The organism is Spirochaetales bacterium (assembly GCA_016930085.1).
Lineage (GTDB): Bacteria > Spirochaetota > Spirochaetia > SZUA-6 > JAFGRV01 > JAFGHO01.
Map to the genome: position 1 here is coordinate 1 of JAFGHO010000125.1, position 57,671 is coordinate 57,671.

Sequence of the window (57,671 nt, forward strand, 5' to 3'; positions counted from 1 at the left end):
CACCGCCGCACATTTCGGAAGCCGGGGTTTCCGGCGATGCCCATGCAGACGGCCTCGAATCCATGTCCTGCGTCTGGAGTTCGGGCGGTATCCAGACGACATGGTCGCTTCCCCCTTTTCCCACCATATAAATGAAAAACCTGGCGCTCCCGTTCCCGTCGAGTTCCGTACAGCGCAGCAGATAATCACATCCCCATTTGAGGACGTCGAGTAAATGCCCTTGCTGGCCGGTCTCCACGTAGGCGTCCTTGAACTCGTAGTAGCCCCATCCGAGGGTGGCAATCGCATAGACCTGCGGCTGTCCGAACTTCACATGATCGCCGCAGTCATGAAATCCCCCGCTGACATCGATTGTTCCGGAGCCGAGGGGATGGGGATGTACGGCGTCCCAGATATGGCAGTCCCCTCGCCATTGGAGCCGCGTGTTTTCGGCAACATCCGGGCCGCACATATTGGCATCGTAGAAATAGATTGATTTTTGCAGCGCCTCCGCCCAGTTGACCTCATAGGCATGAACTCCGAAAACGGAGAGAAGCAGAACCGCGCATAAAAGCATGCAGACTTTTTTTTGTTTCATTTTTTTTTCCTTTATATTACGTTTTTTTATTCGTTTATTTTTCCGTAAATAAATGAGAACCACTCATGTTCAATCCTACACGAAACTCCATCAATGATAAATAGGGAAATCCCTCATTCCGGGATCGTCTTTTTATCCGAAATCAGGAAAGCATGGAGAGAAATCCTTTCACGGCCAGCGAAAGATACCTGTTTTTTCTATACACCACTCCCATCGACACGGAAGGCAGTCTCAGATAATCGACGATCACAGAAGATGCGAGTAAACCTTTCTCCATTTCTTCTTCCACCGCCATGGCGGGAACAACCGAGATACCCGCCCCCACCCGGACAAAGCGTTTGATGACCTCCACGGAACTCAGCTCCATACTGACTGAAAGACGAACCCTGGCCCCTTCACACACCCGGTCCAGTATCTTTCTCGTCGCGCAATACCGGTCGAGGAGGATGCAGTCATAGCTTTCCAGGTCTTTCAGGAAAACAGATTCACGCCCCGCAAACGGATGTCCTGGATGGTAGATGACGAGGTCATGTCTGGGGAAAAGGGGAAGCGCTTCGAGTTCGTGGGGGACGTCCAGAAGGGTCACGATCCCGAGGTCGACATTATTCTCCGACACAAGCCGCATTGTTTTCGGGGACGGGGCATTACGGACGATGATGTCGATTCCCGGATACGAGTCGTTGTACTGCCGCAAAATACCGGGCAACCGGTAGCAGGCGGTCGTATCCGACGTGGATAACCGGAGGGTTCCTTTTTTCATCCGCCGCAGGTCACCGAGTTCCGCTTCAGCATCGAGGAGGAGCGTTTCCAGCCGTCCGAGGTATTTGTGAAGCACCTTGCCGCCTTCCGTCAACCTCACATATTTCGTCGTCCTGTCAAAGACTTTTATCCCGGTTATCTCTTCAAGGCGCGAAATCTGGATACTGAGTGCGGCCTGCGTCCTGAAGACCTTCGAGGCGGCAGCGGAAAAGCTTTTATATTGTGCGACCGCAAGAAATGCGCGTATCTGTTCAAAGGTAATATCGATCATTTATTAGCTTTACTTATATATAATATAATAATTATTAATTTGCATTATAATCAATCTACGTGATACTGTCAATACAAGTATCGGAAAGGAGCGGCATATGGCAACGATTCTCCCAACCCTCTCATTGAGTCTGAAAGACTTCAGGCTTTTGCCGGGTTTTACGGATGAAACACATCATGTTTCAAAGGTTTCACTCGAAACACGACTCAGCAGAAGGGGGGACGGCTATCTATCCATCGCCGTCCCCTTTCTCAGCGCGGCAATGCAGGCCGTGACGGGGGTCGATATGGCAATCGCGATCGCGCACCTCGGCGGTGCCGGCGTCCTGCCCGCAAGCCGGACGATCGAAGAGCAGTGCAGACAACTCGAAACGATCAAGCGGTACAAAGCCGGTTTCCAGACGGACATTGTCACCTTTTCGGGCGACAAGAAGATTTCCGAAGTACTCGGTGTGATGAAAAAGACAGGATATTCGATTTTTCCCGTTACGGATACCGGCCTTTTTCACGGAAAACTCACCGGGGTGATTACGGACAAGGATTTCGATCCCCGCTACGACGGCGACCTGCGCGTTGAGGATATCATGAGAAAAGACGTCCAGTGCGGGGTCGGTATCGACGATCTGAAAGAAGCGAACAAAATCATGATCGGCTACGGACGGGGATTTCTTCCGATCGTCTCCCGGGAGGGTACCCTCGAGGCGGTCGTTTTCAAGAAGGACCTGGACAAGCATATCCGCCACCCGCACGCGACGGTGGACGAAAAGAAACGTATCCGCGTCGGGGCCGCGGTTTCGACCCACCCGGAAGACGCAGAACGCGCCGAGGAATTGGTCGCGCGGGGCGCGGACTTTCTGGTCATTGACAGTTCGGACGGACACACCGTGTATCAGGCGGAGACGATTTCGCGGCTGAAAAAGCGCTTCAATGTACCGGTCATCGCCGGAAATGTGGTCACCCGTGAGGGATTCAGAATGTGCGCCGAACTCGGTGCGGACGCGGTAAAGATCGGGATGGGGATCGGTTCGGGCTGCATCACACAGGAGGTGAAAGCGACCGGCAGGGGCCAGGCGACCGCGATTATGGAAATAGCGGAGGAACGGGACGCGATGGCCGCCTCGGGCCGCTATGTTCCCCTTATCGCCGACGGCGGCATTTCATCCACCGCCGATATCGTCATCGCCCTCGCCCTTGGGGCCGATACGGTGATGATGGGAAACTTTTTCGCCCGCTTCACCGAAAGCGGAGGAAAGCTTATCCGGGGCGGCAACGGAAAGACCATGAAGGAATACTGGATGGAGGGAAGCGGTAAAGCGGCCAATCACAGGAGGTACGGAACAAGCGCCGCGGTTTTTTTTGAAGAAGGGATTGCCGGACACCTCCCCCACGCGGGCTCGATATACACGAAGCTCCCCGGTTATATCGCCCGTATCACCTCGGCATTGAGTACGGCCGGTGCCGTCTCGATCCGGGAACTTCATGAAAAGGCGGTCCTCGAACGGATATCGGAGTCCGCCAAAACGGACAGCGGGGTGCACGACATGACCGCTGCGGCGAAGCTGTGCCCGGAATAACGATGCGGGCGCGATATATCGGGCGGGTCCTGCTGATGAATGCGGGGGCGGCGATGAGAGGCGACACCTCAGGCTATATGCGTTTTCCGGTTGCCTGGTAAGAAAATAAGCAAAATATTTTGAATTCCCCGTCATTTTATATTAATATTAATAGTATATATTGCATATATAAGTAAATATGATCAGGAACAAATTGACATTCGGAATATTCATGAACCTTATCGAAGGCAGATTCCAATCCGAAATCTGGATGGGGTTGAACAGTTTTTGCACAAAGAACAATATCGACCTCGTTATATTCAATGGAAAATTACTAAAACCGTTTTACAAATATGACAATCAAAGCAATATCATTTACGAATATGTCAACAACAAGATCGTCGACGGGCTTGTGATCCCTTCGTTATTGTTTTTATTCGGTAAAAACAGGCAGGGTGTCGTTCAGTTTATCAGAAAATTCAAGAATTTGCCTGTCGTCAGTCTCGGTTTGCCGATTAACGGTCTGCTTAATGTCATGATCGATCAGAAGGCGGGCATGCGCAGCCTGTGCGAACATATCATCATCCACCACTCGGCCAAAAATATTTTGTTCATCTCGGGGCAGGAAAGCCATCCCGACGCGGTAATACGGCTCAATGTGTTAAAGAAAGTTCTCAAAGAAAACAATATGAAAATGAATCCCGATCTGTTGGGGTTCGGAAATTTCACCAGCAGATCGGCGGAAAAAATCGTACAAAACGTTATCGACAAAAACATCAAATTCGACGCAATTATCGCCGCGAATGACGAAATGGCGATCGGGGCGTATACGACCCTGCAAAACAACAATATCAAGGTACCGAAGGACGTTATTGTAACGGGGTTTGACGATATCGATGACATGAAATATCTGGTGCCGCCGTTCACGACGGTAAGGCAGCCTTTGTTCGAGATGGGTGAAAAAGCGGGAGAATTACTCCTGAAAAAAATAAATAATGAAATCATCTCCGGCAATGCGGTGGAGAGAGCGGAACTTGTCATACGGGAATCATGCGGATGTCTTTTGTTTTCCTCCAAAATAAATATTAATAACAATATACGCATAAACAAAAACAAGGAAACAATCGAATGTTTTTTAAAGGAAAAAAATCGTATAGTTCCTTATATGAAAAGCGTCTTGATGTCCGGCGAAGAAATAAATATCGATTATGACGATCTTTTGAACAGCTTTTTCGATATGTTCGTCAAGGATATTTCTTCGGAAAGTAACGCGGATATACTCGTCAAATATATTAATGATGTATTTATCCACAATATCATTATCGGGTCCCAGAATGTCTACAACTGGAAACAGTCTCTGGAGATTATGAAGAATTTCATTTACAGAAATATCGATGCCGATTCCGGTGTGTCGTCCAGGATCGATGAAATATTTTATAAAATCGACATGATGTTGTTGAAATTCACGCAACGCGCCGAATCGTATAAAAATTTCGTCATCGACAGGAATATCTGGGAACTGAGTCTGATTTTAAGGAGCATTCGAACGGCTTCCAGATATTCGGAATTGAGAAATGCCGTTTACAATAATTTGAAGATTCTGGGTATAAAAACAGTATATATCTTTTTGTATGAAAAATTTTTCGAGAATTACCGGCAGCCTGACTTCAAAATTCCAAAAAAAGCCCAGTTATTTGTAAAATACGAACAGGTCAAGGAAGATCATGTCGAAAAAGGTTTTATAAAAACGAATGAACTGCTTCCGCATGAAATATTTTCCGCGCGTGAGAAAAAGACCCTGCTTGTTTTCCCATTATGTTCGGAAATCGTACATTTCGGCTATGTTGTGTATGAAATGAGTAATGTGGAAAACTTTATATACGAGTCCCTGACCGAACAGATTTCTTCAACCCTCTATAATATTTATCAACTTGACATGAGAAGACAGGCCGAGGACCAGTTGAGGGATGCGCTGGTGGAACTAAAGGCACTGAACAAGGAACTGCATAATCTGTCGGTAAGGGATGAGTTGACGGGCCTCTACAACAGACGCGGCCTTCTTTTAATTGGAGAAGAGCGGTTCAACAATACTAAATCCAACGAACGCTTTGCCATTTTATACGGCGATCTGGACGATCTTAAAGTCATCAATGACAGCTTCGGTCATACCGAAGGGGATTTCGCAATAAAAACCATCTCCGATATTCTGCGGAATACATTAAAATCCGCCGACATAGAAGGCAGACTGGGCGGGGATGAGTTTGTCGTGATTATCGACAATATCTCCGATGAAAATGATGTGGGTATCATCATCGAAAAGATACAAAAGAATATCGAAGCGTTTAATAAAGCCTCAAAAAAACCGTACAACCTCTCGATCACTTTCGGATATTCCATCTTTGACAAGAACAAATATATTGCATTTTCGCAGATGCTGAAAGAAGCCGATAAACGGTTGTATTCATTCAAAAAAAAGAAAAAGCCGGATTTCACGATTATCAAGACTAAAAAGAAATAAGGACTATAACTCATAAAGTTTCAGGTATTCATGGATTTCCTTGAGTTGTTTGTCGAGTTTTTTCGTGATGAAGCGTCCGATATGGTTGCGGACGGGCGGGAAAAACATGAGGAGGCCGATAAAATCGGTGATAAAACCGGGGGTGATAAGGAGAATGCCGCCGGTAAGAATCCCCGCAAGGTTGATGAACTCCTGTGCCGGGTATTCCCCTTTCCTGATTTTTTCCTTCAGCGACGTGAGGATCGTATTGACCTGTACCAGGGCGATCAGCACCCCGAAAAGGCCGGTGGACGCGGCAAGGGCAAGGAGGAGATACTGACCGAAAAAATCACTCATGTATATAATCAAAAAGATCTCCGACAGGGGAAGCAGCGTATAGAGGAGTGAAAGGAGGAGGAGTCTGATGACAAATCCCTTGTCGAATAGTTTGAGAATAACACCGATATCGAACATAGTGACTGGCAATCATAGCATGTCTTTTTAAAATCGACAAGATGTATCTGTTTTTCTTCGCGGGGAAGCCGCAAGAATTCTCTTGCAGGCATCGCTTTTATGTCCTATTATGTTCTCCTGTTATGGACGGTAACAAAAGACTATGATCAGACTGCTTCTCATCGACGACGATCCCCGCCTTCATGAAACCCTCGGCATGGTGCTTTCGGACGAATACACGATCATTTCCGCGTATACCGGGGAAGAGGGTATTGAAAAAGCATTAATCGCGCAGCCGGATGTGGTGCTTCTCGACGTCAATCTGCCCGATACCGACGGTATCTCGGTCCTCGCTGCGATATGCTCGACGATCACCCATCCGCCCGTCGTCATGCTGACCGTATCCGAAGACATAAAAACGGCCGTTAAAGCAATAAAAACGGGTGCATTCGATTATATCAACAAACCCTACGAACTCGATGAACTCAAAGACGTTCTCGCGCGGGCGATCCGCCACAGGTTTTATTGCAGGGAAGCCCCGTCATCGGTCTATAAAAACCGGATCATCGGGGTAAGTCCCGCGATACAAAGCATCAGGACGGCTGTCGAAAAATACGCACAAACCGATTCGGCGGTCCTGGTGTGCGGTGAAAGCGGTACGGGGAAGGAACTGGTCGCGGAACAGCTGCACCGGCTTTCATACCGCCGTACCGGTCCGTATGTGAAGGTCAACTGCTCGGCACTGCCGGATTCCCTCGTCGAGTCCGAGTTGTTCGGTTCGGAAAAAGGGGCGTTTACCGACGCGGTAAAGAAAATCGGTCTTTTCCAGCAGGCTGAGGGGGGTACCATTCTCCTTGATGAAATCGGGGAGATGTCCCCCTTTATCCAGACGAAACTGCTTCGCGCAATAGAGAACAAGGAGATCATGCGTATCGGCGGCAGGGAGACCATCAAGCTCGATATAAGGATTGTCGCGGCAACCAACAGGGACCTCAAACAGGCGATCGCGGAAAAAACATTCAGGGAGGATCTATTTTACCGGCTTCATGTCCTGACGGTGACAATCCCGCCGCTCAGGGACCGGAAAGAGGATATTCCGGTACTGGCATCTCATTTTACGGGTATTCTTTCATCCGGAGAAGCCGTGATTTCCGATTCCGCCATGGACAAACTTACGAACCACTCATGGCCGGGTAACGTCCGTGAATTGAAAAACGTCCTTGAACGGGCGCTCGTTCTTTCCGAAGGAACGACCATAACCCCGGGGACGATCGTTTTCCCTTGATTATACCGATGTAAAAAACGGACAGGCGGTGAGAACCGGCAGCCATTACGCGACACATAAGGACTGTTCCGTATAATTACACAATAACAGCGAAGACCGACAGAATCTCAATCGGCTTCCGATTCGACATTTTTTCCCTCCGATACGAGTTCGACAACCGCGACCGGCGAACCGGGCGGCCCCTGGACCGCCTTGAAGCGGACGTACCGGAAGTCGGATTTCCTGTACCAGTAATCTCCGTGCCAGAAATTACCGGCAAATCCGGAAGGCCGTATCCTGACGTGAATCGTCTCCGCAGGGACGCCATTGATCTCGATCGTCTCGACATCCATCCGTTTTGCCTCAAACTCATAGATCGAAAGATCGTTCGAATTGATCGTCCAGAACCGGTCTTCGGCCTTTTCCGACCGCACAAACGCTTCCAGACTAAAATGAATACACTGGTACCACGGATAATCGTTAACCGTGTATTTCTTTGCCGTCTTTTTCCCTTTGAACGTCCCATTCAGAGAGATTCCGTTACCCGTTCGTTCGGCGGCAATATCGGTTTTTTTCCCCCGGTGTTCCCATCTGAGTTGTTCAAAATCACGGTTCACATACCAGGAATTGGCCGATGACGTTATCGTAAACCCTCCGGTTGTTTGTTCGATGCGATATTCCCAGTATTCCGTCTCCCCTTTCTTTGTCATCCTGTATTCGAGTACCTCGTTCGCGGAGGCTGGAAACGAAAGGCAAACGAAGAGGAAGAGGAATACCGTCATATACGGTTTCATGCGATGTGTTCTCCTTCCCGGCCCGATAAGTATGGACTGAAACGACACCTCCCGCGGGGAAGCCGGCGCCTCAAACCGCACGAGTTCATGCAACCTCATCGCACAGGAACTCATGCTGCCTTAAATTCAAATGCGATATATCATTCACCATGCCGTTCCCTGTATTCCGTCGGAGATATTCCCGTACTCTGCTTGAAGATTTTATTGAAATAGGAGGTATCCCTGTAGCCGACCTTGCAGCTGATATCGATAATTCTGAGATCGGATTTTTCAAGCAGCCGTTTTGCCTCTTCGATGCGTATTGTATTGATCAATTGCTTGAACGATTGATGATATTTTTCTTTTATAAGATTGTAAATACGAAACGAAGGTATTCCCAGGACTCTCTGCATTTTCGTCGTAGAAATATCGGGACAACAATAATACTCTTCGATATACGTGCCGATACGTTCCGCTTCGACATCCCGGTCCATCTTGAACCGCGGATTTTTATGACGAACAAGGGGATCATTTGATTTTCGTTTTACATATAAACCGGTAATTAACAATGCGGCATAATAAATAACGAGACCGCCCGTCACCATATATCCATAGACGCCCATTTCCCTGCAGAAAGCGATTTCTTCGAATATAAACGATTTTATTTCACCATCCTCCGATTCACCGCTGCCGCTTTTAAAAAATATCCGAAACGCGGAAACTTTGTTGAATATCGCCACGCCTGTGGAATGTTCAGAAAGACTGGTGCCGGCATCGTTTGGTTCTTCTGCGGAAAATGCCGCCATTCGTATTGTGTAAACCGGCTGTAACGGCGTTATATCGACTGTCGCGGCATAATTCCCGATTGTTTCCTTGTTTTTTTGATCTGCTTCGGAAAAATCAGTTTCGGCTGTCCGGATGACAAGCCGCAGGCGTTGTCGATGGGTCGCTTTTCCGATTTTCAGACGAACATAGTCGTATCCTGAAATATCGACAAAGGGATGTTTCACGTCAAACCGGAAGGCAATCCCGGTCGACTCTCCGAGCCGTTCGTTTGTCCCGGGCGCAAATGCTGCAAGCAGCTTTTCCGAATCGTATGCGAACTCCTCAATCAAAGGCCCGCCGGCCTCGCTTGGGGATTTCGTTATCTCGATATACCGTTTATCCGACGCCAGTATCGAAGGAAAGACATACCACGGCCTGTCAAAAAAGTGCAGAACGACCGGTGCGAGCAGAGTGAGTGGAATTATCAGGAGAAAGAAAATGATAACCCTATACATACGTTTCACGCGTTGTATTCTTTCCGTACCGGGATTGACAGCGACCGTTTTCTTTTTTTAGCAGAATTCGTGTTTTTTCGACAAGTACCCGTACACGCCACACTGTCAACTATATTACGGCGGCGGGCTTTTGTAAAGAACCGGCCGGCGTGCCGGCCGGTCGTTTCCTCATATCATATTACAGACGCGCCTTTATATGCAATACAGCCGGATAAGACACTCTCGTACAAATTTTCCTTTACACGACCGCTTTATTCGTGGTATAAATAACAAACACCATTAAATAACAGTGATAAAGACAAACGAAGGTCCATGTTAAAGGGAGTAAAAAAATGAAACGACTTTTTTCTCACCGCTTACTCATTACGTGCATTCTTTTTCTCGCCCCCGCGGCCCTCTTCTCCCAAACATTGGGAGATGTGAACGGCAATGGGAATATCGATATCGTCGATGCCCTTCTTGTTGCCCAGTATTACGTCGGTCTCGATCCGGCCAACTTTAATCCCGATGTCGCCGACACGAACTGCAATGGAAACATCGATATCGTGGATTCACTGCTCGTCGCACAATACTATGTCGGCCTTATTACCGAATTCGAAGGGTGTACTGGCGGTACGACACCGGTGCCGACGACTCCCCCAGGCGGGTCCGGCGGCTCGGTCATTATATTTGAGGACGGCAATCTGGAGACGGCGATCCGTGAAAGGATCGGTATCCCGGCGGGAGATATCACGCAGGAAGATGTCGAGGGGATCAGTCAGTTGAATTTGTCGAACTTTTCCATCTCGGATATTTCGGGACTCGAAAATTTTTCGTCATTGACGCGGCTCGACCTTTCACATAACGACATCACCGATATCGAACCGATTGCGGACCTTTCTCTGCTGGCCGAACTCTATCTTTACGGAAACCGCATAGATGATATCTCCGCACTCGCCGGATTGACAAATCTCGTCATCCTCTATCTGAATGAAAACCTGATCGGCGACATCGGGCCGCTTGCCGGCCTGACGGCACTGACCAATCTCTTTCTTACCGGCAACAATCTGCAATATATCGATGCCGTATCGGGTCTCACCGCGCTCGAATATCTGTACATCGACAACAATCGGATAATCGATATCGGTCCCGTCACCGGTCTTTCCAATCTGCTGTATCTTTCTCTGAACAATAATCAGATAAGCAATCTGGCGGCATTGTCCGACCATACACAGCTGTTGTTTATTTCTCTCAACGAAAACCTCATATCAAATATCGATCCGATCGCGGCCGGACTTCCGTCTCTCCGCTATCTGTATCTCAAGAACAACCGGATCAGTAATATTTATTCACTCGCCGCACTTTCCGGGCTGGAAGTCCTCGATCTCGACCTCAGCGGCAATCAAATTGAAAGTATCGATGTGCTGTCGACGCTCGCGCCGGTCGCGGAGCTCAAACTCAATCTCGCCGGGAACCAGATATCGGACATCGGAGCGCTCGAAGCACTCGATTCCCTGGTAAAACTCGACCTTTCTGATAATCGGATAAGTTCACTCGATTCACTGTCCGAACACGCGATGCTGCAGGAACTCATCCTGGATAACAACCAGATATCCGTGATCGATCCGCTCGCGCAGGGACTCACTTCCCTGAACCGGTTGTCTTTGAGTAATAATCAGATCGTCAATATCTATTCACTCCCGGCTTTCGTCTCCCTCTACTACCTCGATCTCAGCGGAAACCGGATATCGAATATCGATGTTATCTCGACACTGACATCCCTGGAAGAACTCGACCTTTCGGACAACCTGATCTCCGATATCGATCCGCTGGCCCCTCTTTCCTCATTGAAGTTCCTTTATCTCGACGACAATGATATCGGCTATGTCGACGCCCTCGGGGGTCTTTCTTCTCTCACTGCCATCTCAATCGTCAATAATCCGCTCACATCATCCGCGATATCCATATTGGAATCATTGGCGTCGAACGATATCGACGTCACCTACTGATGATATTCATTTCCGTGGAGTACAGGAAGATTGCTTCCGGTACTCCATTGATATCTGCATTCGTTTTGTCGCGTGTTGTTATTACGATACATCCTGTGTCAACCGATAGAAAACGGCAATTCGCGCGGCGGCCGGGAACGGTATCGATGCCTTTTATTCCGTTCCCCTGATTATACAATAGGTATTGGTAATATCCGCTTCCCGGTAGCGGCCCGGAATTTTTCTATTGTTGCCCACGTATTCGATCGTTATCGCGCTTCTCCGTTCCACATCGATCCATTCGACGAAAATGGCGCTGTGACCGTGTCCGCCGTACGGCAGGTTGCAATACATCACCCAGTCACCGGGTGTGATTATTGAAGGATCCGCATAAGGGCCGGATGATTTCTCCTTGTAGATTTCTCCCCTCTTTTCTTTCGAAAGTCCGGCTTTTTCGTACACGCTGTTAACATACCCCCAGCAGCTTCCGAGGACAAGGTCTTTGCCGTCCACCATCTCCACGGCCGAGTTCAGCACCCTGCCTCCGGGGGTATCGGAGGAGGCATGCGTTCTTGCAACCACCGATACCGCGTGGGGGGAAAAGGCGGAGAACCCCGAAGATTCTGATTTGAGGAGGGGGACCTCTTTTTTTTCTTTTTCCGCAGGAAGTTTTTCCTTTTCAAACGGCCGGTCTGCGGCCGGCAGAAAAGAAACACACTGAGAGAATAAAAAAACGGATACGACCGCCGCCGGCAGTAATGATAATCGCAAGGTTTTCATTATCCACCCCCTTTAGTATTCAATCGAACGAGACACTTTATCCCTCGGTCTTCTCCGCACGTCGGCGTAGGTGTAATATTCGCTTCGCGACAGCCAGTTTCCATTTTCGTCAAAATCATGGTATTCGATCGAGACTTCGACGGCGAATGTTCCGTCCGGATTATAAAGTCTGATATGTTTCAGATCTCCCTCTTCCGTGTATACGAATATCTTGTTGAAAAGCAGTGTTTCTTCTTCATTATAATATTTTAGTCCGGTGATGCTGCCTTCAGGTGAAAACCGGGAGACTGTTTTAAAAAAGAGAGACCCGTCGGTACGACGCACGGTTTCGGTAACCGTATCGGTCTCATACCGCACGACCGAGATACGGACAGGCGTATTGTCGTGGTTTGTCGTCACTTTTTTGATCGTCTCATCGCCGTACGAAAAGACCGTTTTCTCGAGAAGGCCGCCGTCCTTGTCATAAAACTCCATTTTAACGAGCAGGCCTTCATCGTCATAATACTGGTTGACGATTTTCGTAATCCCGCCTTCGAACCAGCCCCGTGAAGACTTCCAGTTGTATGTCCTGATTTCCGAAACGACTTTTTTTGCCGGCGATTTTACCGGATACCCGTCGGCAGGCAGGGAAAAAACACCGGCAAAAAAAAACAAAAAAGATAATAATGCCACATGTTTCACGACTGCACTCTTCCTTTCACGTTATTTTTCAGGCACATATAAAAAAATAGTACAGCGGCCCCCATAAGTCAAGGGCGATATATATTTCGAAGCCATGAAACGGCATAATCGTTCACAACGAATGTCATTTTCGTTCATAAAGAACGACCGGACGAAACCATAATCGTCACCGTGTACCGAAAAAAACCTTGCATTTTATAATTGTTTATGATATAATGAGCTGACTCTCCAAGGAACAAAGAGAAATTAAGGTTTTCAAAAACAGGCAGTGAAGTGTCTTCTCAAAAAGGGGTGGATGAAATGGACCTCTTTTTTTATTTATAACAACCAAAAGAAAAAGGAGGTAAAAAAACATACATCCCAAAAATCATTATATAGTCGATTAAATAAAGATATCAAGAAAGGAAATATGAGAAATGAATAAAAAGATGATTATGAAAGCAGGTGGATTCATAATTCTCGTTATGCTGATGATGGGGCAGATCGTTTTCGCGCAGGAAATTTGCGGTAAATACGATGCTGTCCAGGTGAACGGGGGTGAATACACGGTACAGAACAATTGCTGGGGCTCGGACGCCCGGCAATGCATCAATGTAAATGGTACGGGCTTTACCGTCACCGTTTCCGAACACAACCAGGGTTCGGTCGCCTCATATCCTTCGATTTACAAAGGATGTCACTGGGGAGACTGTACGGCAAACAGCGGGCTGCCGCTTCAGATAAACACGATCAGCAGCGCCCAGTTTACCTATGAGGTAAGCAGCAACAGGCCTTCGGGCACCTATAATGTGTCCGCGGAAGCCTGGATCAGTCCGTCTGCCGATTCGAGCATGGGATATGACGGCGGAGCGGAAATCATGATCTGGCTCGATAACAGCGGAATGTACCCGGCCGGTTCCCAGATCGGGACGTTTGACGGCCATGACGTCTATTACTCGGACATCGGGTGGAACTTTCTCACCTATGTCAAGACGGGAAGAAGTTCGGCAAGCGGCGATATCATGGCATTCATCAATGACGCCATGTCGCGCGGTTATGTTCAGCCGAACTGGTACCTCCACGTCTTCGAGGCCGGTTTTGAACTCATGGTCGGCGGCGCGGGCCTTCAGGTGACGAATTTCTCCTTTTCGGCTCAAACCGGAAGTCAGTCGACACCCGACCCGACAAACCCGCCCACCGTGACAAATCCGCCGAACACGAATCCACCGGCAACGAATCCTCCCGCCACCAATCCTCCGATCACGAATCCACCGCAGCCCGGCGAGGGGGACGTGTGGATCGTTCCGGAAAACCAGAATGTACGCACTTCGACGATCTTCAATGTTCAGATTCACGCAAATACCGGTTCACAACGACTCGGCGCATACGGCTTCGATCTTTCCTATGACAGCGCCTACGTCGTCGCCAACACGTCGATCGGGACGGAAGGCGTCGAAGCGGGCCCCGACGGCTTCATCTCCGCAGTCAACTCGTCAAACAACGGAATAATCAGAATGAGCGGATTCGATACGAACGGGAAAGGCCCTGGTACGGACCTCCATGTTCTCACCGTCAACCTCTATGCCCAGCAGAACCGCGGCACGACATATCTCGGGCTCGATATAATCGATTTCACCAATCTCGATACGGTCCCCATCGGTAATCCCAACGGCAGGGGCGCCAATGTGACAATTTCCGATGTCAAAGTCGGTGACGTCAATGGAGACGGCAACGTCAATATTACCGATGCCCTGTTGACGGCACAGTATTATGTCGGTCTTCAACCGTCGGGATTCAACGCCGATGCCGCGGACGCGAACTGTGACGGCCAGATAAATATCACCGATGCGCTCCGCATCGCACAATATTACGTGGGATTGATCAGTCAACTCTGTTAGATTTCGATTGTCAAGAATATAAGGGCAGCCCGTCAAAGGCTGCCTTTTTTTCTATTCTCCGTAATAAACGATCAGTTTATCATGAACCAGAACAACGAGATCCGCGATCCGGTCGCCGTCGATATCTCCGGAAGCGCAGCCGTGAGGTTCAAAGCCGCTCCCGAGTGAGGATTCGATCATGGAGGAAACCTGGTATATTTCAAAACCGAGCCGCTTTTCAAGCGTTTCGCCTGTCTTCTCCACAATCTCAAGCGCCCTGTTTTTCCTATCAAGAAGTCCGATCATTTTTCTTTCTTTTCTGCCGGACTTATCGATATTACCGACCCTGAGTGACGAAAAAAACCAGAGAAAGGGATTTTCCGCCTGACTGCCGTATTCGGCCTTCAGGACGGGAATTGTGCTCTTTGCCCGGTCATGGAGAAGGTGCATGCCGTTCCTGTCGACAAAAAGAAGTCCTTTCCCGGATGTCCCGTTTGCCGCCGTAAAGCCATAAAGATCGTCGATATCGCCATTGACGTGCAGCATAAGGGGTTTCCCGTTCATCGAGTCGTCCGGGAACCAGAAAAGGGTTTGCGAACTCCGGTCGAAGAACAGGTAGCCGTCCTTTCCGTTTTTCCCGGGATAACGGCAGACGGAAACAAGATGCGCAGTTTCGACTGAGGGATTGAACTGGCAGGTGATGGTATAACCGCTTCCATTCCACCGATATTCCCGCGCGATACGGTCTTCGCAAATGATGAGTTTGCAGACGGACTGTTCATACATGGGAAGGATTTGAGCGGGGGTCGTCTTTTTGGAAAGGTTTTTGAGTTCCGAGGATTCGATGTGCTTCAGGGTATCACCGTTAAAATGGTACACCTCCGGTGAATTGTAGGGAATAAAGAAAACGATACCGGTCGTTCCCGCATCGACTTTATAAAAAAGCATATCCGACGGGGTTCCGGAAAGGGTGACCGTCGAGTCCGTTCTCGTCCTGATACTCCCGTCCGTTCGCCAGCTGAGTTCGGAAAGGGTAAACTCTCGTGTTCGTTTTCCCTTAAAAAGACAATAAACGCTTTCCCCGTATGAAGTAACTGCGGTGGGGGTGTCCGGTAATTCCAGTATCTGCGGGAACCCGATTATTTTCCTTTTAAAATGACAGGCCAGTTTATCTTCCGATCCCGAATAACAGACGATATTGCCGTCTTCGTCAAGCAGCAGCTTTTCCACCCCGGAAAGCGAATCGACGATAAACGGTTCCTCCTTGAATCCCTTTTCCATCCCATAATAAATGTGAAGCTGGCTGTATTCCGGGATCGACACAATCATATCTTTTTTTGAATCTTCATTGATATCGGCAAGCATCCATGAGTTTTCACCGGCCAGACGGCCATGGAACGGAAGGGTCTCCGGTAGTAATTCCTCCCGGTCGAAGAAATCGGCAGCCGGTACATCCGAAAGCCGATAAAGCCTGAATACCCTGTTGTTTTTTAAAATAATACCGATATCGTGATGCCCTCCCTTATCCGAATCGATTGCATCGATATAATATGCGCTGCCTATATCGAGGGGTATTTCCCATCCGAATGTTCCGTTTTTGGTTCCGGGCCGGATTTTCACGGGCAATTCGGTATTGCTGAACGAAAGAAGAAGATCTGCATACGCATCGCCGGTGAACTCACCGGTCCGCATAAAGGTACATGTACTGTCCGAAAAAGGAATCAATATCCTCTTTTTAAAGGAATCCTTTTCTTCATTCCAGAGAATTTCGATATTGTTCCTCCTGGCGAGTATGATTTCCGGTTTCGAATCGTTATTCAGGTCCCTCACTTCACATCCGATAAAATCGATATCACGGCCGAGATATGGCTTGACCGGGGGCCCGAAGCTTCCGTCTTTATCCTGATAGAGAATCAACAATCCGAACGGCTTCCCGATGTTGATAATATCGATCAGGTTATCGTTATCGAGATCGGTGCAGACCATCTTCTTTACAATCTGGTCCACGACAAAACCCCTGTTGATAAAACTTTCTTCGACGGTTTTCTGAACCTCCGAGACCGCAACACCCTTTTTTCGTATCAACAATTCGATCCTCGATATACCGTTATCGGCAAAGACGATATCATCGACACCATCCCCGTTCATATCAACGATAGTAAGCTGGTCCGTGTTCGCATGAAACGTATAGACTTCCCTGCAGGAAAAACCGAAATCCCGGACCACGTCCGAGGCGTAGCCGGATGTTACCGTGTAAAAAATTAGGAGAAAAAAGAAAAACACCGTGTTTTTACATACCCGGTTTCGCTGGTCCATGTGTCTACCTCCCGTATTTTTCACGCCGCTTTTTGATCGTCCATTACATCGTTTCGTCATACATCGTTATCAAAAGTTTATACGTGTCGTGTTCCCGCGTGATGGAAAACACCAGCCGGTTTAGGAACCGTGAAAAATAATCGGTCGCAGGTAATTGATCCTTGTCGAAATAAAAGTCATTTCTTTCAGCCTCGTTCACAAGAAATTCACGGTATTCTTCATCGACATCTTCCATGTTTTCCATAAGTTTACGGTACATATCCGACATCTGTTTTTGACTCTCAATATACGAAATCAGGGCGTCGATAACGGATTTGATGTAAATATTGCAATCGATAACCCCGTAGGAGATAAGATTGTTTCCCGGTGTTTCCGAAAGCATTTTCAAATACAAATCGGTATCATAATATGAAATATCGGCCGTTGTGGCCATATATGTTCCCGCGTTCTTCACCTGAATGGTATTTTTAATGCAATCAATGTCCCCGAAATATATATTGCCGTCGATGATGCCGAGAGCGAATATCTGTTTCTGTCCGGCCGCCGTCTTCTCCTCGTCATTCTGAGTGAAATCCAGGATGTAGAGGGTATGTCCGATAAAATCTTCAATCCGTATCGTATCCTTCATGGTTTTTCGCAGCAAGGATTGTTCGGAAAATATCGTATCGACCGTGCGGCTCATTGTCTGCGGATCGTCGAGTTCCCAGGCTAAAACGGATTTCTGAATTCCGTCCTCTTCAATACCGTACGAAGAGACCGTCATCCCGAGCGGCTCGATTAAATCGGCATAAATCTCGACGCCGAGCATGGTCTCGGCCATCGTCAACCCCGAAGTTAATTGCATATACTCTTCATTCCCGAACGATTCGAAGAACAGCAGCAACTCGTACCAGAAATCATCCGCATTCAATAGCATCTCCTGGTAGGAGTATGCGGCCGACGGAACGAACGAGAGACGGCGTTCATCCTTGACAAGCTCGCCATTGAAAAGACTGAAAATCCCCCTTCCGTCTTCGGGAGCTCCAATCAGATTCCCTTCCACTATAATCGCGTTCGTCTCCGGTATCAGCCTGAAGGATATCTCCTCAATCGAATCGAACCCCAAAAAAGCGAATAAGGATTCTACATTCGCTTTATTGACGTCATTTTCCTGTGATTCTGAGGGTATCTGCTGCATCCGATCCAATGAACGGTACACATTTTCAAAGGTTGCCCGTGTGATGGTAATATCCATACAGGGAATCCCCTCCGGTTCTATCGCGCGGGCGAAAGAGATCGAGGAGATGACGGCTTCGACCCAGAAACGGTCATTCGATTCGAACATTGTATTTCCGCAATGCGCGTAGTATATGGCATTCGGTACCGGTTCCCCGTCTTTTTCCCGGTAATACACCTCCGTCCCTTCATACAGATAGTGAGTGAACCGTTCGTCATTCTGCTTATTGCGAATCAACGCTTCTTCCAGACTGATATACGTTTGAAAATCTTCCGGCGTCATCCGGAGCAGGATAAAATTCTTTTCCGTTGCGGTCATTCCTTCGCCGGAAGCGACACCGATAAGGACTTCCCCTTTGAAAAGGAGAAATTGTTGAAGGAGCATCTTGCCTGTTTCCCCGATGCGACTCCCGTCGCCGATATATGTCCGGTAAAAGCTTTTCGTGACATATGAAAGAAGCTGCGTATCGTCGAGAAACCGCTGAAACTCATCCCCGTTGTACAGTCTTCCCAAAGGTGAATCCGCCAATGCTTCAAGCAGCAGTCCCATATCAATGACGGAAACCACCATGGTAACATCTTCAGGCAGGAGTTCGTGACGGTAATAGGAATCCCTTCCCTGAAGGCGAATGTTCGTCTTCACGGCCGGACTATTATCAGGTATACTTTTACAATTCGAAAGCATAACAATAACGACAAAAAGAACAGCCATAACGTGTTTGAGGGTCATGGATCGTTTCATATTCATCTCCTCAAAAATTATTTGTTTCCGGGCTTTCGCGGTGCGGGCGGGTAATAGACACCGGTTTCGGAATTGCTTTCATTATAGGCATAGGCATCGAGGTTATCGAGGAGAAACATGCAGTCGCGGGCCGGAATGGCGAAGTTCAGTCCTTCCATACCGTAAACCCCCATACAGACAACACCGACGACCTGGCCTTTCATATTGAAGAGGGGGCCGCCCGAGTTTCCCGGATTGACGGGCGCGTCGATTTGTATGAACAATTTCCCGCCGAAATTCCTGCCCGAGTGACTGACGACACCCTCGGTAACGGTTCTTTCCAGACCAAGCGGGTTCCCGATGACGAATACCTTTTCTCCGACGACAGGCTTGTCTTCGGCAAAGAAAAAGACGGGAACGATATCCGCCTTTAACGTTTCCTCTATTTTAAGAACGGCGAGGTCGTGAAAAGGATCGAGTGAGATAATCCTTACATCATTATATGTCTGCTGATTCATTTCCCGCTTTTTACGTATGTATTGAACCACTGAAATGTGCCGCTCATTTTGAATAACATGGAAATTGGTGATCAAATAGCCCTCTTTGTTGATGAAAAACCCGGAGCCCAGCTGTCCCGGCGTTTTTATCATCAGCACAGAAGGGGAAAACCGGTTCACCGCTTCGACGGTGGTAAGCGTTTCCGATATGCCGGTGTGATAGATATGTGAGTTTTCTTCATCCCGGCTGATGTTACCGTCGTTTTTCCTGATATCGAAAATATAGTCCCGCGGGATCTTGAGAATATCGAACCCGATATCGACGACAACATAATTGTCGTTCTTCATGACGACCGCAGCCTCGATCCTGATGCCGCCTTTAAGCACGATTATCTCCGCGGATATGCCTGCCGGATCAAGCAACAGGAAAAGGAGCATAAACACGGCCGTATAAATAAGCTTTCCGTTTCTCATTCCATAACTAAATATAACGATTTTATTTCCGATTTTCCATATTTTCATCATATGCCGGAAAAAAAGTCATTCCGTACGCGGAATCACTCTTTTTCTTTATTGACAGTTTTCAGTCATTTTCCTATTCTCATAACACGACCCATGTACGCAGGAACACGGCATTGAAAAAATCATTCATCATTCTTTCTCTTTTCTTCTTTTTTTTGTGTTCATGCCTCTTTGGAGAGGCCCCGGATCATTTCCGGTTTGTCATACTGGGGGACAGGACCGGAGGCCGCATCGACCCCATCTATGAGTGTATCGTGGAAAATTCTCTCGCCCATAATGCCGATTTCTATATAACGGTCGGGGATCAAATCGACGGCGGGGTATCCCGGACCGATTCGATTCATAAACAGTGGGACGGCTATCTATCCATTATCGAACCCGTTCCCGTCCCCGTTTTTCTCGTCCCGGGCAATCATGACATCTGGAGCCCGCTTTCGGAAACCATCTGGTACCAAAAAACCGGAAGAAATCCGAACTACAGTTTCACTCATCGCCATGTCCATTTCACGGTCCTGGATACAAGCAGGTGGGAAAGCGGCGAAACCCTTCCGGAAACCACGATCACATGGTTGAAAGAGGATCTGGCGAAAAACAAAACCGCGCCGCTTACCATCGTCTTTTACCACAAACCCTTCTGGTATACCACCCTGCGTTTTGAAAAGAAGGACATGCTGCATGACATATGCAGGGAATACGGCGTCGATGCGGTTTTTAACGGTCACCTTCATATCTATCACGCCGCCGAGTATGACGGCATCCGGTACACGATCGTCGGATCGTCCGGGGGGTCGCTGAAAGAATACGGTTCTTCCCGCGACAACTTCTTTCATTACGCCGTGGTCGATATCGAAGGAAACGAAATCAAGGTGACGATCATACCAATTTAATATGATTGCCTGTTCCGTTCTTCTCTGCTGAAAAAGTTGACATTTTTACGGTATTGTGATATGCTAAAGCCAATCATATCACTATCTCCCATACTGATCAAAAAACCGGTTTATTCATGGGTTGGCATTATATAAGGAGGGAAAAATGAAAAAGAGAATTTTATACGCATTCTGTGTCATTGTTGTTATTCTCACAGGATGTCCTTCACCTTCACCGACACCGGAAATCGTCGTGTCCGATGAAACGGTTATCGTCGAGGATAACGATATAGAAGAGGCAATAGAATCGATAATACCGACAGGGGGGGAGGTTTCACAAGGGTGCTCGATCACGATCCCGTCCTCTTCGCCTCTTGCACAAAACCTTTCAGTCGGGAATGTCCTCGGCTGCGGTATCACCGATAAAACACCATACGGACTGCTCCAGAAAATCGAATCGATAGAAGACAATGGCGATACGACAATTGTCCGGACCAGGCCGGCGGCACTGAACGAGGCATTCGAGGAATTACACGTCGATACGCCGATACAAATCGATGAATCCACCGTAAGCCAATCGGTACCCCTCGTCAAGGGGGTGACCTGTTCGCGCGGAAGCGGCATTCCGGGTTCGCGGGCCGGTGTCAGCTTTTCTTACGACTTTCTCGATGTCGTTCTTGCAGAATACGGCGGGGCTAAAATAAGGGCGAACGGAAATATATCCGTCGGTATTTCCGCCCGGTTTATCTGCGATATAAGCTGGTTTCATATTGACAGAATCGGTTTCCGCGTGGATTTCGATGAGGAGGCGAGACTCGAGATATCGGCTGAATATGAGGCTGCTATCGATATTGAGATACCGGTCTACACCCAGACCTTTAATGCGATCGTCATCATGGCGGGGTACGTTCCCATCGTCATTATTCCGACATTGACAATCATGGTGGGCTTAGACGGTGAAATTTCGGCAAGCGTCACGGCGGGTGTGGTCCAGTACAGCCATTTCGACAGTTCCGTCGTCTACACCTCGTCTGAGGGACGGTGGTCGACCGAACAAAACAATAATTCGGGGTTTACTCCGATCATGCCTCGGGCCGATTTCAGCTGTTCCGTAAAGGCATATGCGGGACCTTACCTCGATATCATGCTGTACGGAATCGTGGGGCCGTATGTGTGCGCGAGGGGGTACCTCGCCCTCGACGTATTACTCAACACCGACCCCCCCCCGATCCCGTGGCTTACCCTCGATGCGGGCGTGGAAATCGCGGTGGGCGTCAACATTACCCCCATCGCCGACGCCTTGAGCTGGCTCGGGATCGCGATCGACGGGCGCTACGAATACAGCCTTCCCCTCTATGAGGTACGAATTCTCGAATTGCCGGCGGTCGACCTCACGCCGGTAAACCTCGAAGCCATCTCATCGACCTACCTCTTTGTTTATGAGACACCTATTGAAATGATGGTTAGTATCCGTAATGAATCCGACTTCGATTTACCTGAACCGTGCACGGTACGGTGGGAAATCTACAGTCCGGGCTCCTCCGTCCCCACATATACCTATACACAGTCGCTCCCCTCTCTTGCCGCCAGGACCACAAGCGGGCCGCTCTTCTGGTCATGGACACCCCACCTGGGTATCGATACGGCACATAACAGAATCGTGGTCACGGTCGATCCCGACAACGCGATAAACGAACTCAATGAGGACAATAATGAGGCGATACTCGATATTACGATCGAAGCGTCACCGGTATGACCGTTGAAGCAGTATAATATATGCGGGCCGGGAAGGGCTGAAACGGAATCCGTCATACACTTGAAATACCGTCAACCCTGTTCCCGTTTCATTTTTTCAAGCCGCCCGAACGCCGCATAGAGTATCATTATTGCATGTTCGCATAATTTATCTGCTATTCTATAACAGCATGGTAATATTCGCAAAAAAAAACAGGTAAATTATTCCTGCCGCTTATTGATTCGGCGACATATCAGTCTATTTCCATGACAATCGTGGCGCATCCCCACGTATCGTAAGAACCGGCAAAGCCGCCGTCATAATAATGGTAGCCGTAGCGCTCGTGGGTAACATCATAATATTTGTTCCCCAAACCGGGTACCTCAAAGTAATACGTTCCATCGAGCCCGGTATAGGTGACATACGAAATTCCAAAATATTTATCGGGATCGTTATAAACATTCAATGACACTTTGACGGCCTGCAGGGGAATATCAAAGGGATATTCGATCACGGTTCCACACACGCACTCATCGTCAAAACCGCACGAAACGAACAGGCAAAGCAGAAGCAGTACCAGGGCTATATGTTTCATTCCTTCCTCCTGTTTTAATGTACTTTCTTCTTTTCTACAAAATAATATAGCACTCGTGGGTCAAAAAACAAAACCGGCTTGACTTTGACGCACACAACAGCCTATCATTTTTTTCAGGGCCGATATGGTATGAAAAAATAACCTGTCCAAAACAAATGACGACTTGCCGGTACGGAAAATACCATATATATAAAGGAGTAACGATATGAATAAAGGTTTTTTGCTTATCGGTTTTCTTATCGCATCGGCGTATGTCCATGCCGATTGTACCGAATCGCTTCTGACAAAAGACATCCTCCCGTATTTCAAGGCGGTCGAAGGCATCCTCAACGATGAAGCGGTCCGTGATCTTGAGGTGATGAACGATTTCTTCGTCATCCGCGAGGAATGGTACGAAAGCAGCCTCACAAAAGGCCAGTGGTACGGGAAGACCCTCGATATCTGGTTTTGCATGGGAAAGGAACGGGAGATCGTCCGGCTGGATGAGACGGAGAAGAGGATTTATTACACGGCCGGCAGGTACGACTGGCCCGGCGATTACGGGGCGGAAAGAGATATCACGATCATCTATAAAATCTTCTTTAAAATCAAGGGTGACCGGATCGTCTTTATGATCAGAAACGATTGCTGGTATTATACGGTCGTGGGAACGTTAAGAAAAGATACGGCGGGGAAATTCAGGATGTATGACCTCAGTGAGAAAGCCTTTCCGCATGACTAGAGATATGGCGGTATCCATAATTAAAATCGACGTATCATGGAAAATTATTCTGTTTGTCCCGGCCGGGATGTAGATATGGGAAGCGTGGTAAGGGTGGTATATGTGTTTTTCAGAGACGAAGTATCCAAAAAGGTAAATAATGACTCGTATACATGGAAATTGATCCATTTCGACCTGGTAGATGTTGAATTATCATAGACAATTGTCGTAAATTCCTCTGAAGGGACTGCCGTAAGCTATTCTCCTCACTACTCCATTGCTTAAATCTTTTCTCAAATTCTTCAATCACTTTATTTCCGTATTTCTCAACCATCGCAAAAAACAACTCCAACAACCCCCTCAAAAGCTGCGCGATACTATAACAATTTAAGTCCGCATGCAGCAGCTTTATCTTACGATACACATCTTCAGGAAAATACACATGTACATGTTCCCTGATTTCATCGCGATCAAGTGATACCGGTCGATATCGACTCATTCTTTGTTTTCCCCATTGATGCTCCTTTACAATCAAAGGATCAATAATAGATATAATTCCGACAATGACCCTGGACAACGATATTCTTGTACGGAACAAATGGAGATTTCTCAACTTTTCTTTCATTGTATCCGTAATAATAAAATGGAATTCATGCGGATCTGATTGTATCATACACCACTCCTTGGTTAATTATTCTCACACATTATATAACGCTCAAAAAGTGCGTACGGCATTGATTTTTTTCATAAAAAAATAAAAGTCATACAAACTTATAATCATCGAGAATTATCCAAGTAATTGAATATATAAGGTAGAAAATACATTGATAACCATCAAACTTGAATTCCCGTAATAATATATATATGCTAAAGATGAAATATACGATTTACCGATGGCATTTCGTGCTTTATTTTAATCTTTTTATATGTAGGAGATCATATTCCGGATGAACCAAACTAAAAACAGAAACCGGGACACCAATGGCTAAGGAGTCTATCGGTATCTTTATAAAAAACGGTCTCCTGCATGATCGCTACCGGATCGTGAAAAGCGTCGGCACCCCCCTTAAAAACATCATCTTCACGCCGAAGAGACATTCTCGTTTCTCGGTTCCACGCCGCGGTTTTAGTTAAAAAATGATATCCGTCAAATCAACACGATCCATCAAAAGAAAATAGAAATCGAGGATTCCGAATAGGATACGTATGTCAATGATTTCATCAAGGACATAAAATAACAACATCGTGATCTGTATGACAAAGATTTCGACCAGGATGTTTATACACCGATAACAGCGGGGAAAAGCCATAAAAGTCATATTCGAAACGTAGACATGGAGAACGACGTGCGATAAAGATAAACCGTATACCGTCAGCTTTACAGAAAGGAGATAATATGAACGCTGACATCGACTATTTTCGGGAACCGATAATTCTCTATATACGGCACGAGAATTACAGAAAAGGCTTCACGGTTCGCCAATACTGCCGATCATGCACCGGTTTGCGGATAAAAGAATAGCCGATTGTGAGAATTCGGATTAACATACCGGGATTTTTGTTGTATAATATCATTACCGTGAGTGTAATCATCGAAACAGAGCGCCTTATGATTCGTGAACTGGCGTCCGACGACGTCAATGAACTGTCGGAAGTGCTTTCCGATCCCCGCTTGATGATATATTATCCCCGGCCCTTCACCCGCGATGAAATAATACAATGGATCGACCGTAATATCGGGAGTTATAAACGATACAACTACGGACTTTGGGCGGTTATATTGAAAGAAAACGAGGACTTTCTGGGCGACTGCGGCATTACAATACAGGAAATAGAAGGCAGGCTGTTACCTGAAATCGGGTACCATATTAAAAGGGCGTATTGTGGAAAAGGGTACGCAACGGAAGCGGCGGCGGCATGTATCGATTATGCGTTTCACCGTCTTAACATCGACACTCTCTATATGTTCACCAAACTAGACAATATTCCTTCGATACGGGTAGGTGAAAAAATCGGCATGAAATTCGTAAAAAAATTTAATAAAAAGGTTATGGGGGTTGTTGTTCGGGAAGTACTCTATCGCATCAACAAGGAAAAAAGGCACGACACATGAACAAAGCTATTTCCATAAACACATCGAATGTAAACAAACGACTCCCAAAGGAGAAACGTTCTCCGGAAACCATTTGTTTATATCAATTAGTCCGATAAATTACCGGTACGGTAACCTTTGTTGATCCGCAGGAACCGTGCCGGGATTTCCATCATTACCGTTCACTGTATCGGCTTCGTATCAGCAGAACTGGTAAATCAATCCCACCGAATATTGCGCGATCAAAAGTGCGTCGACGATATTGATCTGTCCGTCGCAGTTGGTGTCCGCCCTGCTCTGATCGAAGTTCTGCGGATTAGCGCCCACGTAGAACTGCGCCGTAAGCAGCGCATCGACGATAGAGACTGAACCGTCGTTATTGACATCACCCAGAGCGCCTGCCGGCGGGTTCGTCCCGAAGGGTGGGTCCGTCATGAACGGGGGATTGGTCACGGTCGGCGGGTTTGTCACGACAGGGGGACTGGTCACGGTCGGCGGAGAAGTCGGTGAACCGCCCGAAGTCGCGAGAAGCTCGATCCCGTTTCCCGTCCCGAGGTTTCGCGAGTACTGCTTCGATTGCGGGTTGTTCCAATGCTCGTGAACACCCAGGCTTTGCAGAGACGATCCGTCGTTTTCAGGATCGTAGAAGGTTCCGGAGGGGGGGTTGTCAGCCTGCGCCGCTTCATGGAGATAATTATCGGCATTATCCCAGAGCGTCCATTCGCCATTGAGAAAATCCAGTGCGACCGAATCGATCGCCACGCCGTCCTGGGACATGAATATACTGGAAGGCCAGTCATTGTTGAAGGGAGCCATACTCCACCGTGTCGGGTTTCCGCTGATCTGTGGAGCGCCCCAGAGACCGTCGATAATAAAAAGAAGCGTTTTGCCACCGATTTCCCGATGCCCCAGAAGATCGACGAGACAGTTGTACGTTCCCATCCCGTTTCTATGGTCATTGATCGCCGTATGGATGTCACGACAGTTCTGGATCGATCCAAAGTGGTTTTTACCACATAAAGTGACCGCCGTTTCGCTTTCATGTTTTTTCAGCAGTGCGAGATTGATCAGGTATTCGGCGTCCCACAGGCACCGGGCGACGCGACGCGTCTGGGCATTCGATGAGGAGATACCCGAATAGGTGATGCCATTGTCCACCCACTGGACGGTCCCCACGGAACCCCAACCCATGGTCGCCTCAAACCGGACATTCGGATAGGCCTGCGACACGCAGGTGTACACATAATTTCCTATCGTGCCCACACCGCCGTCATAAACGACGATATTGTTTGCAGGCACCCCGGCATGCGAAACAAGTGATTCGACGACAGCCAGCACTGTTTCCGCCGTCGCGTCGATCGCGCTTCCCATTTTGTTCTGGGAGGATGTGTTGACCGTGTTTATTTTGATCGCGATCGTCTCGCCGCTGCTGTAGCCGGATGCCCCCCGGCCGTGATTCTGGTTAAAATACCGGAAAATCGCGTCCCACGCGCTCGATGCGTCCGATTCTCCGGCCAGGGTCATGACCGCGTCGGAGATCATCCGGTTTACCGCCTGCTGATTGGTATTACCCGACTGGTACCAGGAACCCGAAGGCGTGTCCGCCGTCGCGTCGGGATTGTGCGCCCATGCGACACGTCCCGGATTGATTCCCTTTGCCGTTCCGACGGGTGAATTGGCGGGATCGGCCGGATTCCAGTCCGCATAGACCACAGGCTGCTCGGCGATGATCGTGTTGACCAGAGACGAGGTAAAAAGTCCCGCTCCGATGCAAAGTACCATATAGAAAAGCGCAGTCTTGACGCTCATCTTCTTTGTAAAGGCCTTGATTTTCTTGAAAAGGGTAAAAGAACCGAGAATTCCGGCAAGAAACGATATAAAACTCACACCGATGCCTGCCGCGATCCGCTGGCAGGGATATGCGGCCCGGCTTGGTTTTGGAACCGTTCGTATAAGGAACCAGACGATGGCGAGAATACCTATGACCGGAAGAAAAAACAGATGCTTTTTTTCCGACATCTTTACCGCGATGATTTTCCCGGATTTCTTACATATTCGAAAATATTTTTTCATTATGTGCAGTATTGATCGATACATTTTTTACCTCTTTCTTTAATGTATTTTCTTTTCGTTGCCCTATACTATCATAAACACGAACTCAATGCAAGCTTACGGTTATCCCGAGGATATTCACGCACTTTTATCACAAACTATTTGATGTTATTTTACAATAAGTGTTTTTTGCTAAAAAAACATAGAATATTCCCCCTACATGAGTTCTTCATATGTATCGCCCGTTCATTCAATGTCCGGACGCCTTATCACCGGTATTGGTGATAATTGTTCACCTGTATTGGTAATAGCTTTACCGTTTATTTCGTATTACGTTTTGTCTGTACCACGGGAACAGCCATGCGGTATTACGGACTATATACGAACCGTATGGTACATCCTGAATAAAATATAGGAGGTATACTATGAAAGGTTATACAAAAAGCATGTTCTGTATGGTATTTATCATGATTTGTACGTTACTTTCCGCACAATCATGGCATATCGAGTACAAAACGCCGGATACCCATACACAGGAACAATGGATAAAGGCGTACTTTAAAATCTACAATGATTCGGGAACAACCGTCTCCTTATCCGATCTTACGATACGCTACTGGTACACGCCCGACGGTACGGCCGGGGATGTGTTCGGCTGCTGGTGGGCTCAGGCCGGGTCCGCGAATGTTACTGGTTCGTTCCAGGATATAACACCCCCCTTAACGGGCGCTGGCCGTTATTGTGAAATCGGATTTACGGCAGAAGCGGGAACGCTTTCAAGCGGTACCGATTCCGGTGAAATCCAGTGTGCCTGGCACGGGGCGGACTGGCGTACGTACGACGAGACGGACGATTACTCCCAGGACCACACACTCACCGCTTATACGACGTGGGACAGGGTGTGTCTCTATCTCGGCGGCGAGTCTGTCTGGGGTACGGAACCCGGTTCGGGACAGGATCCGACACCTGAAGTGACGCCGGAAACAACCACGACCACGACTCCGGAGAATACACCGACCCTTACGACTCCCGTGGATCCGACGCCGACCGAAACAGCGACACCGACGCCCTCCCCGACCCCGGAAGCGACCCCCGAACAGACCTCCGTCCCCGGAACGGGCACCGGGATCCTCCTCGAAGCCGAGGATTACACCGGATATTCCGATTCAACGGGCGGCAATGAAGGGAACACCTACCGGACAGACGACGTCGATATCGAACCGTGCGCCGAAGGCGGCTACAATGTCGGCTGGATCACTGACGGGGAATGGCTTCAGTACGATCTGGCTGTCGATGCTTCGGATATCTTTATCGTCTACGTCCGTGTGGCGAGTCCGCTTGGAAAAACCGACGGTTTTTACATCGAACTCGACGGTACCGACGTCACCGGACCGGTTGAAATTCCCAACACCGGCGCGTGGCAAAGCTGGCAGGACAGCGTTATCGGGGGTATTCCCATAAGCGCCGGAGTCCATACGCTTCGAATCGTGATGCACGGGGATTTCAACTTTAACTTTATCTATCTCGCTTCGGAAACCATGCCTCCCGGACCTACCGAACCGCCCGGGGCATTACCCACCTCCACCCCCCCGCCGGGTTATGTCAGTGCCGTCAGCCGATTCGGCAGCCTTCAGGTATCGGGAACACAACTTTCCGACCAGAACGGGAATCCGGTACGCCTCAAGGGAATGTGTTCCCACGGACTTCAGTGGTTCCCGTTCATGAAGGAACACACGATTCACAACCTCGTCTATGACTGGAATATCCAGGTCATCCGCCCGGCCATGTATATCGAAGACTATAAAAACGGGGATTACTGGGGCGGATACATCGCGCAGCCCGAATACATGAAAAACAAATTGATCGAGATGATCGACGACGCCCTTGACGCGGGTATCTATATCCTCATTGACTGGCACATTCATAACGATCCGACGAACTTTACATCGGAATCCCTTGCCTTTTTCGAGGAAATGGCGGCCGACTACGGATCGTATCCAAACATTATCTATGAAATCTGCAATGAACCGGAGAATGTCTCATGGTCCACGGTAAAATCGTACGCAACCGTCATCATCCCCGCCATCAGGGCGATCGATCCTGACAATATCATCATCGTCGGGACCCAGAACTGGTGCCAGGACCTCGACGTGGCAGCAGACGACCCCCTTACCGGGTACACGAACATCATGTACGCCCTCCACTTCTACGCAGGGACCCATTATCAGTCTATCAGGGACAAGGCCGATTACGCCCTCAACAGCGGACTGCCGGTCATCGTCTCCGAATGGGGGACAAGCGATTCGACCGGCGGTTCGAACGGCGTTACCTATTTCCCCGAATCCGATGTGTGGGTCGACTGGATGAACCAGAGGAACCTCACCTGGATCAACTGGAACTTCAGCAATAAATCCGAATCATCGGCGGCACTGAAAGCGGATGCGAATATCGGCGGCCCGTGGGACGATGCCGATCTTACCGCATCGGGGCTGTACATTAAAACCCTCATGCTTTCGGACGACCCCGAGCCGACCCCCACACCAACCACTCCGCCGGAACCAACTTCCACCACTCCGCCGGAACCAACTCCAACGTCACCGCCTGATCCGACCCCCACACCGCAGACGGGCGAAACCTGCACCCCGGGTTCTTCAATCACTCCGGATTTTGTCTACGATGGGACGGGCGACCATTGCTGGGAAGCGGCCTCGCTGGGGAATTATATCAATTCATGGAACCTCTCCGTTCTCGAAGTCAACGGGGTCGATCTGACCAACCAGTACGCAGGTGCGGAAAGTCTTCCGCCGAAAATCGACGGCAAGTACTATGTCCGCTACAAATGTTCAGTAAGCTGGGGTCATTTCGAAGCCAAAAATTAAGACAATTGTCGTACAAAGGCAGCCTGAACGGCTGCCTTTGTATACATAAAAACGACAGGTGTTTTAGCGCCTTTCAATACAGTGAAAAACACTTGCACCGTAAGTGTTTTTTAAGTAAAATCGGGAATGAATCATGATCAATGACCTCCATACATTCAAAGACGGAATACAAAAAAGCGGTATCATCTGCTGCTTTACCGGGCCGTTCACACAGGACCTGCTGATCGGGATCGGTGCGACAATCAAGAGAAAAATGGAACTCGAAGGCGAACACACGAGGATTATCCTCGATCTGTTCTCCGTGCTTGTCGAGGAAACACAGAACATCATCCATCACTCCGCGGAACGCACCCCCAACCTCCCCTCCTCACCGGAAAAACAGACACTCGCATGCGGTATCATCGTCGTCGGCAAAGAAAATCACCGCTATTATATCCAGGGCGGCAATTACATCGATAACGACAGGATAGCGGCGATCCGGGAGAAACTGGATGCCCTCGGCCATATGAGTAGAAAGGAACTGGATACCTATTATAAAAAACAGCGAAGGCAGAAATCCGTGAACAAAACCCAGAAGGCCGGTCTCGGTTTTATCGAAGTCGCCCGAAAGGTGAGTAAACCAATCGAATATACCTTCAAGAAAATAGACAACGCTCGTTCTTTTTTTTCATTTATCGCGACTATATAAAGGAAAGAAATATGGAAAATCTTGTTATCAAAGCAACAAAGTGTACGCCCCGTATCGTGTTCGACAGCGAACACGCATCTCTCGAGATCAGCGGTGTGTCGTATCCCGAAAACACCTCGGCGTTCTACACCCCCGTATTCGAATGGCTGAACACCTTTATGGCGACGCCAAAAATCGGAAAAGTGAATGTGCGGCTTGAAATAGAATATTTCAACAGCAGCTCATCCAAGATACTTCTCGATTTCTTCGATATCCTCGATGAGGCCGCGGGCGGGGGAAAGAAAATCACCGTTTACTGGGTGTATGACAGCCGTAACCAGCAGGCCCTTCAATACGGAATCGAGTTCAAGGAGGACATCAACCACCTCGATTTCCATATCACCTGCAAGGACGCAAACGAATGAAAGCTTCGGGCGCGCTTTTTTCCGGTGAAGAAGCCGTTATCCGCGAATGCACAGCGATATTGAAAGAAAAAAAAAGCGAAAAGACGATCCGGCGAGAAGCGTATGAGACCCTCTTCCGCCACTATGAAAAGCTTTATAAAAAAATGAAACGCCTCGTCAGTCTTTCCGACGGTCAGCAGGCGGCGTTACAGAAATCGAACGAAACCATCACCGCACAGCGTGAAAGCCTCAAACGGCTCGACAGGGAAAAGACCGATTTTTTCATCAACCTCGCCCATGAAATCAAGACCCCCCTCACACTGATAAAAAACTACCTCAACAAATACATTAGTGAAAAAGGACCGGACGGCGACCTCGATCTCGTCAGAAGGAACTTTGAAAAACTCATCCGCGATATCGTCAATGTAATGGATTTCGAGAAAGTCGAAGGGGGCGGTCCGCTCTACGATCACAGCCCGATTATCAACCTGAGTGACCTGGTGAACATGAAAACGGCATTGTTCATCGAACTCGCCCGTGGAAAAAACATTTCAATGACGGCCGATATCACGGAGGGCCTCTATGTTCAAATGGACCCGGCGGCGGCCGAGCGTATCATCAACAACCTTGTCGAAAACGCGATCAAATATACCGATCCGGGCGGCTCAATCCGTGTGTCGCTATGGGGAAAAGAAAACGACGTTCTTTTCGGGGTCAGGGACACCGGGACCGGTATTCCAAAGGATTGTCTTGATACGATTTTCAGGCCGTACTACCAGCTGTCCCACAGAAAGAGAAGTTCCCGGGGCATCGGTATGGGATTGAACATCGTCAAAAAAATAACGGAAGAAGCGGGCGGAGACATTACCGTACAAAGCAAGGAAGGAAAGGGCAGCGAGTTCGTCATCAGACTGCCCGGCCAGCCCCCCTCTCCCGATGCCGTGGAAACCGGACCGCTTGAACGCGATATCCACGCCCGTTTCCGAAAAAAACCGAAGGCCGCAACAGAATCGATCGTAAAGGGGAGGCGGACCCTCCTCATCGTCGAAGACAACGCGGACCTCCTTTCGTTCCTTGCCGAACGGCTGGGCGAAACTTATAACGTTTTCTGTGCGTCAAACGGCAGGGCGGCAATGGAGAAACTCTCCCGTATCGCCCGGCCGGATCTGATCCTTTCCGATATCATGATGGACGAAATGGACGGGTATGCATTGTATGAAGCGCTAAAAAGAAAACCCGCATTCAAAGCGGTCCCGTTCATTTTCATAACGGCCAGAACGTCGCAGCGGGAAAAAATAGAGGCGATCGCCCGCGGCGCGGTGGATTATATCAACAAACCCTTCGATATCGAGGAACTCGCTGCGAAAATCTCGGCGCTTATCGGTCTGGCAGAAGCAAAAAAGCACGAGAGCGAATCCGCAGTCGAAAAAAGGATCATCGACGCGATCCGTCACGGTAAAAACGAAGAGGACGAACGCTATCGCTTCGAGGAAAATTGCCGCAGGTTCGGCCTGACGGCGAGGGAGAAGGAAATCGCATTGCTTTTACTCGAAGGCAAAGAAGACAAGGAAGCGGCGTACGCCATGCATATCTCCTACAATACGGAACGGACCCACGTGAAGCACATCTATGAAAAATGCGGGGTCCAGAACAAGGTCGAACTGGTCAACCTTCTGAAAGGCAGGGGGTAATTGCCATGTCAATCATTTTTTAAAAACGACAATATCTGCCTTATTATTCTCACTGATATTATCAATACTATTATTTCCAGCAAAGGACTTATGTAGAGAAACATGTTGTTTTCCAGATAACCGGTTTTATTGTTTATCAAACTCTCGATAAGTACAACGATACCGGCTATTGCACCTATGTTGGCTAAAATGATACCGAGTAGTATAAAAATAACTCCGATTATTAATCCTTTACTCATTTTCGTCTGTTTGTATACCTTTTCTCCCGTCCCATTTCCTCTGTTGTGACACAGGAAAATGAAACAATCTTCGTCCCCCCGCAACCGCCGCGCACTCCCCTACACCCGGTAGGTCTCCTGCGAAAGCCCGTAACTCAGCGATTTTGCCATCCGCAGCGCGTCTTCGGTATCGATGATGTGGCGGGCGGCGAGCCCCGCGAGGTAGTTGCAGTCCACCCGCCGCGCCATGTCGTGCCGCGCCGGGATCGAGGGGAAGGCCCGCGTGTCGTCGATGAATCCGATGAGGTTGTACACCCCCGCGGTTTCGAGGACCCCTTCGCGCTGGCGTATCATGCCCCGGATGCTGTCGTGGAACCACCAGGCCGGCCCGAGTTTCATCGCGGGGTAATGTCCCGCGAGCGGCGCCAGTTCCCTCGAATAGGTCGACTCGTCGAGGGTGAAGACCACGAGGGTAAACTTCGGATTGTTGCCGTAGGTGTTGAGGATCTCACGCATGTTCCTCGTGAACTCGGTCGCGACCGGGATATCCGCTCCCTTGTCCGGTCCGAACTTTCTGAACAGCCCGAGGTTGTGGTTCCGGTAGGAGCCGGGGTGGATCTGCATGACGAGCCCGTCTTCCGTGCTCATCCGCGCCATTTCCATCATCATGTGCCCGGTAAACCTCCGTGCGTCTTCCGGGTCAGCTTCGCCGGACAGCGCCTTTTCGAAAACGGCCGCGGCCTCCGTTTCGGAAAGCATCCGGATATACGGCTCCTCGATCCCGTGATCGGTCGAGACCGCGCCCATCGATTTAAAAAAGGCCCGCCGCTGTTCGAGGGCTTCGATGAATCGCTTGAAGGAGGTGACGTCGATCCCGGTGATCCCGGAAAGCCGGCCGATATTCGTGCGCCATGCGGGATGAAGGAGATTTGTCACGTCATCAGGCCGGAAACAGGGGACGACCGTCCCCTTCCACCCGGATTCCCGTATCGCCGTGTGGTGTTCGAGGGTATCGGCTGCGCCGTCCGTCGTCGAAAGCACCTCGATCTTGAAACGCTCGAACAGCGCGCGCGGGAGATAGTCGGGCTGCGCGAGTTTTTCCGCGATCCGGTCGTAGATCCGCATCGCGTTCCGCCCTTCCGGCTTTTCCTCCACCCCGAAGACCTCCTCGAACTCCGTTTTCAGCCATATGCCGGTGGGGGTCCCGGCGAAAAGGTAAAAGTGCTCGCAGAAAAGCTTCCATATCTTTCGCGGATCGGTTTCATAGGGGGAGTTGTCGAGGGGTTTTATCCCGATGTTTTCGAGTCTGATGCCCTGTGAATAAAGCATGCGGAAGACGTAGTGGTCGGGGATGATGATGAGGTGCGCGGGATCGGGAAAGGATTCGTTCTTCGCAAAAAGCGCGGGGTCCACATGGCCGTGGGGGCAGATGAGGGGAAGGTTTTTCACCTCATCGTAGAGTTCGGCAGCGATCTTCCGTACCGAAGGATCGGGATCGAAAAAGCGTTCGGGGTGTATCATGGCGGGCTCCTTTATCGTTTATTGCACGCACAGCTTATACCGGTTCATTCGTTTGTTCAAGGACCCGGAGAGATACGGGTCGATGATGAATACAAGCAAACCTTCTGCATACTTATATAAGAAAATGGAATCTCTCACAGAGGTTATTCCATCTAATTCGTTATAATAAAAGATACTGACAAACTCATTACAATCGGAAATACTGACAATATAATTAATTGTCAGTATAATTTATTGATAATGTAATATTGGATCCTGCTGTTTTATATGTATTCAAATTTATTTTTCTGTGCGCTTCGTGAACTCTGTGAGAAATTTTCTTAATGTAAATCGTGAAAGAAATTTTATGAATTATAAAAAAAATTTATTCAACAGGAATCAATAACCCTATTCCGCATTTCCCGTTTCGCCCTTGATTTTTGCTGTCAGAAACGCGCGGAAATCCTTTGCGTATTCATGGCGCTTGAGACCGAACTCGACGGCCGTCTTGAGGTATTCGAGTTTGTTCCCGATATCGTAGCGTTTCCCCTCGATCACGCAGGCGCTGATGTCTTCACGTTTCAAGAGAAGTTTCAGGGCATCGGTCAGCTGAAGCTCGTTGTTTTTTCCCCGTTCCGTTTTTTCCAGGGTCTTGAAAATCGCAGGGGTGAGGATGTACCTGCCCGCGACGGCGAGGTTTGAGGGGCTTTTCCCCGGTTCGGGTTTTTCGACGAGATCCTTGACGTCCCAGATCCGGTCGCTCACCTTACGGCCGTCGACGATCCCGTAGCGCCAGACCTTGTCGTCCGGGACCGTTTCCACCGCGATGATGCTGTGCTGATATTGTTCGTAGATGTCGATCAGCTGCTGGGTGACCGGGATGACCGCGTCGATCACCGTGTCTCCCAGAAGCACGGCGAACGGTTCGTTTCCCACATGCTGTTTCGCGTAGGAAATCGCGTCCCCCAGCCCGTTCGGTTCTTTCTGCCTGATATAATGGATGTTCGCCATCTCCCCGATGCGCCGGATTTCGTTATAGAGGTCCTTCGAATCCTTGGTTTCGAGCAGGGCCTCGAGTTCCGTGGTCCGGTCGAAATGATCCTCGATCGCGCGCTTGCCTTTTCCGGATATGATGAGGATATCGTCGATTCCCGAATCGATCGCCTCCTGCACCACGTACTGGATGACGGGCGTGTCGATAATCGGGAGCATCTCCTTTGGTTGTGATTTTGTCGCGGGCAGAAATCGTGTTCCCAGTCCCGCTGCCGGAATAACCGCTTTTCTTATCATCCTTCTCTCCTTGCGTCAATTGCATCCGTTTTTAAAATTCCCCGCGCAATTTATATTACATACGGCCTGATAACCCGCGCCCCGATCTTCTTCATTTCGACGATGAGGTGGTTGAGCATCTCGTCGTCCCTGTACATGCCGATAATCGAACCGCCCGAACCGGCGAACTTTGCCGAAGCGCCGCACGCCCGCGCTGTACGGACCATATTCATGTTTTCCGGGCTGATATTCATGATCGAACTGCGCAGATCGAAATTCTCGTCGATCAGCCGCGAAAGGGTCCCGTCATCGCGTGCTTCGAGGGCCGCAAGGCCTTCACGCGCCACATCCGCGATCCGGCAGAGGGTGTCGATCACCGTTTGGTCCCCCGCGTCGAAACGGGTGCGGATATTGTTCAGCACCTGGCCGGATACCTTGCCCAGGTCGAGCCTGTAGGCGATGTACAGCCCCGGAAGCAGCGCCGGGTCGAGCTGCCGGTATTTTCCGCAGCCTTTTTCCCTCAGGTGCTTCTTCTCGAAATCCATGTACACGCACCCCTCGTATACCTGGATCACGCGGTCCTGCAGGCCCGCGTTGATGCCGAGTTCCTCCACTTCCGTCTGGAGGATGAGGGTGGGGAGGTATTCCTTTGGAATCGGTATATCGTAGAAGGCGGTCAGGGCCTTCATCATGGCCGTGACAATGGCACTCGATCCGGCCAGCCCCACCTGCCGCGGAATCGTCGACTGGTATTGCACGGTGAAGTTTTTCTTTTCGAGCCGAAATCCGTGCTCCCGGCAGTATTCGAAGAATTTCTTGATCGACGCCTTGATGAGGCGGTCACCCCCGTAATACCCGTGCAGCTGGATCGATTCGAAGAGGTCGTAGATATTGTCAAAGGTGTTCACGTCCTGTTTCTGGGGTTCGATATGGAGTTTCGGCGTCTGATAGAGGGCGATTCGGGCGCCGAAATTCCGCACGCTTATCGAAATCGTCCGGCCGAAATAGCCGTCGGACGGATTTCCCAAAAGCCCGGCCCTGGCAAACGCCCTCGAATCGATAATCACCGCTTCCTCCTGCAAAAATACGTTCCTTAAGGAAAAAACCATTATACCGCGGAATACCCGTTTTGGTAAAGCCCGGGATTTTCACACACCGCCGTTATTTTACGATCTCGAAGGTCACCCGCAGTACCGACGACACCGGTATCTCTCCCGGAAATAACGTTCCGTATTGGTCGGATACCTCACCGGGAGACGAATAGACCGCGTTCGACACCCACGATTTTCCGGCATACGGCCACGCTGAAGAACCTTCCGTCTCTTCGACAATCGATATCGGTCTGCCTGCCCTGAAACCGAGTTCCCCGGCGATCCGCCCGGCTTTTTCCTTCGCGGCCAGGACCGCCATCCGTTGTGCCTCATGCCGTTGCTTCTCGAGTTCCGTTGTTTTAAAGCGGATTCCGGTAATCGAGGTAATCCCTGAGGTAAACAAATCGGCGAGAAGCCCCTCGAACACGGAAAGGTCTGTAAGTGTCAACTGCATCGACCGGGAGACAAAAAAGCCGAGGAATTTCTCCTTCGAGTAACAATTGTCGTACCGGGGCGCGATGGAAAGATAATCTATTTTCAATTGTTTTATCCCGATTTTATGCTTCTTCATCACCCCCTCGATCTTTCGAAGCACATCATCGTGTTCCTTTTTTGCCTTCCACAAATCGTTGTTTCGTTTCTCTACGGATATGATGATGTCGACCGAATCGGGGACGAGTCTGATTTCAGCCTTACCGGTAACCGTGATACCCGGCAGGCTTGATTCTTCGGCATACCCGTGTATACCGCACGCGAAAAACATAATACAGGCCGCTAATACCGGAAAAAAATGGCCGTTCTTTATCATAACCGGCACCTCCGTCATTGAAATGATGATGAAAGTATAGCAAAGGGAATCATGCCGGTTGTCATACACCTGTAAAATAAATGTAAAAACAATGAAAAAACAACCGGATGGAATGACCGGTTACCCGGACCCGGTTATCTTTCCCATTTTGCTTTTTATTATTGACCGTCGTAAAAATATACGGTATCCTGATGAAAAAAGGAGCCCGCCATGCCGGAAAGAAGAGAACTCGATATCGGTATATCCAAATACGCCCGTGAAAAGGTCATCGAACGGCTGAAATACGGGTTTACCCACGATCATCTCGAACAGCAGGATTTCGAGAAACGTCTCAATATCGCGATCAATACACAATCGAAGGCCGACCTCATTGAACTCGTCGACGATCTGCCGGAAATAAACGAGGAGCCCGGCCCCGGAGATGCGGGTACGGCATTCCCCGTCTCAATAAACAGGGGGCAGGTCAGGGATAAAAGCGTCATGGTCAGTATTTTCGGCGGCACCGAACGGAAAGGGGTATGGAAACCGTCCAGAACGACAAACATGGTGGCCTTTATGGGAGGCGTCGATCTCGATTACACGAACGCAGTGTTTCCGCCCGGGATTACCGAAATCAATGTCTTCTGTATGATGGGCGGCATCGAAATCACCGTTCCCCCCGGCGTCAATGTGGAAAACCAGTGCGTGTCGATTCTGGGCGGTGTCGATGACAAAAGCACACAGACGGACGATCCCCGGTGTCCTACCATTGTGATAAAGGGGGTGGTCCTCCTTGGGGGGATCGATATAAAAGCCCCCAAAGAAGGGCTTATGAAACGTATTCTCAAAAAACTCGGACTGGACGAGTAGATAACCGTAGCCCTTTCCCCCCATTTTCATTGAAATCCCAATCGATTACCGTTATATTTGTATCAGGGAACAATCCCCGCATAGAAAAAAGCAGAAACGGATTTTTTATTGATGAGAGGATGAGGTTTGAAACCAGGCGTCCGAAAACTCATACTGCTTGCGCTCTGCACAGGGTTCATCTGGTCCTGTAATGATATTTTCTACAATCCCTTTACCGAAAATACGTACAAAGGCGAGGACGAAGTGCCGACACCCGGGCCGACCGATGTCCCGACCGCAGCACCCACCTCCGAACCGACACCCGCGGGTTCAAATGAAACCCCGGAAAACGCTGAACCGGTCGAACTCGTTGCGGGAAGCGCGCAGGTGGCGGCGGACAATACGGACGCGAACCAGGCCGTCACCATGACCCCGGACTCCTGTGTCGGCTGGACGACCGAAGGGAGTGATCTCTTTTACAGCATCGCCCTCACCGGGGGAGAAACGATTACGATCATAATTACCCCCGACGGATGGGACCCGGCACTCTACCTTTTTACCGATGCCTTGAACCCGGAGGGAAGCTGCGTGGCCGGGGCGGAAGACGAGGGTGTCGACGGACAGGAAACCATCGTTTACCCTGTTCCCGTGGGTGAAGACGGCACCTATATTATCGGGGTGGATTCATACTTTCCCGATTTATTGGGCGATGGCCCCTTTACCCTCGACATTTCCGTCGAGTGATCACTTCAGAAATCTTTTCAACAGCCGTAATTTCCCTTTATAGGGCGGATACCGGATGGGATTATCGATCCCCAACGAGTTTTTCATGACCGATTTATAATGGGTAAAGGTATCGAACGAGGCCCTGCCACGGTACCGGCCCATTCCGCTCGTTCCCACGCCGCCGAAGGGAAGGAAGGGATTGGCGAAAAAGACGAGGGTGTCATTGATGCACCCCCCGCCGAACGGAACCGTGCGAAGGATCTCCTCCTGCGTTTTTTTATCGTTTGAAAACAGATACAACGCGAGAGGATGCGAATGACTATTGACGATATCGACCGCCTCATCGAGCCGGTCGTAGGAGACCACCGGCAGAACGGGCCCGAATATTTCCTCTTCCATGATCGTCCCGTCGAGCGGACAGTTGCGGAGAATGGTCGGTTCGATAAAAAGATGTTCCCTGTCCGCCCGCCCCCCCGCAACGATCTCCCCCTGCCCCAGTAACGAGGAAAGCCGCATAAAATGCTTTTCATTGATGATCCGTGAATAATCGCTGCTTTTGAATCGGTCTTTTCCATAAAAACGGTCGAGATATGTTTTCATCGCTCCAAGAAGCGCTTCCTCGATATCCTTATGAACCAGAAGGTAATCCGGACCGATGCATGTCTGGCCCGCGCTGTAGAATTTGCCCCACACGATACGTTTTGCCGCGAGATCGGTATCCGCATCGCGGGCGACGATACAGGGATTCTTCCCGCCCAGCTCGAGCGTCAGCGGTGTGATATCCCGTGCCGCGGCACGCATGACGAGTTTCCCCACTTCAATGCCGCCCGTAAAAAAGATATAGTCGAACCGCTCGTCCAGCAGGGCCTGATTGACCTCCCTGCCGCCTTTGAACATACTCACAAAATGGGGGGGGAAGACGTTCGATATGATTTCTTCCATGACATCACTCGTGTGACGGGAGTAATGCGCCGGTTTCAAGACGGCGCAGTTTCCCGCCGAAATCGCACCGATCAGGGGATTCACAAGAAGAATGAAAGGATAGTTCCACGTTGCGACAATCAACACGACGCCGTAGGGCTCCGGGAAGATATGACTCGATGAGGGAAAATGAAGAAGGGGGGTATGAACGTTCACGGGCTTCGCCCATTTTTTCAGCTTTTTTATATGCATGCCGATTTCATCGTAAAACAGACCGATCTCCGACGAATAGGCCTCGAACCGCGGTTTCCCGAGATCCCGCCGCAGGGCACAGAAGATACTTTCTTCATTCTCCTTTACCGCCGCCCGCAGCCGCTTCAGCTGTTCCAGCCTGAAAGCGGTATCCTTTGTTTGATGGGTCGAAAAGAAATCACGCTGTTTTTTGATTGTTTCCCTGATACCGTAAGCCGGTGTCCGGCTATACTCCCGGGAACCGGGTCCCGTGCGGTTTTTATCCTCTTCTATAAAAGGTGACGGGTCCATTGATGTCATTGTACGGGCATTATTAATCAATGTCAAGGAATAACTGTGAAAGGTATCCGGGCGTCTGTATTATCACAAGCTTTGGGGACAGGAATAATGTCGAAACAAATACAGAACGGCTGCCGTTTGGTGATTCATCATCAATAAAAAAAACGTATCGACGGCATCGTGATATATTCGACATCGGGATCTTTCATTGCATCGGTCCCGTATCTGTATGGCGTCCCGTTAAAATAATCTTCGGGAATGATGAACGCCGTGGCTTTTAGTGCAGACGGACCTGAACCCCGTATCGGTATATCCATGATCATATAGATTTGAACTTCCTCTAGGCTGTCAAAACTGTCTTTTAAAAATTCGACATTCATATCCCAGATAATTCTCGAACTGGACTTTTCGGATTCAAAATACGCTATTGTATTATCATGATTCCAGAAAGCGACGGTATCCACGGGGGATATTCTTTTTTCTTCCTGTCCGGAAGACGAACACAACCGTAACTCCATATGCAATATGATGTTCCCGGCGTAATCGACGGCGTCCGGGTCGGGTTTTCCCCATGTTGACCCGTCACCGGTCAAAGGATCTAGTAAAACCCTTGTGTCGGGAAACAGCAATTCCCCTTTGAAGGGCATGATAATCATGCCGCCGGTGTTATCATAGCAATAGTCGCAGTCGATATCCATCTTGTCGAGACAGATCGTACAGACGGAGCGGTCACCGTGCGAATAGGTATGATCGGAAATGACCGGTTGATATAAAAACAAGTGATCGGGGATAACGATGTTATCGATTCCGCTTCTATCGGAATAATAAGAGATGAATAACGCAGGATCATCGATATCGTCTGTTCCGTCGTTATCGGTGTCTTTGGTGAAATGACACAACATTGAATCGGCATAGACAAAAAAAACGTCCGGCTTTATGGTTGGAAGAGCCGTCGCCGGTGCCGTGGTCGGTACCGGAGTGGGTATTTCGTCTTCAGGCGATTCCTTCTCATTATCGGAGAAAATATCGACCCTGGAACAGGCGGTAAAGAAAAAGAATGAGCAGGTAAAAATAATTAAAAACCCGGCGGCAGCCTGATATTTCAGATAAAATTTTCTTTCCATAATTGTATCCTCCCGTTATTTATTATGACCCGGCAGAAATATTACAAAATATCAGCCGGACAACTAAATACAACGGGTCCATTTAACAATGAAAAGAGACGGAAGGTCAACATGAATTTCTTTTTCAAATCATCCTCGTTCATGAAAAACAATGTAAAATAACCGCCAATATACCCGCAACAATCATCACAATATTGTATCTCACAAAGCACACGGCTTGAAACCCGGATTAAATTATATTAGTATTTTTCAAATTAGTTTTTAAACTGTCGTTTGGCAATTACTATTCAGTGTCATTGAATATCCTGGATTTATTTGACATAATAAGCAGTATGTTTGTCTTCCCATTATAAAACAAAGTAATATTCGACGGGGTATGAATATGACAAAACCGAACTTTTTAGTTTATCTCTTTTTCTTCCTTGGATCATCACCTGTCTTTGCCGACGCGTCCGGTACCCTCATTACCGTCTTCTGGAATACGGTTGCCGAAAACGAAACCAAGTATTTCCATTCCGAACTCTCGACGCCCGAAGACTGGGAAATCCTGCGGTTGTCCATAAAGAACATCGACACGGGTTTGGACGCCCTCATCATGTCTGAAATAATCGGGGGTAAAAACCGGCTGATTATCACAACGGGGTGCAGAAAGGAACTCTTCGGCCTGGCGGAAAAGATCGTGAGCATGGCCCCCTCTTTGAAACTGCTTTCACCCGTCGCCCTCTTTCCAAGGCTGACCGAATTCGAGCCCTTTACCGTCGACGGTATCGCGCTGTCTGTCGGCGACGTCGCCGTCCGTTTTGACGATCCCGAAGACGGTATGTACGATCTGATCTATGTCCTGCCTGAGGAACACATCGCAAAGGTGACATACGATGAAACCGACGAGTATTATACGGCATACATGAACGTATTGTATCTTATGACCATGCAGGTTCTCGGTGAACGGCTAATGGCGGAAAAAATAAACGGCATTGACATGTTTCGAGTCAACGTCTTCATGCCGGGTATTCCCCTGTCGAAATTATGCGAACGGATAAAGTGACCGTTGAGCAGGCATGAATCAGGTCCTCCTTTACGATGCCATTCACGCATCGAATAAAGCCGGTATCGAAAACGACGAACGCTACCGCTCCGAATCCGCCCACGCCACCTTCTGCAGGTTCACCTCGCCCCTGCGCGATCCGGCGGGGCTGCTCCGTTACATAGAGAAGCACCGGTCGTATGCCCTGGGAACGGAAACGGTTGCGGTAATTGAACTGGTCGAACACGACTGGTACAACAGATCATCGGCGAAAAGGATAATAAAACAGTATGTTCTAGTGGGATGAAATGCTGCAATGCATCATTATCGTAAAAATGAACATTCCATACAATTATCGTTGTTCAATATATCGAGAGGCGGCCCCTTCACCCTCCGGCATCCCCGTCTTCGTTCCCCCCGGCAATCACGCCCCTCACCGGTTCGTCGATCTGCGGATACCCTTCGGCGCCCAGACTGGTCAGAATAAGCCGGAGTGTGTTGAGGGCGGACTTCCCTTCTATATCGAGTCTCCTGCCGCCGAAATAAACGGCATTGAAGATCCGGTACGCGTCGCGCTCTTCGATCCGGAGTTTCGCGACATGGTTTCTGATCCCGTGATCCGACTGTAAAATAATGACGCAGCCGGGATTGCGGCGGATAAGCGAGGTCACCACAAGCCGGAGGCGTCTCGAAACGAACTGGTGCTGGCCTGCATAATAGTCCTTGACCGACCAGGTGCGCCGCCCCTCGTGCAGAATGGTGCCGTCTGCCTTGAAGAGGAACGGCACATGGGGGCAGCAGATATATGAAAAAACAACGGTTTTCTCCGCAAAATCCGGATTCGAGGGTTCCTGAAAAAAATCGAATATGCCCAGGACGTTGCTCACCCACGGTTTCCAATCCTCATGCAGCGTCCGGTATCCTTCCGAGGCAAAGACCTCCTCCGTTGTCAGAAGCGGCAAGGCTTCGTGTTCCGTTATATCCTCATCGCCCGGCGTTTCCATTATGTTGAAAATCGATAGAATCGATTTGTCCGCCGCGATATCCTCCACCGTTGAGCCGTTCTCCGTCATGTACCGGACTTTTTCCAGGATCTCCGGCTCCCTGAGACTCATAATCGAATTGAAATAGCCGTTACTGGTCGATACCTGATACAATGCATACCCCAGCGATCGAAACGCCTCATACAGCGCAGAGGTTTCTCCGTTCAGCGTCCGGGCCTCCTTATCCGTCATTTTCTCCGTTGCCACATAATCCAGGTTCACCAGATCCGCCATGCACTTGGGTGTCGAGAGGGAATTGCTGTAGCTGGAATCGGAGATAGAAAAGCCAATGTCAAGAAGAAACCGCCTGAAGGCCTCTTCACTCTCGTCATAATACTTCCCGAATACCGTAAAGTCCGCGTATTCATCCATGATAAACAGGTATATATCCGTCTTCCCTTCTTTTTTCTCCGTCACCGAAACCATCTGAGGATCATCGGTTACCCGGCGCGTGATATCTCCCCGATCCTGTGAAGAGGAACGTGAAACATTCGGTTCACCCATGATCCGGACGATCGAAGGGACAATACCGATGGTGGCAGACAAAAGCAGAAAGCCGAGGGTTGCCATGAAGATCAGCGCGATCTTTGACTGTATGTTCTTTTTCTCGACCGCCCTGATGAGAAAGAAACATCCTGTCAGGAGAATCACACTCAATACGATACCCCCCGCAATCGTGTCGATAGACGGCAGTACGGCCCCGGAGAGGGACTTCAACGTGCTGAAATTCAGGAAGACCGCCATCAAAGCGGCGCTCCACAACCCGGCTGAGGCCGGTTTTCGCAGAATGAGGGTGAGTATCGCAAGCAGTCCCAGACCGCAGGCGGCGGAAATCGTCAGGGGAGGTATAATGAGGGCAAACGGCATTTCATCGGTATTGTTCGTATACAGCAGATACATCGGCAGAACACAGACAAAGAGGGTAAGCAGGAGGGGGACGAATATCCGGCGGGGAAGTTTTTTCCATTCAAGCGGGTATTTTTCTCTGTACGCACGGCTGAATATCTGCATCAGGTTTCTCTTTAAAGCTTATCGATGAGGATGGAGCACTTGCCCGAGGGGATGGGAAGCGTCCGCTTTTTCGACCCGAGAATGTTGATCGTAAAATAGTAGAGTTTTTCCGATTCAAGCCTGATTTCCCAGCCGCGTCCGCTCTGATTCGAGATGATCTTGATCATATTCCGTTTCAGGGAAAGGTCCTCCATACCCATGGCCTCGAGGGTCGGGACGATCCAGTCGATCGTTTTTCTTGGAAGGGAAATATAAAACCCGATCACGTTTTCGATCATGAGCGCGACCGTACACAAACCGGCGTACGGAAGAAAAAGTTTGCGAGGAAACTCGTTTTTCTTTGTCCATTTCGAGGGCCCGGCCCCCACCGGAACATACGCTTCCCACAGCGAACCCTCGCTCCCGTCTTCCGGGTTGAGGCAGTCGAGCAGAAAATAACTATGCCTGAGGGATACCTGCCGCGCCAGATCGAAACGGCCGTATTTTTCGAGCCCCTTGACGATCATGAAGGTAAAATGGGTAAAAACCGATCCCCGGTACCCCATGCCGTGTTTGTTGAAATGCCGCTCTTTCGCGGCGAGTGAGGGAAAAGGATTATCGAGTCCGAATTCGTTCGGATTGGAAAGATGGGAAATAATACGTTCGCTTTTTACCTTGTTGGGAATTTCCGCGAAAAGCGGCCAGAAGGAAGCGATCGTTTTCACCTTGAGCTGGCGTTCCTTTTTGTCGAGGTCGTAGTAATACGCGTCGGTCTCGTTCCACATAAGGTTGTTGATCCGTGTTTTCAGGGAGAAATATTTTTTCTTGAAGCGGTAGCTTCGTTCCTTGTCGTTCATTATCTCACCCAGGGCGGACATATAGAGGGCATTGATCGCCTGCTGCACATTGAAATCGATCGGGTACATCATCTCTTCACGCGGCGAGTTTTCCATGGTCGTGGCGGCCAACGGCACGGAATAAAGGCCGTTATCCTGCCTGAATGTCTTCTCGAGCCAGTTGTAATACTTTTCGAGGACCGGCATGATTTCTTTCACACGTTTCTTGAAACCGAGTTTGTGGTAAATATTGAACTCCGCCCAGGAAAAAAGCGGGGGGAGAACGCATTCGGGATTATTTTTCGAAAACACCGGTTGGCCGTTTTTTTCACTGTAGATGCCGCGTATCGCCCCCGAAGGTTCCTGTTTTGTATAAAAATTATCCAAAAGCGGGGTGACAGGGAAAATCTTGTTGCTGTACACCAGAAAAAAACTGGAAAAAATCGCCTCAAACTGATTTATCGTATCGTTGTGGGGATAATTGAAATATTTTGTATGCAATCCGTTATGGGAATTACCGTTTTTCCAGGACCCCTTTATCCAGGTCCACGTCTTGTCATAAAGGTCTACCAGATCCTGATCGTAAAACTTGATCTTCGGGAACACCTTTCCAGTTGTCTTTGCCACTATCACTCCTTCAAATAAGACCGACCGCCGGCCTTATATCCGTCTTAAACCGTTATAATATCTAAAGTTAAACGGGATGCACTACAGCGTTTCCACACGACTATCGAACAAACCGTTATTGTATCATTTGTTCGGGATCAGTCAACTGTTTTTTTATTTCTCCCATTATCCTATTATATACCTGCTGTATCGGGACACCCTTTCCCCTGCTTATCTCGAGCAGATCGTCAAACTCGGGCATCTGCTTTATCAGGGTCCGTCCTTTGTATCCCTCTTTGACACGTATCGTTCCGAACGGCGTCTCAATTTTCCGGATTTTCCGGTATACCATGAACCGCTTTGCCCGGTAAAAACGAATCCCGAAGGTCGATGTCCCGGTCAAAAGGAGGTCTGCAATCCTTTCAATATCTTCGGGTTTTGTCAACACCTGAACGAAAAAACCGGTCCGTCCTTTCTTCATGCCGGCCGGCACCACAAAATAATCCAGGGCGCCCGCTGAAAGCACCGCTTGCATCGCTTCCGCCAGTACCTCCGGCGTACTGTCATCGATATTCATCTCGCAAACGAAAACCTCATCGGTATCATATCCGTTTCCACATCCTGAAATTCCTTCTCCCCGAATAAGCCTGACACACGGCTTCACGCCTTTTACCGTTATCTCCCTCACTTCACGAATCCTCATCCCGTACGACACGGTAAAGGGATAGAAATAATGAAGGAGTATTCGGGCGAGTGGCGGCGGGACCGATTCCGCCGCGGCATCAAGGCGAATCTTTTTGTTTTTGAAAAGGTGCATCGTGGCGGTCGGGGAGGTCATGCCGATTCCCGGTACCGTTGATACGATCTCCGTTTTCTCCTTTATCTTTTGAAGAAGAACGATAATCGAAAGTAAAAGAAAATGATCCGCAGCCTCGATGTCACCCGTTTCCCCGCTCAAGACGATTTTCCCAAAAACGGATGCGTATGCCCCGGTGCAGGCAAGGGCGTCTTCATGCGATATTGGTGGATATTTTCCGAAAACCTCCTCTATCCGCTTCCGATCGAGTGGCCGGTCCGTGGTCTTTGTTCCAAACAACGAGCTTATACCATTGAGGTAGGGAACATGACATCCCTCTAGACTTTCCCTCAGAAAAACGCTCCCCTTTTCTTCCAGACAGAGAAGACATTGAAGAAGAAGGACGCTATTCAATCCCGCGGTCATATCGATGAGCCACACCGTTATTTTCCTTTATTAATCATTGAAGCAATAAAGCCCGCTCCAAACCCGTTATCGATATTTACCACCGCAACACCCGGCGCACAGGAATTGAGCATGGTCAGCATTGCGGCGTACCCCCCGCTTCCCGTTCCATACCCGACGGACGTCGGCACGGCGATTACCGGGCCGCCGGTAAGTCCCGCGATCACTCCCGGTAGGGCCCCGTCCATTCCGGCTACGGCGACAATCACCCTGCTTTTTCTGAGGTCATCGAGTTTTGAAAAAAGACGGTGAATCCCCGCGACGCCGATATCCCAATGGGTGGTGACCGCGGACCCCATGACGCGGGCCGTTACGGCAGCCTCTTCGGCGATGGGGATATCGGATGTCCCGGCGGAAACGACACTTACCAGTCCGCTTCCTTCACCGATGTTGCCGATCGTGATCACGCCGCTTCGCTCGTAGAATGTCACATGATCGAAGCTTTTATCCAGAAGACGGTAGACACTCTCACGGGCGCGGGTCAGAAGGATGATTCTGTTGCCCGGCTTCAGAACCCCGACAATATCGCAAATATCCCTGTCTGTTTTATTCAGGCAATAAACGACTTCCGGGTAACCGGTTCTCCCGGAACGGGCAAGATCCACTTCGGCGAAACCAAGGTGACCGCTCATCAAACCGACGAGCCGCCCGTATCCCTCTTCAGGAAGGATTTCGCCTTCCTTTATTTTCAGCAAAATATCGATAATGTGGTCTTTTCCCATTCCGAAAGCAAATCCTTTTTCGCTCTTCTCGACTTCCTCTGATTTTTCCGCTTCCTATAAGATAACGGAGATTTGCTGATAAGTCAAATTTTTTTTATTTTTTGTTCACATCCTCTCCACGGGGCCCCGCCGACAGAAATCGGTAAAGGACCTCCCCAACATAGAAAAGGGAATCCCTGGAACAATGATCTATCGTATCCTGTTGCGTGTGCCATTGGGGATAATCGATATCGATGAGTATCACAGCCGGAATCCCGGAACGAATGAAAGGATAATGATCGCCGATGACGGCATTCACCGTATTATTGAAAAAACAGGGAAATCCCAGCCCCCTCCCGATCGAAAATATGGTTTTTAGCACCCCCTTTGACATCCCGGTCACGCAGGAATTGAAATCGATATTCAGGTGCATATCCAACCCACCGACCATATCAAGGGCGATGACCAGGTCGGGTTTCACCCTTCCTTCTTTCGCATAGATTTCCGCACCCACGCCGAACTCGTATCCGTCGATATTGCCGACATCCTCGGCGTCGAAAAGGACAAAGACGACATCGGTTGCCGGCTCCGTTTCCGAAAACGCCCGCATAAGTTCCAATATGACGGCAACACCACTCGTTCCGTCATTGACGCCGGGAATGGGGATATTTCTTTGCGCCGGATCGGCTTCATTATCGGCGATCCACCGCGTATCGAAGTGGCTTCCCAAAAGAATCGTGAATTCCGGATTCCTGCCCTTTATAAGGCCGCAGACATTCGCGCACTGTATCTGTGTTCCCCGAAAAGGAAGCGAAAACTCCTGAAGCCACGATGTCCGGCAAAGCGGCTGCATACGGTGAAAAAAGTCGGTGATCGCCGCTTTATGTTCGGCGGTGCCCGGCGGCCGTTTTCCACTGGCGGCAAATGTGACGAGAAGCTCCCATGCGCGCTGCGGGTCAAAGCCGTTCACGATTACTCCTCGATCGTACTGACGATGGTATCGTCCTTTACCGTAAGATGAATGGCGATATCCCTTTTCTTTGCGGAGTAGGCGTCAAAACAGGCATTTTCAAGATGTTCGGTAATGAGAGCATGCAGTCCCCTGGCCCCGGTCTCCTTTTTCAGACAACGCTTGACGATGACCTCATAGACCGCATCATCCACGACGAGCCTGATACCGTCGAGGATCAATTCGTTGATATACTTGACAATCGTGTTCCGGTGCAGAATATCTTTCAGTGTTTCCTCGGACAGGGGGTTGAAAGGGATAATCCGCGCGAACCGGCCCACGAGTTCGGGCATGAGTCCGTACGCCTCGAAATTGGCCGCCTTTTCCACATCCTCACGTGAGAGGGGCTGTGAAATACCGCCGGAGAGCCCGATATCCGCTTCCCTGTTAAAACCGATATGTTCTTCCTGCATGCTGAACTTGAGTACCTTTCTGAAACCGGAAAAGGTACCGCAGGCAATAAAAGGGACATCCGCTGTGTTGAACGCGACCCGCGGTGCGTATGTCGAATGGCTGAGTTCACTCGGCACATCGATTTCCGCCGCCTCGAGCATTTTCAGAAGTTCCCGCTGGACGCCGAATCCGGTCACGTCTTTTGTGGTTCCCTGACCCGCGAACACCGCCGTATTCTTGCCGGCTGCTATTTTGTCGAACTCGTCGATGCAGACAATCCCCACGGAAGCGAAATGGGGGACATCACGCGCCGCGTAAAGGAGTTTCGTCATGATGCTTCCCACATCCTGTCCCACATATCCTGTTTCAGAGTAGGAGGTGATATCGATAGTGACGGTGGGAAGCTTCAGCACCTTTTCAAAAAGCAGTTCGATCAGGTAGGTTTTCCCGCAGCCGGTCGGACCGATCAGCATGATGTTTTCCTTTGCCGGAAGCCTGTTCCGGTCGATATTGCCGAGGTAGATCTTTTTCACCCTGCCGATGTGACGGTATGCCATAAGACAGACCGCCTTTCGGGCTTCTTCCTGATCGATATACCCGTTTTCACTCAGGATATCGAACATTTCCTGCGGGCTGTAAAGAGGAATGCTTTCGATAAGGGATAAAAACTTTGTCTTGTATTCCCTGTCTGCCACATCCCCATGATGACATCATATCATGCGATGTGTCAATATCTTCACGGTATTCCCTTTTTTTGATACACTTAATTCCATGGGACACATAAAGCCTTATACCCCGGTCAAACTCGTGACGGGTATCCTGACAAGCGCCCCGGCAGCGGAACCTGCATTACTCCGCGAACTGACCGCACGTTTCGGAACTATCGATTACCGCAGTCCGTCGTTACCCTTCGGTTATACCGGCTACTATGACGGCGAAATGGGCACCCCCATCACGCGGTTCTTTTTTTCCTTTTCCGACCTCATCCTGCCTGACCGTCTTTCCGGCATCAAGCGCGCGACGAACCTGATCGAAACCTCTTTTATGATAGACGGCAACCGGAAGGTCAATATCGATCCGGGGATTCTCTCCCTGAGTAATTTTATCCTCGCAACGACGAAGATCTCCTCGCACCGTATCCCCCTCACGGACGGCATGTACGGCGAAATCACCCTCCTCTTTCAAAAAGGGAGCTTCCGGCCCCTCGAATGGACCTATCCTGATTACCGTGACGGGAAGTACATCGGGATCCTCAATACCGTAAGGGAGTTGTATAAAAAACAACTTGAATCGAACAAGTAGGTCTCTTTGTTTGTGTTGATAAAAAATTTGATATCTATTACTGTCAATAATTTATCCACTAGAATTTAGTTCTCTTGAAAATATTAGTATAGAATATATTTATAATAAATTAAGCTAATATAGAAAAATATAGAGAAACCTAATACTTTCTATCAACTCTCTCACACATCCTATTAAAATGAATTGATAATTTATATAATAGCAACCAAAATCCATATTGTGACAATGAGACTATTCGTATATCGGATATATTTTTACGCTTAATATATTCATTATTACAGCAACAAATACGATCAAAAAATATAAAAGAATCCTCAAATAAACCTTGGCCTTTTGGTAGAAAGAATGTTTGCGTGATTTTTTGTTTTTTTAGGTCATTTAAATGATCTTCAATAGAACTTTCAGTATAAATACGTTTTTCTAATAATAATTTTTTATACTTACTTATTTTAAAAATAGGAGAATAAACAATATTTGAAGAATATTTACGCTTATTAAATACATCTATATCGCATGTATTGGATAAAATCAAAGAAGTAGCTGCTCTAATCTCTTTATCAGGAAGATTTAGAACAAGTAATCCTTTTAAACAGTCACCTTGGTAGATTATTTCTCTATCTTTTTCAATGTAACTATACATTCTGTCGTCAATATTAGAAGGAAAAAGAGATAAATCTGAGAATAATTTATCTTCTGTTTCAGGACTAAGATATTTTGGAAGAAATTGTTTAATATCATCCAAATCAAGCATTTTCTACATTAAGTCCCAAAAATTATCGTTTACTAAACTTACAATCCTGCTATCCAAATCCTTCGAATCATTTGTTAATTTATTAATAAATTTATTTATTATTTCAATTTTATTTAGTAAAGAACGTTCAGGATCATTTATATTTTCAAGATTTATTTTATTGGCAAAAGGTTCATCTTCTATATCAGGAAAATTAAATACAGAACTAGTATCAATACCTGTCTGTTCAAGAACACCGTATAAAACCAGCACTGCTGCTGTCGCAATAGCTATTGGCTTAATATTTGAAGCAGTATTCTCAGTCATTTTTTCCTCTTAATACTCAGGATTTAAGGATTTCAAGAAATCGGGTTTTAATAAATTAAAAAATGTCGTTTTCTCTTTATTGTGACCATTATCGATTATTTTTTTATATTCGATAATATTTATTGAATTAGAGTCTCCAATATTATATATGCAATCTATATCAATAAGTGAACCCACAATTTCTTTCCCTTTAATTTTAACTGGCAAATTATTTGTAATTTTAATGATTTTTATATAGCCTTCATCCTTTATTTCGGTCCTCAAATGAGTACTTTCATCCCGAATTTCTTTATTATTAATTTTTATATCGAGATTTATCTTATTGAATAATAAAAGATCAAAAAAATTTATATATCGAAGACCAATCCGTTGTGTCTTCAATATAATATTTTTCAAATCAATTTTATCTAAAACATCATTAATAAACGAAAAATATTTATCCCAACCAATATATTCATCGATATTCACGAAAATTATTGCACGTGGTCCAATATTAAATTGTAATGGCTCCTTATCATTAGTAAGTGAGTAATGCGCATTATATATTAAGCTTGGATCTTTTGATCGTATAGCCTCGGGAATTTGTAAAATAGGCAATTTCCTTACGTGCGGAAAATCTGAGGAAATTTTTGAGTAAATTACTCCAAATACGGCATCATCTGGAAGCATAGAAGTAAATCTGATCTCAATATCTGCCTCTATTATTGGACAAGGATTAATATTTTTTGGTAAATCATTCATTACTATTAAATATATAGAATAATTTAAGGTTACGCAAGAAATTCCTAAAAAATGTCATTTTAAAATCTTTCATATTAATTTAACAATGCTATTAAAAAAACCTTCTAGCTGCTTTAAGACATCTCCTATTCCGCAAGCAATGCCTTGATCATTCGTTCGAGGTAGGTGAAATTTCCCGCGTTGAAGTAACCGTCGCGGACAATACCGCCCTTGCCGATGAGAATGTAGCCCGGAACCGAATCGATGCCGTAGTCATACATGAGCGCCGGACCGATCGCCACGGGCCACGTAAGGTTTCTCTTTTTGTAATAATGATTTTTCATGTATCCGGCTTCCTCTTCTTCGGAAATCCCTGTTTTGTTTTCATAGCTTCCCACGTACCTCGTCATCCCGACGATGATAAAATCATCACTATCGATACGCTCCCGCAGCCGTTCCAAAAACGGCAGATCGGTATTGCAGGTCCTGCAGTCCCAGGTGAAAAAATCGAGTAACAGCACCTTTCCCGTTTGTTCGGACAGATTGCCGGGCATTCCCTTGCCGATCACATGGTCACAGGAGGGGTTTATCGCCTTGCCGCCGAGTACCTGCAGTCTTTTCTCATATATCCCGAGCTGGACCTTGTCTCGTTCGTCCGAAAACTCATCCCGCGCCTGACGCAGTACTTTGTATGCTTCCTCGAGTTCTCCGATTCTGCTCATGATAAACATTCTCAATCCGGCGATATAGAGCAGCGGGACCTTGTTCTTCAATTCGGGATCCGCTTTGATCGAATCGAGTAGTGTCGTCGCCAACCGGTAATACACCCGCGCTTCCCGGTAAGCCCCTGTCTCGGCATATCCCAGCGACAGCATGAAGTAGCAGTAAAGTTGTTCGTCCGGTGGAAAAATGGCAATGGTGACGTAATTCAGGATCTCGCCGGGTTCGATAAGGTATGCGTTCGAAAAATAAAGCTGGATCAGGGATTTTTCGTATTTTGTATCCGCGTATCTGATGAAAAGGGTTTTCGCGATCGTGATCAGCATGAGTTCGTCGTGGGCGATATCGGCGATTTCAATGAGACCCTCGAGATCCTCCTTTGACCGGTCTTCAAGAGAAATCCCTTCGAGAAACCGCATTGCCGTTTCCGCCCTCAGGTTCATTTCCCGGTAATATCTGTCGTGCGTTTCCAGATAGGCGTTACCCTTTTTTTCCTGCAGCGACTTCTCGATTTTCACGGCCGCAAGGCGCATGCTTTCAAGCTTCGCAAGCTGTTCTTCGACCGTACCCGCATCCTCCTGTCCGCACGAGCAAATTGCCAGGAGAAATAGCAGCATGAAAGGCCGTATGGTTTTCATCATCATCGATTAATTCCTTTCCCCGTTTACCGGCATTATAGCAACGGTCTATTTTGGAACAACCATTCCCTCGAGGGTCAGCATCGGTTGTGTCTCCGGAATGTTCGTCTGAACGGTAATCACTTTTGCCATATATCCCGAAAAACCAGTTGTCCGTATGTCTCCGGAAATGACACCGCTGCCGCCGGGTTCGATTACTCTGTCGAATCGTTCAATCGATAGACACCAGCATGACAGTAAAAGATCATTGATGACAAGCACTTCGCTTCCGGGATTCGAAAAAGAAAATGAATACGGGACACGATCCCCTTCCCGTACTTCACCGAAATTGACCGCGTCTTTCTCGAATACGATTGCGGGTCCCTTGATCGTTTTTCCGAAACATCCCGGTAATAAAAACAGGATAATGGTAAAAAACAAAAAAATCCCGGTTGATCGTTTGCTTTCGACAGACATTTCTTTTTTTCCCTGTATCAGTTGTACAAATTCCTCGTAAAAAAATCAACCCGTTCTTCCCTCGCCGAACCCTCTTCATATCGAGGCCCCCTTTTTATGAATATCGTGATTACCGTCATCGGACAGGTCCGATTCCCGACGTCGCCATCCCGGCCGGCCGCAGGATGTCGCATTTACATAATAACGGTGAACCGGTATACTTACCGCTGTTGATGCCGAGGTATTTATCCGGCGGGACGGGGAGGACAAACGAATATGGAGAAAAAACTCATCATCATGATCGTAACGATATCGATAACGGCGGTTATCGTCTGTGTAACCGGATTTGTCCTTATTCCGGAGTTGTCCGGAAATCCGTCTGTACGAAACGTGAAAGCATTGCTTGCCGACTACGATATCCCGGGGGCATTCGCTTCCGCCGAAAAGGGAATCGGGCTTTTCCCCGACAACGTGTCTTTGCGGCTGTTTCTGTTGAAGACGGTCAATATCTCGTTTTACTGTGCTTATCCTTTCTACTACGGTTTCAGCAATCACCCCCTGGTGATAGAAACGGTCGAACGATTCGGGAAGGGGACACACGCGGAACTGGTATCGGAAACCGGGCATTATTTCTGGATAAAAAACGAAAAGGACAGGGCGATACCATATTTCGAGAAGGCGGTCGAACTCGATCCCGGTTATTACCAGCCATACAATTTTTTGGGGAATTATTATTACGAGACCGATCTCGCCCGCGCGGTCCAATATTACGAAAAACTCTTCGCGTTGAAACCCGAGTCCCTCGACTTTCTGGGTATCTCCATCATCGACGAGTACATCGACAACCGTATCATCGGGAATACGGGGGTGAAACGGCTTTTTCTGAACGATCCTTCCCCGAGGATCCTCGATAATCTTTCCTTATTCAAGCGGTTGGAGTTTTTACAGCTGACCGGTCCTTCGGTGACAGACGGTTATTCGGGCTATATCCGGAAATCCCCGCACCTGAAAGCCCTCTGTCTCCGACTCAATTCGATATCACGGATCGAACAACTCGACGGCCTCGATGACCTCCTGTTTCTCGCAATCAACGACAATACACTGGACAAAATTGAAAATATCGGGCTTCTCGGCAATCTCAAGGTACTCGACCTGCGGGGAAACCGGATCTCCGCGATCGCGGGTCCGGAAAGTCCGCCTCACATCGAACGGCTTTATCTGAGTCACAACATGATAACGAAGATTGAAAACCTCGAAGGGTTGGCCGGCCTCAGGCACCTCGATCTCTACGACAACCTGATACAAAGGATCGAAAACCTCGACCGCCTTCCCGATCTCGAAATCCTCAATCTCTATTTCAACCGAATCACGACCATCGAGAACCTCGATTCGTCAGGGAACCTCAAACACCTTTACCTCAGGGGAAATTCGATCTCGAAGCTGGAGAACCTCGACGGTCTTTCCGGCCTCGAAACCCTCGACCTTTACGGGAACCTGATCGAAACCATCGAAAACCTCGAGGGGTTGACCGGCCTCACGATACTCAATCTCTGTAAAAACAAAATCGAGCGGATCGAACATCTCGATACCCTCGTGAATCTGAGGGAACTCGATCTGCGGATGAACAGGATTGATGCGATCCGGAATCTCGAACGGCTGACGAATCTCCGTAGCCTTTCATTGAGTTATAACGGCATCCGGAAAATCGAGAACCTCGACGCATTACGGAACCTGGAAACTCTTTATATGAGTGTGACCGAAATCGAAAGGATCGAAAACCTCGAAAGGCTGACCAACCTGAAACACCTCTTCCTGGGCGGGGCGCACATCAAAAAAATCGAAAACCTCGATACACTGACACGGCTTCAAACCCTATACATGAGCGGCAACGAGATAAGCAGGCTCGAAAACCTGTCGGCACTGACGAACCTCACCTCCCTCAATCTCGGCACCAACCTCATCGAAAAAATCGAGAACATCGGGACGCTGTCGCACCTCGAAACCCTCGATCTGTACGAGAACAGGATCGCCATACTCGGAAATGTCGACGGTCTGACCGGCCTCAGGAGGCTGTATCTCGGGAACAACCGCTTTGGAACCGGGGATGAAACCGTGCTTCAAATTCCCGCCTCGCTGAGAAACCTGAAAGCCCTCGCTATCGGCGGCCCCGGCTATATGGAACCGGGACACATCCGAGATCTCCGGGGCCTCGAATACCTGGAAGCTATCGAGGAACTCGAGTTTTCGTATCAGGACCT

At 48.6% G+C, this 57,671-nt stretch carries 49 protein-coding genes (1 of these 49 running past the window's edge); 19 read left to right on the plus strand and 30 right to left on the minus strand.

Translation table 11 applies throughout. The features are described from left to right. Positions 1–577, minus strand: a 577-nt coding sequence (locus tag JW881_20870; protein MBN1699975.1) for a glycoside hydrolase family 9 protein, incomplete at its 3' end; no start/stop codon positions are given. A gap of 142 nt (positions 578–719) precedes the next feature. Continuing rightward, positions 720–1,607 (minus strand): LysR family transcriptional regulator, encoded by an 888-nt coding sequence (locus JW881_20875; protein ID MBN1699976.1) that lies wholly within the window; start codon positions 1,605–1,607, stop codon positions 720–722. Between the two features lie 97 nt (positions 1,608–1,704). Here JW881_20875 and JW881_20880 point away from each other — a divergent pair, with 97 nt between their 5' ends. Further along, the gene (locus tag JW881_20880) at positions 1,705–3,180 is read left to right on the plus strand and encodes an IMP dehydrogenase (protein MBN1699977.1); all 1,476 of its coding nucleotides are present in this window, start codon (positions 1,705–1,707) and stop codon (positions 3,178–3,180) included. Between the two features lie 211 nt (positions 3,181–3,391). Continuing rightward, a complete protein-coding gene (locus JW881_20885; GenBank protein MBN1699978.1) occupies positions 3,392–5,677 on the plus strand; it encodes a GGDEF domain-containing protein in 2,286 nt (761 codons plus the stop codon). A gap of 3 nt (positions 5,678–5,680) precedes the next feature. On the opposite strand, the gene JW881_20890 is transcribed toward JW881_20885, so the two are convergent. Continuing rightward, on the minus strand, positions 5,681–6,130 hold the full coding sequence (locus JW881_20890; protein ID MBN1699979.1) for an FxsA family protein: 450 nt from the start codon (positions 6,128–6,130) through the stop codon (positions 5,681–5,683). A 142-nt stretch (positions 6,131–6,272) separates the two neighbouring features. On the opposite strand from JW881_20890, the gene JW881_20895 reads away from it, so the two are divergent. Further along, on the plus strand, positions 6,273–7,394 hold the full coding sequence (locus tag JW881_20895; protein ID MBN1699980.1) for a sigma-54-dependent Fis family transcriptional regulator: 1,122 nt from the start codon (positions 6,273–6,275) through the stop codon (positions 7,392–7,394). Between the two features lie 107 nt (positions 7,395–7,501). Here JW881_20895 and JW881_20900 read toward each other — a convergent pair whose 3' ends face one another. After that, the gene (locus JW881_20900) at positions 7,502–8,167 is read right to left on the minus strand and encodes a hypothetical protein (GenBank protein ID MBN1699981.1); all 666 of its coding nucleotides are present in this window, start codon (positions 8,165–8,167) and stop codon (positions 7,502–7,504) included. 140 nt (positions 8,168–8,307) lie between these two features. After that, positions 8,308–9,435 carry a helix-turn-helix transcriptional regulator gene (locus tag JW881_20905; protein MBN1699982.1) on the minus strand — a complete coding sequence of 376 codons (1,128 nt, stop codon included), beginning with the start codon at positions 9,433–9,435 and terminating at the stop codon, positions 8,308–8,310. Positions 9,436–9,758: 323 nt separating this feature from the next. On the opposite strand from JW881_20905, the gene JW881_20910 reads away from it, so the two are divergent. After that, the gene (locus JW881_20910; GenBank protein ID MBN1699983.1) at positions 9,759–11,414 is read left to right on the plus strand and encodes a leucine-rich repeat protein; all 1,656 of its coding nucleotides are present in this window, start codon (positions 9,759–9,761) and stop codon (positions 11,412–11,414) included. A 153-nt stretch (positions 11,415–11,567) separates the two neighbouring features. Here JW881_20910 and JW881_20915 read toward each other — a convergent pair whose 3' ends face one another. Both JW881_20915 and JW881_20920 read right to left on the minus strand, forming a co-directional pair. Next, complete coding sequence (locus tag JW881_20915; protein MBN1699984.1) at positions 11,568–12,173, minus strand: hypothetical protein; 606 nt, start codon at positions 12,171–12,173, stop codon at positions 11,568–11,570. Between the two features lie 12 nt (positions 12,174–12,185). Beyond that, positions 12,186–12,854: a hypothetical protein gene (locus tag JW881_20920; protein MBN1699985.1), complete on the minus strand. Its 669-nt coding sequence runs from the start codon at positions 12,852–12,854 to the stop codon at positions 12,186–12,188. Positions 12,855–13,270: 416 nt separating this feature from the next. Between JW881_20920 and JW881_20925 the strand changes: the two genes are divergently transcribed. Further along, on the plus strand, positions 13,271–14,731 hold the full coding sequence (locus JW881_20925; GenBank protein MBN1699986.1) for a hypothetical protein: 1,461 nt from the start codon (positions 13,271–13,273) through the stop codon (positions 14,729–14,731). A 51-nt stretch (positions 14,732–14,782) separates the two neighbouring features. Here the strand turns inward: JW881_20925 and JW881_20930 are convergent, their stop codons facing one another. The 3 genes from JW881_20930 to JW881_20940 are packed head-to-tail and all read right to left on the minus strand — an operon-like array spanning position 14,783 to position 19,933. After that, on the minus strand, positions 14,783–17,026 hold the full coding sequence (locus tag JW881_20930; GenBank protein MBN1699987.1) for a VCBS repeat-containing protein: 2,244 nt from the start codon (positions 17,024–17,026) through the stop codon (positions 14,783–14,785). Positions 17,027–17,069: 43 nt separating this feature from the next. Further along, a complete protein-coding gene (locus JW881_20935; protein ID MBN1699988.1) occupies positions 17,070–18,983 on the minus strand; it encodes a hypothetical protein in 1,914 nt (637 codons plus the stop codon). Positions 18,984–19,000: 17 nt separating this feature from the next. Further along, positions 19,001–19,933 (minus strand): trypsin-like peptidase domain-containing protein, encoded by a 933-nt coding sequence (locus tag JW881_20940; GenBank protein MBN1699989.1) that lies wholly within the window; start codon positions 19,931–19,933, stop codon positions 19,001–19,003. A gap of 161 nt (positions 19,934–20,094) precedes the next feature. Here JW881_20940 and JW881_20945 point away from each other — a divergent pair, with 161 nt between their 5' ends. Both JW881_20945 and JW881_20950 read left to right on the plus strand, forming a co-directional pair. Beyond that, positions 20,095–20,868, plus strand: coding sequence for a metallophosphoesterase (locus JW881_20945; GenBank protein MBN1699990.1), 774 nt, complete (start codon positions 20,095–20,097; stop codon positions 20,866–20,868). 145 nt (positions 20,869–21,013) lie between these two features. Beyond that, on the plus strand, positions 21,014–22,603 hold the full coding sequence (locus tag JW881_20950; protein ID MBN1699991.1) for a hypothetical protein: 1,590 nt from the start codon (positions 21,014–21,016) through the stop codon (positions 22,601–22,603). 232 nt (positions 22,604–22,835) lie between these two features. Here the strand turns inward: JW881_20950 and JW881_20955 are convergent, their stop codons facing one another. Continuing rightward, the gene (locus tag JW881_20955) at positions 22,836–23,177 is read right to left on the minus strand and encodes a hypothetical protein (protein MBN1699992.1); all 342 of its coding nucleotides are present in this window, start codon (positions 23,175–23,177) and stop codon (positions 22,836–22,838) included. 205 nt (positions 23,178–23,382) lie between these two features. On the opposite strand from JW881_20955, the gene JW881_20960 reads away from it, so the two are divergent. Continuing rightward, positions 23,383–23,898, plus strand: coding sequence for a hypothetical protein (locus tag JW881_20960; GenBank protein ID MBN1699993.1), 516 nt, complete (start codon positions 23,383–23,385; stop codon positions 23,896–23,898). Positions 23,899–24,007: 109 nt separating this feature from the next. Here JW881_20960 and JW881_20965 read toward each other — a convergent pair whose 3' ends face one another. Next, the gene (locus tag JW881_20965; GenBank protein MBN1699994.1) at positions 24,008–24,550 is read right to left on the minus strand and encodes a hypothetical protein; all 543 of its coding nucleotides are present in this window, start codon (positions 24,548–24,550) and stop codon (positions 24,008–24,010) included. 936 nt (positions 24,551–25,486) lie between these two features. Here JW881_20965 and JW881_20970 point away from each other — a divergent pair. After that, a complete protein-coding gene (locus JW881_20970) occupies positions 25,487–25,990 on the plus strand; it encodes a GNAT family N-acetyltransferase (GenBank protein MBN1699995.1) in 504 nt (167 codons plus the stop codon). A 180-nt stretch (positions 25,991–26,170) separates the two neighbouring features. On the opposite strand, the gene JW881_20975 is transcribed toward JW881_20970, so the two are convergent. Beyond that, positions 26,171–27,988: a DUF362 domain-containing protein gene (locus JW881_20975; protein MBN1699996.1), complete on the minus strand. Its 1,818-nt coding sequence runs from the start codon at positions 27,986–27,988 to the stop codon at positions 26,171–26,173. 458 nt (positions 27,989–28,446) lie between these two features. Here JW881_20975 and JW881_20980 point away from each other — a divergent pair, with 458 nt between their 5' ends. The 4 genes from JW881_20980 (at position 28,447) to JW881_20995 (ending at position 33,662) form a co-directional block, all read left to right on the plus strand. Continuing rightward, positions 28,447–30,900 (plus strand): cellulase family glycosylhydrolase, encoded by a 2,454-nt coding sequence (locus JW881_20980; GenBank protein ID MBN1699997.1) that lies wholly within the window; start codon positions 28,447–28,449, stop codon positions 30,898–30,900. A gap of 133 nt (positions 30,901–31,033) precedes the next feature. Then, a complete protein-coding gene (locus tag JW881_20985) occupies positions 31,034–31,588 on the plus strand; it encodes a SiaB family protein kinase (protein ID MBN1699998.1) in 555 nt (184 codons plus the stop codon). Between the two features lie 11 nt (positions 31,589–31,599). Next, complete coding sequence (locus JW881_20990) at positions 31,600–31,992, plus strand: DUF1987 domain-containing protein (GenBank protein ID MBN1699999.1); 393 nt, start codon at positions 31,600–31,602, stop codon at positions 31,990–31,992. After that, on the plus strand, positions 31,989–33,662 hold the full coding sequence (locus JW881_20995) for a response regulator (GenBank protein MBN1700000.1): 1,674 nt from the start codon (positions 31,989–31,991) through the stop codon (positions 33,660–33,662). The genes JW881_20990 and JW881_20995 overlap by 4 nt, the downstream gene beginning before the upstream one ends. Before the next feature lie 338 nt (positions 33,663–34,000). Here JW881_20995 and uxaC read toward each other — a convergent pair whose 3' ends face one another. The 4 genes from uxaC to JW881_21015 form a co-directional block, all read right to left on the minus strand. After that, positions 34,001–35,401 (minus strand): glucuronate isomerase, encoded by a 1,401-nt coding sequence (gene uxaC, locus JW881_21000; GenBank protein MBN1700001.1) that lies wholly within the window; start codon positions 35,399–35,401, stop codon positions 34,001–34,003. A 387-nt stretch (positions 35,402–35,788) separates the two neighbouring features. After that, positions 35,789–36,670, minus strand: coding sequence for a UTP--glucose-1-phosphate uridylyltransferase GalU (galU, locus tag JW881_21005; GenBank protein MBN1700002.1), 882 nt, complete (start codon positions 36,668–36,670; stop codon positions 35,789–35,791). 50 nt (positions 36,671–36,720) lie between these two features. Next, positions 36,721–37,731: a hypothetical protein gene (locus JW881_21010; protein MBN1700003.1), complete on the minus strand. Its 1,011-nt coding sequence runs from the start codon at positions 37,729–37,731 to the stop codon at positions 36,721–36,723. 79 nt (positions 37,732–37,810) lie between these two features. Continuing rightward, positions 37,811–38,548, minus strand: coding sequence for an SIMPL domain-containing protein (locus tag JW881_21015; protein ID MBN1700004.1), 738 nt, complete (start codon positions 38,546–38,548; stop codon positions 37,811–37,813). 210 nt (positions 38,549–38,758) lie between these two features. Between JW881_21015 and JW881_21020 the strand changes: the two genes are divergently transcribed. Next, entirely contained in the window at positions 38,759–39,397 is a 639-nt protein-coding gene (locus tag JW881_21020; protein MBN1700005.1) for a hypothetical protein, read from the plus strand. Between the two features lie 126 nt (positions 39,398–39,523). Next, positions 39,524–40,120 carry a hypothetical protein gene (locus JW881_21025; protein ID MBN1700006.1) on the plus strand — a complete coding sequence of 199 codons (597 nt, stop codon included), beginning with the start codon at positions 39,524–39,526 and terminating at the stop codon, positions 40,118–40,120. Here the strand turns inward: JW881_21025 and JW881_21030 are convergent, their stop codons facing one another. Beyond that, positions 40,121–41,566 carry an aldehyde dehydrogenase gene (locus JW881_21030; protein ID MBN1700007.1) on the minus strand — a complete coding sequence of 482 codons (1,446 nt, stop codon included), beginning with the start codon at positions 41,564–41,566 and terminating at the stop codon, positions 40,121–40,123. It lies immediately after the preceding gene. A 140-nt stretch (positions 41,567–41,706) separates the two neighbouring features. Next, on the minus strand, positions 41,707–42,678 hold the full coding sequence (locus JW881_21035; GenBank protein ID MBN1700008.1) for a hypothetical protein: 972 nt from the start codon (positions 42,676–42,678) through the stop codon (positions 41,707–41,709). Positions 42,679–43,060: 382 nt separating this feature from the next. On the opposite strand from JW881_21035, the gene JW881_21040 reads away from it, so the two are divergent. Together JW881_21040 and JW881_21045 are read left to right on the plus strand one after the other, a co-directional pair. Then, complete coding sequence (locus tag JW881_21040; GenBank protein ID MBN1700009.1) at positions 43,061–43,723, plus strand: hypothetical protein; 663 nt, start codon at positions 43,061–43,063, stop codon at positions 43,721–43,723. Between the two features lie 13 nt (positions 43,724–43,736). After that, positions 43,737–44,009, plus strand: coding sequence for a hypothetical protein (locus JW881_21045; protein ID MBN1700010.1), 273 nt, complete (start codon positions 43,737–43,739; stop codon positions 44,007–44,009). Positions 44,010–44,088: 79 nt separating this feature from the next. On the opposite strand, the gene JW881_21050 is transcribed toward JW881_21045, so the two are convergent. From JW881_21050 to JW881_21075, 6 genes are all read right to left on the minus strand, one after another. Then, positions 44,089–45,756, minus strand: a complete 1,668-nt coding sequence (locus tag JW881_21050; protein MBN1700011.1) for a hypothetical protein — start codon at positions 45,754–45,756, stop codon at positions 44,089–44,091. Between the two features lie 11 nt (positions 45,757–45,767). Continuing rightward, entirely contained in the window at positions 45,768–47,201 is a 1,434-nt protein-coding gene (locus JW881_21055; protein MBN1700012.1) for a hypothetical protein, read from the minus strand. A 112-nt stretch (positions 47,202–47,313) separates the two neighbouring features. Beyond that, entirely contained in the window at positions 47,314–48,414 is a 1,101-nt protein-coding gene (locus tag JW881_21060; protein ID MBN1700013.1) for a DUF111 family protein, read from the minus strand. Positions 48,415–48,416: 2 nt separating this feature from the next. Continuing rightward, on the minus strand, positions 48,417–49,160 hold the full coding sequence (gene larB, locus JW881_21065; GenBank protein MBN1700014.1) for a nickel pincer cofactor biosynthesis protein LarB: 744 nt from the start codon (positions 49,158–49,160) through the stop codon (positions 48,417–48,419). A 94-nt stretch (positions 49,161–49,254) separates the two neighbouring features. Continuing rightward, a complete protein-coding gene (locus tag JW881_21070) occupies positions 49,255–50,109 on the minus strand; it encodes a M28 family peptidase (protein ID MBN1700015.1) in 855 nt (284 codons plus the stop codon). A 2-nt stretch (positions 50,110–50,111) separates the two neighbouring features. After that, positions 50,112–51,236, minus strand: coding sequence for an AAA family ATPase (locus tag JW881_21075; protein ID MBN1700016.1), 1,125 nt, complete (start codon positions 51,234–51,236; stop codon positions 50,112–50,114). 76 nt (positions 51,237–51,312) lie between these two features. Between JW881_21075 and JW881_21080 the strand changes: the two genes are divergently transcribed. Then, positions 51,313–51,843 (plus strand): DUF4416 family protein, encoded by a 531-nt coding sequence (locus JW881_21080; GenBank protein ID MBN1700017.1) that lies wholly within the window; start codon positions 51,313–51,315, stop codon positions 51,841–51,843. Between the two features lie 139 nt (positions 51,844–51,982). Here the strand turns inward: JW881_21080 and JW881_21085 are convergent, their stop codons facing one another. The 5 genes from JW881_21085 to JW881_21105 all read right to left on the minus strand — a co-directional run bounded on the left by JW881_21085 (position 51,983) and on the right by JW881_21105 (position 55,434). After that, a complete protein-coding gene (locus JW881_21085) occupies positions 51,983–52,594 on the minus strand; it encodes a hypothetical protein (GenBank protein MBN1700018.1) in 612 nt (203 codons plus the stop codon). 3 nt (positions 52,595–52,597) lie between these two features. Next, on the minus strand, positions 52,598–52,900 hold the full coding sequence (locus JW881_21090; GenBank protein ID MBN1700019.1) for a hypothetical protein: 303 nt from the start codon (positions 52,898–52,900) through the stop codon (positions 52,598–52,600). Positions 52,901–52,909: 9 nt separating this feature from the next. Continuing rightward, positions 52,910–53,641 (minus strand): TIGR04255 family protein, encoded by a 732-nt coding sequence (locus JW881_21095; GenBank protein MBN1700020.1) that lies wholly within the window; start codon positions 53,639–53,641, stop codon positions 52,910–52,912. A 125-nt stretch (positions 53,642–53,766) separates the two neighbouring features. Next, complete coding sequence (locus tag JW881_21100; protein ID MBN1700021.1) at positions 53,767–54,984, minus strand: TlpA family protein disulfide reductase; 1,218 nt, start codon at positions 54,982–54,984, stop codon at positions 53,767–53,769. A 42-nt stretch (positions 54,985–55,026) separates the two neighbouring features. Continuing rightward, the gene (locus JW881_21105; GenBank protein ID MBN1700022.1) at positions 55,027–55,434 is read right to left on the minus strand and encodes a DUF1573 domain-containing protein; all 408 of its coding nucleotides are present in this window, start codon (positions 55,432–55,434) and stop codon (positions 55,027–55,029) included. 255 nt (positions 55,435–55,689) lie between these two features. Between JW881_21105 and JW881_21110 the strand changes: the two genes are divergently transcribed. After that, positions 55,690–57,671, plus strand: partial view of a leucine-rich repeat protein gene (locus JW881_21110; GenBank protein MBN1700023.1) — the 5' portion only. It continues 394 nt past the right edge of the window; 1,982 of the gene's 2,376 nt are visible here — the first part of the coding sequence; the start codon lies at positions 55,690–55,692; its stop codon lies beyond the right edge, outside the window.

What these genes read in the sequence shown, in the direction of transcription:
- JW881_21090 (MBN1700019.1), bottom strand. Translation starts at nt 52,900, where the DNA reads ATGACTGAGAATACTGCTTCAAATATTAAGCCAATAGCTATTGCGACA.
- uxaC (MBN1700001.1), bottom strand. Translation starts at nt 35,401, where the DNA reads ATGATACACCCCGAACGCTTTTTCGATCCCGATCCTTCGGTACGGAAG.
- JW881_21045 (MBN1700010.1), top strand. Translation starts at nt 43,737, where the DNA reads ATGAATCAGGTCCTCCTTTACGATGCCATTCACGCATCGAATAAAGCC.
- JW881_21035 (MBN1700008.1), bottom strand. Translation starts at nt 42,678, where the DNA reads ATGGAAAGAAAATTTTATCTGAAATATCAGGCTGCCGCCGGGTTTTTA.
- JW881_20925 (MBN1699986.1), top strand. Translation starts at nt 13,271, where the DNA reads ATGAATAAAAAGATGATTATGAAAGCAGGTGGATTCATAATTCTCGTT.
- JW881_20990 (MBN1699999.1), top strand. Translation starts at nt 31,600, where the DNA reads ATGGAAAATCTTGTTATCAAAGCAACAAAGTGTACGCCCCGTATCGTG.
- JW881_20895 (MBN1699980.1), top strand. Translation starts at nt 6,273, where the DNA reads ATGATCAGACTGCTTCTCATCGACGACGATCCCCGCCTTCATGAAACC.
- JW881_20900 (MBN1699981.1), bottom strand. Translation starts at nt 8,167, where the DNA reads ATGAAACCGTATATGACGGTATTCCTCTTCCTCTTCGTTTGCCTTTCG.
- JW881_21015 (MBN1700004.1), bottom strand. Translation starts at nt 38,548, where the DNA reads ATGATAAAGAACGGCCATTTTTTTCCGGTATTAGCGGCCTGTATTATG.
- JW881_20880 (MBN1699977.1), top strand. Translation starts at nt 1,705, where the DNA reads ATGGCAACGATTCTCCCAACCCTCTCATTGAGTCTGAAAGACTTCAGG.
- JW881_20965 (MBN1699994.1), bottom strand. Translation starts at nt 24,550, where the DNA reads ATGATACAATCAGATCCGCATGAATTCCATTTTATTATTACGGATACA.
- JW881_20915 (MBN1699984.1), bottom strand. Translation starts at nt 12,173, where the DNA reads ATGAAAACCTTGCGATTATCATTACTGCCGGCGGCGGTCGTATCCGTT.
- JW881_20910 (MBN1699983.1), top strand. Translation starts at nt 9,759, where the DNA reads ATGAAACGACTTTTTTCTCACCGCTTACTCATTACGTGCATTCTTTTT.
- JW881_20935 (MBN1699988.1), bottom strand. Translation starts at nt 18,983, where the DNA reads ATGAAACGATCCATGACCCTCAAACACGTTATGGCTGTTCTTTTTGTC.
- JW881_21105 (MBN1700022.1), bottom strand. Translation starts at nt 55,434, where the DNA reads ATGTCTGTCGAAAGCAAACGATCAACCGGGATTTTTTTGTTTTTTACC.
- JW881_20930 (MBN1699987.1), bottom strand. Translation starts at nt 17,026, where the DNA reads ATGGACCAGCGAAACCGGGTATGTAAAAACACGGTGTTTTTCTTTTTT.
- JW881_20955 (MBN1699992.1), bottom strand. Translation starts at nt 23,177, where the DNA reads ATGAAACATATAGCCCTGGTACTGCTTCTGCTTTGCCTGTTCGTTTCG.
- JW881_20960 (MBN1699993.1), top strand. Translation starts at nt 23,383, where the DNA reads ATGAATAAAGGTTTTTTGCTTATCGGTTTTCTTATCGCATCGGCGTAT.
- galU (MBN1700002.1), bottom strand. Translation starts at nt 36,670, where the DNA reads ATGATAAGAAAAGCGGTTATTCCGGCAGCGGGACTGGGAACACGATTT.
- JW881_20985 (MBN1699998.1), top strand. Translation starts at nt 31,034, where the DNA reads ATGATCAATGACCTCCATACATTCAAAGACGGAATACAAAAAAGCGGT.
- JW881_20885 (MBN1699978.1), top strand. Translation starts at nt 3,392, where the DNA reads ATGAACCTTATCGAAGGCAGATTCCAATCCGAAATCTGGATGGGGTTG.
- JW881_20940 (MBN1699989.1), bottom strand. Translation starts at nt 19,933, where the DNA reads ATGAGAAACGGAAAGCTTATTTATACGGCCGTGTTTATGCTCCTTTTC.
- JW881_20975 (MBN1699996.1), bottom strand. Translation starts at nt 27,988, where the DNA reads ATGTCGGAAAAAAAGCATCTGTTTTTTCTTCCGGTCATAGGTATTCTC.
- JW881_21080 (MBN1700017.1), top strand. Translation starts at nt 51,313, where the DNA reads ATGGGACACATAAAGCCTTATACCCCGGTCAAACTCGTGACGGGTATC.
- JW881_21030 (MBN1700007.1), bottom strand. Translation starts at nt 41,566, where the DNA reads ATGGACCCGTCACCTTTTATAGAAGAGGATAAAAACCGCACGGGACCC.
- JW881_21085 (MBN1700018.1), bottom strand. Translation starts at nt 52,594, where the DNA reads ATGCTTGATTTGGATGATATTAAACAATTTCTTCCAAAATATCTTAGT.
- JW881_20980 (MBN1699997.1), top strand. Translation starts at nt 28,447, where the DNA reads ATGAAAGGTTATACAAAAAGCATGTTCTGTATGGTATTTATCATGATT.
- JW881_21050 (MBN1700011.1), bottom strand. Translation starts at nt 45,756, where the DNA reads ATGCAGATATTCAGCCGTGCGTACAGAGAAAAATACCCGCTTGAATGG.
- JW881_20890 (MBN1699979.1), bottom strand. Translation starts at nt 6,130, where the DNA reads ATGTTCGATATCGGTGTTATTCTCAAACTATTCGACAAGGGATTTGTC.
- JW881_20970 (MBN1699995.1), top strand. Translation starts at nt 25,487, where the DNA reads ATGATTCGTGAACTGGCGTCCGACGACGTCAATGAACTGTCGGAAGTG.
- JW881_21100 (MBN1700021.1), bottom strand. Translation starts at nt 54,984, where the DNA reads ATGATGATGAAAACCATACGGCCTTTCATGCTGCTATTTCTCCTGGCA.
- JW881_21020 (MBN1700005.1), top strand. Translation starts at nt 38,759, where the DNA reads ATGCCGGAAAGAAGAGAACTCGATATCGGTATATCCAAATACGCCCGT.
- JW881_21095 (MBN1700020.1), bottom strand. Translation starts at nt 53,641, where the DNA reads ATGAATGATTTACCAAAAAATATTAATCCTTGTCCAATAATAGAGGCA.
- JW881_21040 (MBN1700009.1), top strand. Translation starts at nt 43,061, where the DNA reads ATGACAAAACCGAACTTTTTAGTTTATCTCTTTTTCTTCCTTGGATCA.
- JW881_20995 (MBN1700000.1), top strand. Translation starts at nt 31,989, where the DNA reads ATGAAAGCTTCGGGCGCGCTTTTTTCCGGTGAAGAAGCCGTTATCCGC.
- JW881_20950 (MBN1699991.1), top strand. Translation starts at nt 21,014, where the DNA reads ATGAAAAAGAGAATTTTATACGCATTCTGTGTCATTGTTGTTATTCTC.
- JW881_20875 (MBN1699976.1), bottom strand. Translation starts at nt 1,607, where the DNA reads ATGATCGATATTACCTTTGAACAGATACGCGCATTTCTTGCGGTCGCA.
- larB (MBN1700014.1), bottom strand. Translation starts at nt 49,160, where the DNA reads ATGGGAAAAGACCACATTATCGATATTTTGCTGAAAATAAAGGAAGGC.